Origin of the sequence: Mycobacterium sp., assembly GCF_002863225.1 — a bacterium.
Classification (GTDB): domain Bacteria; phylum Actinomycetota; class Actinomycetes; order Mycobacteriales; family Mycobacteriaceae; genus Mycobacterium.
Map to the genome: position 1 here is coordinate 1 of NZ_PKEK01000032.1, position 56269 is coordinate 56269.

Here is a 56269-nt window from a genome sequence, read left to right on the forward strand (position 1 = left end):
CGCCACTGGCGCGACGGGTTCCACGGGTGCCACTGGTGACACCGGATCGACCGGTGCGACGGGATCGACTGGTGCCACCGGTGAAACCGGGGCGACCGGTGCGACCGGTGCCACGGGATCCACAGGTGCCACTGGCGCGACGGGTTCCACGGGTGCCACTGGTGACACCGGATCGACCGGTGCGACGGGATCGACTGGTGCCACCGGTGAAACCGGGGCGACCGGAGCTACTGGTGCCACGGGAGCCACCGGAGCCACGGGCGCCACCGGAGCGACTGGAGCCACGGGTGCTACCGGAGCCACCGGAGCGACTGGAGCCACGGGTGCTACCGGAGCCACGGGTGCGACCGGAGCCACCGGAGCCACGGGTGCTACCGGAGCGACTGGAGCCACGGGTGCTACCGGAGCGACTGGAGCCACGGGTGCTACCGGAGCCACCGGAGCGACTGGAGCCACGGGTGCTACCGGAGCGACTGGAGCCACGGGTGCTACCGGAGCCACGGGTGCGACAGGAGCCACCGGCCGCTTGCTCGGACTCTGACCGGTACCTCAGTTCCGGTCGGGCCAGACAGGACCCGCCGGCCCCGATACGCCAGGAGCGAAGGGGGTTGACCGAACACAGCGTTTGGTCAACTCCTTTCGGGCGCATTAACGACCATTCCGCCGTCGTCGAATCGCTATGCACGCGAATTAGGCGCCCGACGACATCTGTCTCGAATGGTGGTGCACACCGATTGTGGCCGGATAACCACTTCATCGGCTGCGGTCGCCCCGAATCCCTTGAACTATTTTAGGATTCGCGATGCCAGGTTCACAAAGCTCCGACGGGTTGCGATTTCGTGCGATATCGTCACCTGATGACTCACACGTCTACCCCCGACATTGCCCGTGAGGACAGTTCGAGCAAACGCGTCACCTGGAATTCTCCACGCACGCTGGCAATTTCGGCGTTGGTGATCGCCGTTGTCGCCGCAGCTGTTGCCATCGCCGCGTGGCTTCACCCGGGGTCATCGCAGTCTTACAGTGGTGAACAAATTTCTCGGGCCAAAGCAAATGTCTGCGCCGCGTGGGCGCCGGTCCATAAGTCCGTCTGGGTAGGGACTCCCAACCCGCTGCCCGGCGACCCGGTCGCCCAATTATCGGTGGCCGCCAACGTTCGGTTGGCAATGCTGGGGGGTGGTTCATATCTGCGAGAAACTCTCGCCGCGGAACCGGCAACGCCGGCCGATCTCGCAAAAGCCGTTACTACCGTGGCCAATACGCTGCAAAAAATGGGCATCAATTATCTGGCAATGAGCGATGGCCACACCGTCATCGATCCGTTGCACCACGATCTCGAGGTTGAGGGCGCCCAAATCGGCAAGTTGTGCAAATGACGCCTTGTCCCGCGGGCGGCTCGCGCGACATGCGCCGTCGCTGCCCGCACCACAACTAAAAAGTGCTCATAGGCCGCACTCGGTTGGCCATGTCAATCAGCTTGTAGCGATGCGCTTGCGTGGGCGCCGCCCGGGCCAGCCCGCGTAGTGACGCTTCAACGCCAAGTCGCAGACCATGTTCGGTGAATGGGAAGCCGAGAATATGGTTGGTGCTGGCCTCGTGGTCTCCCAGCCAGTCCAACGCGCTGCCAAGCACCAGCGCGCGAATCTGCAGAACCCGCGGCTCGGTCGGCGGTAGCGCCTCGACTCGCCGCGCCGCATCGCGGATTTGATCCTCGGTGATGTCTGTGGCTGATCGGCCGGATAGCAGCGTCACAGCGCTGGTCAGCCGCGCGGTGGTGAAATATCTTGACGTTGCAGGGACCTCGTCGAGGGTGCGTACCGCCCCACCTCGATCGCCTTCGACCGACTGGGCCCGGGCCAAACCGAAGGCCGCCGAGATGACTCCGTCATCGGTTTTCCACACTTCTTCGTAGTACTTGCGCTCGTCTGAGCTGCCGGCCAGCTCGGCGGTCGCGGCCAAAGCCATCTTCGGCGCTAATTCGCCGGGGAATGTGTCGAGCACCTCGCTGAAGTGCTTACTCGCGGAATCGTAGTCGCCAGTAAGCAATTCGGAGACTGCGCGATACCACACCAACCGCCAGCGCCAGCCCACCCGTTCGGCCAGATCGTCCAACTTGCGATTCGCCTTGGCGACGTCGCCGAGGTCGAGCAATGCTCGAACTTCCATCAGCGGCAACTCGACGGAGTCCGACAGGTCGATGTCCTCGGAATCCATTGCGCCGTGCCGGAATGCGCGCAACGAATCAAGGGTCTGCACGGGCTGAGACAGCACGGTCGCCTGGAGCAGCGGTGCTGCGACGTCGCCCGGGTCGACCAGCGGCACCTGCAGCGCGGTGACGATCTCCTTGGCGGTCAACTTCTCTGAGTGCACATGGCCGTCCAGATACACGTCGGTGTGGGCGACCAGGAGTGCTTCGCCGAACGTCGCACGACTGCGCGAGAAGATGGTCGACAGGCTTGGCCGGCGCACGCCCGTGTCTTGGGCGACCACCTCGCGTAGTACACCGGACAGCTGCCCCGACATCTCCTCGGCACTGGCGAAACGCCGGCTCGGATCGGGATCGATTGCGCGACGCAGTAATCGGCCGAACGAGTCGTACTCAGCCAGCACCGGATCGTCCTCTGGAAGGCCGTCGACATAACGGCCACCGCGCGCCCGCAGCTTCAACGTGAGCGCTGCCAGCGTACGTCCGACGGTGTAGATGTCACTGGCCACTGTCGGCCCGGTGCGCACGATCTCGGGCGCCTGGTAGCCCGGCGTGCCGTAGAGGTAGCCAAAGGAGTTGATCCGCGACACGGCGCCGAGGTCGATCAGTTTGAGTTGCTCTTCGGTGAGCATGATGTTCTCCGGCTTGAGGTCGTTGTAGACCAAGCCGATCGAATGCAGATAGCTCAGCGCCGGAAGGATCTCCAACACATAGGCGATCGCTTCGGCAACGGGCAACCTGTCACCTTTGCGGCGCTTGAGTGACTGTCCACCAACGTATTCCATGACGATGTAGCCGACGGGTTCGCCATGCTGATCGGTGTGCTCGACGAAGTTGAAGATCTGCACGATCGACGGGTGGACGACCTCGGCCAGGAATCGCCGCTCCGCCATGGCGATCGCCTGCGCTTCGGCATCGCCGGAATGCACCAGGCCTTTGAGCACCACTGGGCGGTCGTTGACGTTGCGGTCGAGTGCCAGGTAAACCCAGCCGAGTCCACCGTGGGCGATGCAACCCTCGATGACGTATTGGCCCGCCACCACTTGGCCTGGATTGAGCTGCGGTAGAAAGGAATACGGGCTGCCGCAGTACGGGCAATCGCCTTCCGACTGCGCCTTCTCTTCGGTGTCGGACCGGCCCACCGGTCGCCCGCAGTTCCAGCAGAACCGTTTCGATTCCGGCACAACCGGATTCGGCATCAAAGCTTCGAGCGGGTCGATGTCCGGGACTCGCGGTATCTCGACCAGTCCGCCGCCTAGCCGACGCACCGGAGCCCGGGTCGTCGGCTTGGTCGTCGGCATCAAGTCCCCGATATGCACCGCGAAGTCGTCGTCGTCGTCGTTGAAGTCGGGCCGAAAGATCGCCTGCGTGGCGATCGGACGACTCTGCGAGGACGTATCGGCCATCGAGTCGGCAGGCTGGGTGGCCGGACCGGTATCGGCCGCGTCCTGGTCTTCCGGGTCCACCGGCTGCTCGGCCATCAGTCGACGTACCTCGGACTCGGTGGCGCAGGTGCGGGACCCAGGACCGTCAACCACTTGCGGTACAACGTGTTCCACGTTCCGTCGCGGCGTATCCGCTCCAGCGTGCCGTTGATGAATTTCACCAGTCCGGGGTTGTCCAGCTGGACCCCGATGCCGTACGGCTGCATGCCCATGTTCGGTCCGACGATGTGCAGGTAGGGGTCCTGGGAAACCAGACCAGCCAGAATCGAGTCGTCGGTACTCACCGCGTCGACCTGGCGCTGCTGCAGCGTCACCAGGCAGTCGGCCCAGTTCACCACCTCGACGACGAGCGGCGGCGGCGCGATCTCGCGGATCCGGTGCAGCGACGTGGTGCCCTTCGCGACACAGACCCGCTTGCCGGACAGATCGGCCGGCTTGGTGATCGGCGAGTCGCGGGGAGCCAGGATGCGTTGCGAGGCATCGAGATACACGGTGGAGAAGTTGACCTGCTTGCGTCGCTCGCAGGTGATCGTCATCGTCTTGACGACGGCGTCGACCTCGCCCTTCTGCAATGCAGTGATGCGCTCGTCTGAGGACAGGATCCGGTATTCCACCTGCGCCGGGTTGCCGAAGATGTCGCGTGTCACCTCACCAGCGACATCGACGTCGAAGCCGACGATCTCACCGGTGATCGGATCGCGAAAGCTGAACAGATTGCTGCCGATATCCAGGCCGACGATCAGCCTGCCGCGGGCGCGGATCTTGGCCACGGCGGCCTCGGCGTCGGCCGGATTGTCGAACGGGCGCAGACTCTCGGTCGGGTTGCAGTTGTTCGCGGCGGTGTCCGGCGCCAGCGGTGGCTGCGGCGGTGACATCTGCATTCCGGCCGGGGTGGGCGGCGGCAGCGTCGGCGCGGGCGCCACCACCATCGACCCCGACTCGCTGCAACCGGCCAGCACCGTCGCGGTCAACGCGATGGCGCACCACATCTTCAGCCGCCGCGCAATCATCGGTACTCCATCAACCGGGGCCACAAGCCGAGGGCAACCGCGACCGCCGCGCCCAAGCTGAGCACGATGCCGCCCACGGTCGCGCCGGTCAGTCCTGCGCGCGCGTTGAGGACGTCGTCGCGCAACTCGTGGCGACTCTGCTCCATGGCCTTGACCAACGCGCGGTCGAGTTTGTCGAAAGCTGGGGTGGAGTCGTCCTCGCCGTTGCCCAGCGCCACCTGCGTCGCCGCCCGGTAGTTACCCACCGAGATATAGGAATTGATCCGGTCATCGGCCCGGCGCCACTGGTTCAACAGTTTGTCGGCGCCCTGCAGGTCGTTTTTGTCGACGGCATCACTACGGGCGAGGTAATCGTCGAGTTGTTTGTGCATGGCGTCGATGCGTTCGTAGAAGGACTGTTTGCGGACCTCTTCGTCCCCGCGCCGAATCAGGGACAAGGTCTCGTCGGCACGTGCCTGCTGCGCACTGATGGACAGATTCGTGATCGTCTTCAGTGACTCTGCCGCAGTGTTTTTCGCGCTGCGGCTGCCGCTGGTGGATATCGCCAGCGCGGTTCCCACCCAGACCACCATAACGAGAATTGCCAGTGCACCGGCGACCAGACCGGGATTGATCCGCCGTTTGGTGCTACGGGCCAGCCATCGGTGCGCAAATGCACCGAAGATCACGGTGAAGGTCACGATCAGGATCACCGGAGCCGGAATCTGGGTGGATGCTGTCGTCTCCGCGTCGACCCGCTCGGACGTCTGGCTGTAGAGCCGCGCTGCGTCCGGCAGGATCGTCGACTGCATCAGCGTCGAGGCCTCGGAAAGGTAGGACGAACCGACCGGGTTGCCGGCGCGATTGTTGGTCCTCGCGATTTCGATCAACCCGGTGTAGACCGCCAGTTCGGCGTTCACCCGCCCGAGCAGCTGGACCAGTGGCTCGTCCGTCAGCCCGCTCGACGCCCTGGTCACCGCGACCGCGGCGTCGGTGATCGCCTGCTCGTAGCGCTGCCGCACGGTACGCGGCTCGGCCCGGGCGATGAAGGCAGTTGCAGCGGCCGCATCGGCTACCGACAGCGTGGTGTAGAGCCGGCCCGCCGCGAACGCCAGCGGCTCGGTGTGGCTCAACACCGTCGTCAGCGCGTGTTGGCGCTGGTTGATGGTGGTCGAGGTGGCGAAGGCGCTGAGCCCGCCCAGGATGGCCAGCACCAGACCGATCGACAGGATGCGGCCGGGCGTGGTCGCCACGAACCACCACCGGGGGTGGGCCGGCTCGATCGGCGACCGCGAACCCAGCGGCTCAGTCGACGGGTGCGCCAACTCAACGGTCACGTCTGTTCGGACCTCATCTTTCAGGCGTGTGCGTCACGAACTGTATTAAGTGAAGTCTAAGAGTGTTTTCCTGAGATGCGGGGACCTGCTTACTCAGATTTCCCCACTCGTTACCGGTCTGCGACCTGGGAAGCGCGTTTCATGTGCGTTGCTTACCTGCCATGCCCGCCCTCGGCCCGCTGTGCCGCCCGCGTCGCTGGCGGGCGTGCTTATCCTGAACGCGTGCGCGGCGACGGTGACGGGTGGGTGGTATCGGACATCGGTAGCGCGCATTGGGGACGCTTCGGTGCGGCTGGTCTGCTGCTACGAGCGCCGCGACCGGACGGCTCGCCCACGGTGTTGCTGCAGCACCGCGCGCCCTGGAGCCACCAGGGTGGAACGTGGGGCTTGCCGGGCGGCGCCCGCGACAGCCATGAGAGCCCTGAAGAGGCCGCCGTCCGCGAAGCTCACGAAGAGGCCGGCCTGGCCGCCCGATTCGTGGCGGTGCGTGCGACGGTGATCACCGCCGCAGCGAGCGGCACCGACTGGACGTACACCACCGTTGTCGCCGATGCGCCCGAGCAGCTGCAGACAGTGGCGAATTACGAGAGTGCCGAGATGCGTTGGGTCGGCGAGGACGAGGTCGACGAGTTGCCGCTGCACCCCGGATTCGCGGCCAGCTGGCAGCGCCTGCGCACCGCGTCCGAAGTCCTGCCCCTGGGTCACGACGATCAGCTGCGGCGCACCCTGCCACGGACGATCGAAATCGAAGCGGGCGTGTTCGTCTGGTGCACCGCCGGCCATCCCGACCAGGAGCCGTCTCAGCTCAGCTCGCGGATCAGTTCACTGCTGCAAGTGCCGAACTGAGCTGTCTCGCCGCCGCCTGCGGATCGTCGGCGGCAGTGATCGCCCGGACGACGACGATGCGCCGTGCGCCGGCCTCCAGCACCTCCGACACCCGGTCCGCGTCGATGCCGCCGATGGCGAACCACGGCTTGTCGCTGGCCAGTGCGGCCGTCGACCGCACCAGCGACAAACCGGGTGCGGGACGACCCGGCTTGGTCGGTGTCGGCCAGCACGGCCCGACGCAGAAGTAGTCGACGTCCTCGGCAATAGCCGCGGCGACCTGTTCTTCGTCATGGGTCGACCGGCCGACGAGTGGAGCGGCCCCCAGAATGTCGCGCGCCACGTCCAGCGGCAGGTCGTCCTGGCCCAGGTGGAGCACGTCCGCCCCGGCGGCGCGGGCGATGTCGGCACGGTCGTTGACGGCCAGCAGGGCGCCGTGTCGACGCGCGGCGTCGGCGAGCACCTCCAGCGCGGACAACTCGTCCCGGGCCTCCAGCGGACCCAGCCGCTGCTCTGCGGCCGAGCCCTTGTCCCGCAACTGGATGATGTCGACCCCGCCTGCCAGCGCAGCGTCGGCGAATTCGGCCAGGTCACCGCGGTCCCGACGGGCGTCGGTGCACAGGTAGAGCCGGGCGCCGGCCAGCCGGTCCAGCCGTGCCCCGGCGACGGCGCGGCCCGTTTCGCCCCGGGCGGGCGGGGGGTCATGAGGTTGATGCACACCGCGACGCTAACGACTACCGTGGAGAGTCGACACGGGAGTCCCAGGGCGCGGCGACGACGCGGGCCACAAGGTCTGAGAAGAAGCCGGCACATTGCGCAAGCCGGGGTCTGAGAGTGGGCGCGCCAGCCCTTACCGTCACACCTGATCCGGATCATGCCGGCGAAGGGAGCGAAGATGCCATCGGACGCGGGATCGCTGGCCGTCATCGGCGGCGGCGTCATCGGGCTGTCCGTGGCACGCCGTGCGGCGCGAGCCGGCTGGTCGGTGCGGGTGCATCGGTCCGGCCAACCCGGTGCGTCGTGGGCGGCCGCCGGAATGCTGGCACCGCACAGTGAGGGCTGGCCCGGTGAGGAGCGGTTGCTGCACCTGGGGCTCGAATCGTTGCGGCTGTGGCAGCAGGGCGGATTCACCGACGGCCTGCCCGCCGAGGTGGTCACCGCGCGCGAGTCGTTGACCGTCGCCGTGGACCGCGCCGATGTCGCCGACCTGCGCACGGTCGCCGACTGGTTGTCCGCGCAGGGACACCCGGTGGTGTGGGAGACCGCGGTCCGCGACGTGGAACCGATGCTGGCGCAGGGCATTCGCCACGGATTCCGGGCGCCCACCGAGCTCGCGGTCGACAACCGAGCTCTGCTCGACGCGTTGAGCGCGGCCTGTGAACAACTGGGCGTGGGGTGGGGCGGACCCGTGAGCGACCTGAGCTCGGTGCGGGCCGACGCGGTCGTGATCGCCAACGGCATCGATGCCCCGTCGTTGTGGCCCGGTCTGCCGATCCGCCCGGTGAAGGGTGAGGTGCTGAGGCTGCGCTGGCGCAAAGGGTGTATGCCGTTGCCGCAGCGGGTGATCCGTGCCCGTGTGCATGGACGTCAGGTGTATGTGGTGCCACGTGCCGACGGGGTTGTCGTGGGCGCCACCCAGTACGAGCACGGGCGCGACACCGCGCCCACGGTGTCCGGTGTTCGCGATCTGCTCGACGACGCGTGCGCGGTGCTGCCGGCACTCGGCGAGTACGAGTTCGCCGAGTGCACCGCCGGTTTGCGCCCGATGACGCCGGATAACCTGCCGTTGGTGGGACGACTGGATGCGCGGACGCTGATCGCGGCGGGCCACGGCCGGTCGGGTTTTCTGCTGGCGCCGTGGACGGCCGAACAGATTGCTTCCGAACTCACCCCGGTGGGAGTCACGAGATGATGGTGAACGTCAATGCCGAGCGGGTCGAGGTCGACGACCAGATGACCGTCGCCTCGCTACTCCAGTCGCTGGGGTATCCGGATCGCGGCATCGCAGTCGCCGTCGACCAGGCAGTGGTACCGCGATCACGTTGGAGCACAGCACTTTCCGACGGCGCTGACATCGAGGTCGTGACGGCGGTGCAGGGTGGTTGATTCAAAGCTCACCATCGCCGGCCGCGAATTCACCTCGCGACTGATCATGGGTACCGGGGGAGCGGCTAATCTCGCCGTGCTCGAAGCAGCGTTGATCGCCTCCGGCACCGAGTTGACCACCGTCGCGATGCGTCGGGTCGACGCCGAAGGTGGCACCGGCATGCTGGATCTGCTGAGCCGCTTGGGCATCACACCGCTGCCCAACACCGCGGGTTGTCGCAGCGCCGCCGAAGCGGTTTTGACCGCGCAACTCGCCCGCGAGGCGCTCGGCACCGAATGGGTCAAGCTCGAAGTGATCGCCGACGAGCGAACGCTGCTGCCCGATGCCATCGAATTAGTGCGCGCCGCAGAGCAATTGGTCGACGATGGATTTGTTGTGCTGCCCTACACCAACGACGACCCGGTGCTGGCGAAGCGATTGGAAGACGTCGGATGTGTGGCGGTGATGCCGCTCGGTTCGCCGATCGGGACCGGCCTGGGCATCGCCAACCCGCACAACATCGAGATGATCGTGGCCCAATCCGGTGTCCCCGTCGTGCTGGACGCCGGTATCGGCACCGCCAGCGACGCTGCGCTGGCGATGGAATTAGGTTGCGAAGCAGTACTCCTGGCGACCGCGGTGACCCGCGCAGCCGACCCCCCGTCGATGGCCGCGGCCATGGCCGCCGCCGTCACCGCCGGCTACCTGGCCCGGCGTGCCGGGCGTATCCCCAAGCGATTCTGGGCGCAGGCGTCGAGCCCCGACGTATGAGTCGGTATGTGGCGCTCGGCAGCTCGATGGCCGCGGGTCCCGGCATCAAGCCCACCGCCCCGGGCGCACCGTTCGGGTCGGCTCGGTCGGCGCGCAACTACCCGCACCTGGTCGCCGAGCGACTGAGCCTCGACCTCGTCGACGTCACTTTCTCCGGTGCCACGACCGCGAATGTGCTCACCGAGCGGCAACGCAGCGCCCCGCCGCAGATCGACGCGCTGAACGGCAACGAAGATCTGGTCACCATCACGATCGGCGGCAACGACGTGGGCTACGTCCCGCTGTTGCTGGCCGCCTCGCTGCCGCGGCTGGCGCGGCGGGTGCCCGCCATCCGCGAACTCCTCGACCGCGACGCCCGCGAGCACGCGCTGGGCGGGATCGGGATAGCCCTGGAGGCTGTCGGGACCGCGGTGCGCCGGCGGGCGCCACGGGCCCGGGTGATGTTCGTCGACTACCTCACATTGCTGCCCGAACCGGGCGCGGCCGCGGAACCGCTGTCCGCCGAACACGTGGACCTGGCCCGGTTCGTCGCCGCGCGCCTCGAGGAGGCCACCGCTGCGGCCGCGCGTGCCACCGGATGCGAGGTGGTGCGTGCGGGGCAGGCCAGCCGGGACCATCATGGCTGGTCAACGGAGCCGTGGGCGACGGCCGCGGGCTGGCCGGTGCCTTGGCGGCCGGCGCCATTTCATCCCAATGCCGCTGGCATGCGCGCCGTGGCCGATCTGGTCGTGGAACTGGCTTCGCCCCGAACTGATTAATTTCTTGGCGCGCGGGTAAATCTAACGACGCAATTGTGTGGGCAACTGTCGCCTGCGAATTTGTTCAATGACATGACACTGAAAGAACACGTGCACACACGGGGTTTCGACCATTCCGCGCTCTTTTACTACTCGGAGCACGAGTACGTCGCGTCGTTGGTGGACTTCATCACCGAAGGGCTGCGGCAGCAGCAGCCGGTTCTGGTGGCTGTCCCGGGTGATCGGATGGTGTCCCTGCTGGCGGAACTGGGCGACGCCGCCGACGAGATCACCATGGCCGACATGGTCGACTTCGGCCGCAACCCCGGGCGGATCCTGGCCGGGCAGTACTCCTTCGTCGAACGGCACCCGGATCAGCGGGTGCGCATCGTCGCCGAACCGGCGTGGGCCGGACGGACGGAATCCGAATACCTCGCCTGCATGCAGCACGAGGCGTTGGCCAACATCGCTTTCGCGGGTTCGGACATCATCGGCCTTTGCCCGTACGACGCCTCCTGCTTGGACGCGAGCGTCCTCGACCACGTCCGGCTCACCCATCCTGAAATATGGTCCGGAGGGTCCCGCCGGCACTGCCCGGAGTATGCCGTCGACGCTGCTCTCGACAAGTGCAACCAGCCGCTGGGCACCAGCCCGGCCGCGGTCACCCACACCGTCGAGCATGCGCTGGATCTCGCCGGCGCCCGCAAATGCGCAGAACGCTATGGCCGGCTGCTCGGGATGGACGCCGATCGGGTCGCCGACCTTCTTCTGGTAGCCACCGAGCTCGCCACCAACAGCCTCAATCACGCCGGCGGCCCATGTCAGCTCGCATTCTGGTACGACAGCGGGTTCGTCGTATGCGAAGCGCGGGACATGGGGCACTGGGCGGATCCGCTGGCGGGGCGTCGTCCGCCCGGTTCGGGCGGCATGGGCCCCTATGGGCTGTTCGTGGTGAACGCCATCGCCGACCTGCTGCGCACTCACACCACGTCAGACGGCACCACCATTCACGCCTACTTACGGCGCCACGGTCCCTCGATGGCGGCGAGCTGACAGGAGCTCAGATGCCGGTGCGATTCAGCGCGGGCGTCTAACCTGGGGCCTAATGGCTACCAAATTCTCTTCGCTGCTCATTGCTGCTACGACGACGATGCTGGCACTCGCCGGTTGCGACTCCACCGACAACGCTCACTCGATGAAGCCGATATCGGCTCCGGACTTTGCCGCTTCGCTGCGCGGACGGGTCAGCACCGACGCGATGATGGCCCACCTGACGAAGCTGCAGGACATCGCCAACGCCAATAACAACACCCGTGCGGTCGGCACCCCCGGTTACGACGCCAGCGTCGACTACGTGGTGGGCAAGCTGCGGGACAAGGGTTTTGACGTACAGACCATGCAGTTCGAAGCGCATGTGTTCCATGCCGAGAAGGGGTCGGCGACCGTCGCCGACAAGAAGTTCGACGTGCGCGCGCTGGAGTACAGCGTCGGCACCCCGCCGGTCGGGGTGACCGGCCCGCTGGTAGCCGTGCCGGTCGACGGCAGTCCGGGCTGCAATCCCGCCGACTACGACAGCCTCCCGGTCAACGGCGCCGTCGTGCTGGTGGATCGTGGCACCTGCCCCTTCACGCAGAAGGCGGGTGCCGCTGCGCAAAAGGGCGCTGTGGCAATCATCGTGGCGGACAACGTAGTCGAGGAGCACATCGCCGGCACCCTCGGTGAGGCCAACGAGGTGAAGGTCCCGGTCGTCGGTGTCACCAAATCCGACGGCGCGTTGCTGCGCACGATGACCGGGCCCGCGACGGTGCAGGTGTCCGCCGAGACCAAGACCATTGCCGCACGCAATGTGGTCGCCCAAACCAAGACCGGTTCAGCCACCGACGTGGTGATGGCCGGGGCGCACCTCGACAGCGTTCCCGAAGGACCCGGCATCAACGACAACGGATCCGGTGTGGCAGCGGTGCTCGAGACCGCGCTGCAACTCGGCCCGTCGCCGAGTATTCACAACGCGGTGCGCTTCGGCTTCTGGGGCGCCGAGGAACTCGGACTGATCGGATCGCGGAAGTACGTCGAGTCATTGGATGTCAACGCGCTCAAGGACATTGCGCTGTATCTCAACTTCGACATGCTGGCATCACCGAACCCGGGCTACTTCACCTACGACGGCGACCAGTCGTTGCCGGCCGACCAGCGCGGCAACCCGGTGGTGCCCGAGGGCTCCGCCGGCATCGAGCGGTCTTTCGCCGCCTTCCTGAACACGGCCGGAAAGACGCCGCAGGACACCTCGTTCGACGGCAGGTCTGACTACGACGGCTTCACTGTCGCCGGTATTCCGGCGGGCGGGTTGTTCTCCGGAGCGGAGAACAAGAAGTCGGCCGACGAGTCCATGCTGTGGGGTGGCCCCGCGGACGCGCCGTTCGACCCCAACTATCACAAGAGCACGGATACGTTGGAGCACATCGACCGTGCCGAACTGGGTATCAACGGCGGTGGCGTGGCATACGTGACAGGCTTGTACGCCCAAGACATCACCGGTCGCAACGGCGTTCCGGTCCGTGAGGACCGGACCCGCCACGAACTCAACAAAAAGTGACGCGGGGCTGAATCTCAGCCGACCTCAACCAGTCTCGGCATCACCTCGTCGCCGAAGCGCTTTACGAAACCTGCGGGATCAGGCGAACCCGGAACCGGGCCGGTGTTGATCATGTCGACACCGAGCCCGGCCATCCGCTCGACTCTGCGGAGGTAGCCGTCGACATCCGAGAAGGGATCGTCGAAGAATCCGACCGTCTTGCGGATTTCGGTGACGTCTCGACCGACGTTCTCACAGTGTCGCGTCAGCACATCGATCTTGTGGGCGAGCACGTCGATCTCGGAGTCGGTCGAATTCCAGACGTCGGCGTACTGCGCGACGAGCCGGAGCGTCTTCTTCTCCCCGCCGCCGCCGATCAGGATGGGAGGCCGACGAATTGGCTGCGGCTGGCAGATGGTCTCGGCCAGCTGATAATGCTCTCCCTGGTAGGGCCCGTCGTTGTCGCTCCACATCTGCCGACAGATTTGCAGTGTCTCTTCGAGCATTTCGAATCGGGTGCTCAGCGACGGATAGGGGACTCCCAGCGCCAGGTGTTCGCGCTCGTACCAGGCGGCGCCGATGCCGAACATCGACCGGCCCTGCGAGAGCACGTCAAGCGTGGTGACCGTCTTGGCCAGCAGGCCCGGATGCCGATAGGTCACGCCGGTGACCAGCAGCGCCAATTGGATGGTGGTTGTCTGGCCGGCCAGATACCCGAGTGAGGTGTAGCCCTCCAGGAACGGATCTTCGGCTTTGCCAACGGCTTCCATCTGAAAGAAGTGGTCCGCCAAGGTGAATATCGATGCGCCGATGTCTTCGGCGGCCGCGGCTGTCGACAGCAGGGTCGGCGCCAAAGCGGCCGTGTTGCCCGGCAGAAAATCGATGAAGTGTATGCCCAATTCCATCGCTGTCTCCTTCGCTAGTCGGTCAAGCGCTGAAGCAACGACAACGCGTCGTTGATGACGCGTCGTTCGCGCTCCGAATAGCGCTCCTGCATGGCACGGGCCAGCCATTCTCCACGGGCCTCGCGGTCGCTTTCGGCACGACGTCGTCCAGCAGCGGTCAGCGAGATCACTTGTCGCCGACCGTCATCGGGGTCTGGAGCGCGCCGGATCAGACCGTGCTGATCGAGCGCGGTCACGATGGCCGCCATCGATTGCGGCCGCACCTGTTCGGCGGCCGCGAGCGCACTGGTCGACGATGAACCGTCTTTCCACAACCGGGTGAGAACCGCGGTCTGCGAGGGTGTCAGGCCAGCGCCGGTATCGACACCCTTGAGCCGGCGGCGCAGCCTGCTGAACACAACCCGGATGTCCCGAGCCGCCGCCGCGGCAGACTCGCTGATCCCGTCCATGCGGACAAGCCTACATTAGACAGTTCAGACTGTACAGTTTCAGCTGTCTACTTCAGGTCTTCTGCGACTGCCGGACCGCGCTACCGCCGAGGTAGGCGAGGTATCCGATGATCCCGACGACGCCGATGCTGCGGGTCTGCTTACTCGCGAAGGTCAGCCCGAGTAACGTCTCGACGCTGCCGTTGGCGTAGACGTGCTGGCGGGTGTTGCGGGGGAATGCCGACTTTGTGATCGGTTCGAACAAGCCCGGGCTGGTGAAGTGGGCCAAGCCGGCGCCGGCCAGCGCCAGACCCGAAAAGCGGGCGATGCGATTGCTTTTGCGCGACATGCTGCTCCTCAACTGATCGCGTAGTCACTGATCGGAAAGCTCGATGCCTCTTCGATCGCGGTCGCGGTGGCCATCGGACGCAGCAGCGACGGCTCGCCGCTGGGGTTGAAGTAGTAGGACCGTGAGGTGGCGCAGTTGCCGAGAATCCACAGCGAGTCACCGAGTAACTCGGTCATCCGGTCGAGGTAGCGGGCGTTGGCATCTTCGGTGACCTCGAAGGTGTCGGCGCCCTGCCGCTTGAGTTCGGCGAAAAGGCGGTCCATTAGCCGCATCTGATACTCCATCGTGTTGAAGAAGTTCAGTCCCAGGAAGGCGAAGGGGCTGGCCAGGCTCAGATAGTTGGGGAAGTAGGGCATCGATACACCCTGATAGGCCTGAAAACGCGTGTCGCGCCACCACTTTCCGAGGTTGCGTCCCTCGCGGCCGATCACCTCGATGGCCGGGAAATTGGCCTCCCACAGGTCGAATCCAGTCGCCAGTACCAGGGTGTCGATGTGGGTTTTCGACCCGTCGGCGTTGACGATGCCGTCGGCCTCGATGCGTTCGATCCCGTCGGCTTGCAGGTGGACATGCGGCTTGGTGAAGCTGCGGAAATAGGTGTTGGAGAACGTCGGACGCTTACACCCCAGGTCGTAGTCGGGTGTGAGCTTGCGGCGCAGCTCTTTGTCGCGGATCGCGATGAACTGGTTGATCTTGCACAAGTCCGACGCCGAGATGTTGAGCCGGCGGAACAGCGGAACCCGGTATCGCACCAGCCCGACGGTGATCATCAACTCGTAGATGGTGTCGGTGACGGCCCTGATCGCCCGTTGCGTCCACGGGAAGCGGGCGAACAACCGCTTGGCGCCCTGCGAGAACCGCAGGTCGATCTTCGGTGCCACCCAGATCGGGGTGCGCTGATAGACCGTGAGATCGCCGGCCTTCTCGGCGAGTTTCGGAATCAGCTGCACCGCCGTCGCGCCGGTCCCGATGATCCCGATCCGCTTGCCCGTTGGGTCGAAGTCGTCCTCCCACTCAGTGGTGTGGATGATCTTGCCCTCGAAGGAGGTGATCCCGGGAATTTCCGGTGTCTTCGGCTGGGACAGGAATCCGGTCGCGGTGATCAGATAGCGCGCCGAAAGCACGTCGCCGCCCGACAACGCCACCTGCCAGTGCCGGGTCTCGTCGTCCCACCGGGCGCTTTCTACGACGGTGTTGAACCGCATGTGCCGGCGGACGTCGTATTTGTCAGCCACCCCGGCGGCGTACTGCTTGATCTCCGGTCCCGGGGTGAACAGACGCGACCAGTTCGGGTTCGGTTCGAAGAAGTACGAGTACGTGGTGGTGGGGACATCGACGGCCAGGCCCGGATAGTGGTTGACGTGCCAGGTTCCGCCCAGGTCGTCCTCCCGGTCGAGGATGACGAAGTTGTCGATACCCATGCGTTTGAGCTGGATGGCCGCGCCGATACCGCCGAAACCGGCTCCGACGATGACGGCCTCGAAGTGCTCCGATGTCATGGCACGACAATATACGCAGTACCACCGGTACCGGTAAACCTTGGCGCTAACGGCCGGGCGGGGCCTTACGCGGCGACTTGCTGCCCATCGCCCGATTGGCGGCATGCAGGGTGGCGTTGTCGTCTTCGAGTTCAAGGATTCGGCTGATGCCGGCCAAGTTCACTCCGGCATTCACCAGCGCGCTGATGCGCCGCAGGCGGACCAGGTCGTCAGCGCTGTACCGGCGGGTCCCCCCGCCGCTACGGACGGGGCTGAGCAGGCCGTGACGCTCGTAGAGGCGTAGCGACTGCACTGCGACACCGGACAGCTCCGCGGCAACTGAAATTCCGTAAACACCCTGGTCGGAAGTCGGCCCGTCGGCGCGGTGGAGTCGGTCGTCCATCTACTCATCCTCGGCGTCTTGACGCATACAAAACCTTTTTACCACACTTGCAAATAAATCCCTTGCGTGGTAGACAAAATCTTCAGCCATCAACATAGATTTTGGGTGATGTAGAGCGCAGGTTCGTAGCCAAACCACGGGGGTCAGGAGGTTGCAGTGCCGTCCCCAGCGCGTCAGGACAGGTCGGCGGTGTTCGCGTCGTTGGCCGACATCGTCCGGCAAGGCTCGACCTCTCCGGAGGTGTACGCCGCTATCTGCGTGGCCGCGACCCTGACTGTCCCGGGCTGTGACCATGCCAGCCTCATGATCAGCCGCGGCGGCACCCGCCGGACCGCGGCCGTCAGCGACGACGTCGCGCGCCAGATCGACCGGATGGAGCTGGCGCTCGGCATCGGCCCGTGCATCGATGCCATGGAAAGCCGACGTGCTGAGATCGAACCGGACCTCGCGGCGGCCAGTCGATGGCCGGCGCTGACGGCGCGGGTGGTCTCCCAGACGCCGGTGCGCGGCGCCATGAGCGTTCGGCTGCCGGTGGATCGGGAGAACATCGGCGCGCTCAACTTGTTTTCAGACGCGCCCCACGCCTTCGACGCCTCCTCGGTGGAGCAGGCCGTGGTGTTGGCGGCTTTTGCCACAGTGGCCAGCACGGCGGCGGCGCACAACGAGGACGTCGCGACACTCCGCCGGGGGCTGACCACCAACCGCGCCATCGGCCAAGCCATCGGAATGTTGATGACACTCAACGACCTGACCGATGCGGCGGCGTTCGACGTCCTTCGCAAGGCGTCGCAGAACTCGAACGTGAAACTGGTCGACGTCGCCACAGAGGTCATCCGGGGCCGCGGTCAGCGAGACACCGGCAAAAGCGCCTGAGCTATTCGCGGCCCAACAGCAGCAGCGACGCCGACACCGACAGCTTCGGCACGTCGAGCGTCTTGGAGCCAAGATCGTGGCGGGCACCCGCGATCTCGACGATCTGAGTCGGCGCGCCGATGAGTGCTGCGGCCGCCTGTACCTCGCTTGGAGAGCCGAACGGATCCGACGTGCCATGGGTGAATACCGTCGGCACCGCGATATCGGGCAGGTGCTCGGTGCGGGCCCGCTCGGGCTTGCCCGGTGGATGAACCGGGTAGGAGAACAACGTCAGCACGTCGACGTGGGATTCCTTGGCGGCCACCACCATCGACGTCATCCGGCCGCCGTACGAATGGCCGCCGGCAATCAGCGGGCCGTCCGACAAACCGCGGCACACCGAGATGGCCTCGGCGATGCCGTCGCGGTCCGCGGCCGACGAACCCGACGGCGGACCTTTGGGGCGTCGGCGCCGGTACGGCAGGTTGTATCGGACCGCCAGCCAGCCTCGCCGCGCCCACTCGTCGCAAAGCCGTTGCAGCAACGGCGAATCCCGGTTCCCGCCGGCACCGTGCGTCAACACCACCACCCCGGCCGGGGACCCGTCGGGTTCGTGGGCTACCCCAGCGATGTTCTCGAGATTAATTGCCGCTCCTCACTCATATGCTCAATCTGAACAGCGGCGACACCGGGCCGTGGCCCTGCCCCAGCGGATACGAGGCCCGCAGTCCCTCGGTGACCCAGTCTTTGGCGAACGCGACGGCTTCTAGCACGCTGTAGCCGTGCGCCAGTGCGCACGCGGTGGCCGCGGCGAGGGTATCGCCGGCGCCATGATCATGGGTGGTGTCGACGCGCGGAGATTCGAACTCGTGAAAGTCGTTGCCGTCGAACAACACATCGGTGCTGCTGGCCGATCCGGGCATATGGCCGCCTTTGACCATCGCCCACGCCGGTCCCAGCGCGTGCAGGGCGCGGGCTGCATCGGCCTGAGTGGCCGAGTCGACCACGTCGATGTCCACCAGGAGTCGCACCTCGTGCAGGTTCGGCGTCACCACGGTCGCCAGCGGAAACAATTCGGCCTTGAGGGATTCCAAGGCCTCGTCGTCGAGCAGCGGATCCCCGTGCATCGAGGCGCACACCGGGTCAACCACCAGCGGCACGCCCCCGCTGTGTTCGCGCCAACTCTGTGCGATGGCCTCGATGATCGGGGCGGTGGCGAGCATCCCGGTTTTGGCGGCCTGCAGCCCGATGTCGCCGGCCACCGCCGCGATCTGCGCCGCGACCACGTCGGGTGGAATCGGGTGAAAGCCCTTGACGCCCAACGAGTTCTGCACCGTTACCGCCGTCACCGCGCACAGCGTGTGTACACCCAGCAGGGTGCAGGTGCGGATGTCGGCCTGCATCCCGGCGCCACCGCCTGAGTCGGAGCCGGCGATGGTCAAGACCCGCGGCGGCGTCGTACCGGACGGCGCCAGCGGCAGCAGATTCACTGTTGGGCGAGAGGCAGATACACCCGGTTACCGTGCTCGGCGAACTCGGCGGATTTCTCGGCCATGCCGGAAGCCAGCACAGCCTCGATGTCCTCTTCCGTTTCAAGACCGTGTTTGGCCGCGTAGTCCCGGACGTCCTGGGTGATGCGCATCGAGCAGAACTTGGGCCCACACATCGAGCAGAAGTGCGCGGCCTTGGCGGGCGCTGCGGGCAACGTCTCGTCGTGGAACTCCCGCGCGGTGTCGGGATCCAGGGACAGTGCGAACTGGTCGTTCCACCGGAACTCAAATCGGGCCTGCGACAACGCGTTATCGCGCTCCTGAGCGTGCGGATGCCCCTTGGCCAGGTCGCCGGCGTGCGCCGCGATCTTGTAGGCGATCACGCCGTCCTTGACGTCCTTGCGGTCCGGCAGGCCGAGGTGCTCCTTCGGGGTCACGTAGCACAGCATCGCCGTGCCGGCCTGCGCGATGATCGCCGCGCCGATCGCCGACGTGATGTGGTCGTATGCCGGAGCGATGTCGGTGGTCAGCGGCCCGAGCGTGTAGAACGGCGCCTCTTCGCACAATTCCTCTTCCAGACGCACATTCTCGACGATCTTGTGCATCGGGACGTGGCCCGGTCCTTCGATCATCACCTGCACGCCATGGCTTTTCGCGATCTTCGTCAGTTCGCCCAGGGTGCGAAGCTCGGCGAACTGAGCCGCGTCGTTGGCGTCGGCGATCGATCCGGGCCGCAGCCCGTCGCCGAGTGAGAACGTGACGTCGTACTGGGCAAGGATGTCGCAGAGTTCTTCGAAGTTGGTGTACAGGAAGGATTCCTGATGGTGCGCCAGACACCACGCGGCCATGATGGAACCGCCGCGGGACACGATGCCGGTCACCCGCTTGGCGGTCAGCGGCACATATCGCAGCAGGACGCCGGCGTGCACGGTCATGTAGTCCACGCCCTGCTCGCACTGCTCGATCACGGTGTCGCGGTACATCTCCCAGTTCAGCAGCGTCGGGTCACCGTCGACCTTTTCCAGCGCTTGGTAGATCGGCACGGTCCCGACCGGCACCGGTGAGTTGCGCAGAATCCACTCGCGGGTGGCATGAATGTCCTTGCCGGTGGACAGATCCATGATGGTGTCGGCGCCCCAGCGGGTGGCCCACACCATCTTGTCGACCTCTTCGGCGATCGACGACGTCACCGCCGAGTTGCCGATGTTGGCATTGACTTTGACCGCGAACGCCTTGCCGATGATCATCGGCTCGCTCTCGGCATGGTTGTGGTTCGCCGGAATCACCGCGCGGCCGCGGGCGACCTCGTCGCGCACCAGCTCTGCGGGCAGCTGCTCGCGGGCGGCGATGTAGGCCATCTCGGCGGTGATCTCGCCCGCGCGGGCGCGCTGCAGCTGGGTGCCGCGGTCGCGGATCACGCCCGGACGCGGCGGCAGGCCGGCGGACACGTCGATGACCGCGTCGGCGTCGGTGTACGGCCCCGACGTGTCGTAGAGGTCCAGGTGTTCGCCGTTGGACAGGCGGACCCGCCGGAACGGAACCTTGGCGGCGGGTCCGCCGGGGGAGATCTCCAGGTCCCGGTAGATCTTGGTGCTGCCCGCGATGGGGCCGGTGGTCACTGTCGGCTGGACTGCCAATTCGGTCATTTCTGCTCCCTACGTCGGCATTACCCGGTCAGGTTCGTACGGTCGACGGCCCCGAGCCGTCCTCTCAGCGCACTGGGCGTGCGCTCCCGCGTTCGGTTTGCGTACCACGCTAGCGCAGCCTGGGCTTCGTGCACGCCTACCCAATCCGGTGCCGTCCAATCAGTAGGCAAGGTGTGCGATCGGTGGGAAGATGATCAGCGTGCGCGAGGTCGCTGAAACAGGCACTGCACCACAGGTGTGGCCAGCCCGGTGGCCGGCCATCGACACCGACAAACCGGGCGTCGGCGCGTTCCGGTTCTGGTTCGTCGGCGAGCACTGGGAGTGGTCCGACGAGCTGGCCCGCATGCACGGCTACGAACCCGGGACGGTCTACCCGACGACCGAGCTGCTGATGTCGCACAAGCATCCCGACGACCGCGGTCATGTCCAAGATCTGCTCGACCGCGCCCTGCTGTCCAAGAGCTCGTTCTCCAGTCGGCACCGCTTCATCGACACCGCCGGCACCGTGCACGACGCGATCGTGGTCGCCGACCGGATGCTCGACGAGAACGGCGCGGTGGTCGGTACCGCGGGCTATTACCTGGACCTCACGGCGACTTTCGTGGAGAACCGGCAGGTTGCCCTCGACGAGGCGCTACCCGACCTGTTCGAGGCGCGCGCCATCATCGAACAGGCCAAAGGCATCTTGATGGCTGTCTATCGGGTGGGCCCCGAACAGGCGTTCGGCGTTCTGCGCTGGCGATCGCAGGAGACCAACACCAAGCTGCGCTCGCTGGCCAAGCAACTCATCACCGAAATGTCCACGCAGCCACCGCCGTCGGCGGACGTGCAGGCCGCCTTCGACCACCTTCTGCTGACCGTGCACCAACGGGTTCCGGGTGAACCCACCGCGTAATGGCACTGCCGGTTAGGCTCGTCGAAACGAGGGACGGCAAGCCGGGGCGCTTGTGGTCCAGTGGTCCGGTCCAAGACCCGTTGCTCCGGACCCAGGAATCACGTGCGTCGGAGCGGGTGAGCGCGATGGAACTGTTGACGGTCAAATCTGAGGTCCGGCCCGAGGCCGTGCTGGTGCATGCGTCCGGCGAGATCGACTCCGGCAACGCGGCCGGGCTCAGAACTCAGCTCGCGTCCGCGCTGCAGCAGGCCGGCGCTCAGGAATCTCGCCTGCTCATCATCGACCTGCAAGGCGTGACGTACTTCGGCAGCGCCGGGATGAACGCGGTGCTCGACTGTCACAAGATCGGTCTGCGCGCGGGGACAGCGGTCCGGTTGGTCGCCGAGAACGACCTGGTGGTCCGCCCGATAGAGGTGACGAACCTGGACAGCCTGCTCGACCTGTACCCGACGTTGGCCGAGGCGCTGAAAGGCCGTGAGTCCGAGCAGGGGACGTGAGCGGGGACGAACGACGCGGCTGGCCGCGTGACCCGAAAATCCTGCCGCCCGACCTGGCCGCCGCCGTGGCGCTCGGTGGCGAGATGGGCCGACGGTTCGCCGAATTCGATTGGACCGCCCATCCGCTCGGTTCGCCGCAGTCGTGGCCGACGGAATTGCGGTCGGTGGTCGCGATGGTGTTGACGTCGAGCTTCCCGATCGTGTTGTGGCTCGGGACCGAGGAGCTCTTCCTGGTCTACAACGACGCCTACATCCCGATCCTCAGCGACCGGCACCCCGCCGCGCTCGGCCAGCGCGGGCAGTACGCGTGGTGGGACGTGTGGGAGCCGGTGCGTCCGATGCTGGAGGGCGTGATCGCCACCGGCGAAGCGACCTGGTCGCACGATCTGATGTTGCCGATCCTCACCGCGGGCCGACGCAGACAGCGGTACTTCACGTTCACCTACAGCCCGCTGGTCGGCGAGGACGGCACGACCATCGGCATCATCTGCCCGTCGTTCGAAACCACGGAACGGGTGTTGAGCGAACGCAGGCTGCAACTTCTCAATGCGGTGGCCTCGGCCGTGATGGACACCAACACGATCGACGACGCGGTGCAGGCGGCCGTGGCGGTGTGCCAGGAACGTCCGGCCGACGTGCCGATGCTCGCCGCCTACGTCGGGGATCCCGCGACCGGTGACGTCACGCTGCGCGCTGCGACGCCTGCGGTGCTGCCCTTGTTGCCGCCGACCCTGGGCGCCTTGACCAAATCCGCCGCGGTGCCGCGCACCAGGTCTGAGGCACAGGTCATCGACGACGTCGCCACGATGATCGACGGGCTCCACGAAGCGCTCGGTGACGACTGCCCCGACCATGCCCTGCTACTGCCGCTGGGTGAGGGTTCCGCCGGCGGGGCTCTGCTGATCGGCACGAATCCGCTCGTGCAGCTGGACGACCAATACGTCGGCTTCTGCCAGTTGCTCGCCGACCAGTTGTCCTCGGCAATGGCCTCGGCGATGTCCTACGAGCAACAGCGGCGGCGCGCCGACGCGCTTGCCGAACTGGACCGTGCGAAAACAGCGTTCCTCACCAACGTCTCTCACGAGTTCCGCACGCCCCTAACGCTTTTGCTCGGTCCGCTTGATGACGCCTTGTCGGACAGCACCGACAGCACGATCGAGAGTCAGCTCGGTATCGTGCGGCGTAACGCGGAGCGACTACGACGGCTGGTCGACTCGCTGCTGGATTTCTCCCGCATCGAAGCCGGCCGTGCCACGGTCAATCTGCTGTGCACCGATGTCGGGGTGCTGACGTCGCACATCGCATCGTCTTTCGCCGAACTGTGTCAGCGGGCCGGACTCGAGTTGGTGCTCGATTGCCGTGCCGCGGTGAGCCACATCGATCCGGCCATGTGGGAGACGATCCTGCTCAACCTGTTGTCGAACGCGGTGAAGTACACCATGGCGGGGTCCATCACTGTGACGGTCCGAAGCGATGCGTCCTTCTGCCACATCGTGATTCGCGACACCGGGATCGGGATCGCCGAAGCAGACCTGAAGCGGTTGGGGGAGCGATTCTTTCGCGCCGAGGACACGCACGGGCGTAGCGTCGAGGGCACCGGTATCGGGTTGTCGTTGGTGCGGGGTCTGGTCGAGCTGCAGCAAGGGACCGTGGAGTTCGACAGCGAACTCGGCCGCGGCACCGCGGTCACCATCCGGTTGCCCCGGGCAGTGGGTGGCGAGCCGATCGACCATGCGCCCGCCGCCTTGCTGGACAACCCGTACGTCGTCGAGGCCGGCCAGTGGGTGACCTCGCGACCCGGATCATCCGGCGCTGCGGCGCCTGCACCCGACGGCCGCGAACTGATCCTGATCGCCGACGACAATGCCGATATGCGAGCGTATTTGGAGCAGGTGTTGTCACCGCGCTGGCGGACGGTGCTCGTCGCCGACGGCCAAGAGGCCATCGAGGCCACCCGCAGGCTGCGCCCGGACATCGTCGTGACCGATGCGATGATGCCGCGGCTGGACGGCTTCGAACTGGTCGCCGCGATCCGCGCCGACCCGGTCCTGGCGGCCACCCCGGTGCTGATGCTGTCGGCCAGAGCCGGTGCGGAGGCCGTCAGCGAGGGCTTCGCCGGCGGCGCGGACGACTATCTGCCAAAGCCGTTCACGTCCAGGGATTTACGTGACCGGATAACCGCCCGGTTGGCAGCCGCGGCTCGCGAACGAACACGTGCCCGGTCGAGTGACGCCAAGGCGCAGCTGGCCCTCGACTTCGCGCAGCTCGACGCGGCTCTGCAGGCCGCCGACTCGCCTGCGGCGATCGTCGAGGCCCTACAGGGTGCGGCTTTCGGTCGCGGTACGGCCCCGATCATCTGTCTGGGGCTGCTCGACGCCGACGGGAACAACCTCCGATTCGAGTACGGCGTATTGGTTCCCGCCGAGATTCGCGATCGTTACCACGTCGCGTCGATGGACACCCCGATCGTGCCGGTCGATGTGGTCAAATCGGGTCAACCGATGATCATCACGGACACAATGAATTTGGGCTCACGTTACCGACACGTGGTGAGCGAGACAATCGACTCGGTGCGGTCGTGTATCAGTCAGCCGCTGCGCGGCTCGGACGGCCGGATCATCGGCTCCCTTGGCATGCTGTGGCCGACCCCGCAGGAGTTCGAACCCGCCGAACTCGCCTGGGCCGCGCAGGTTGCCAGGATCACCCAGTCCACCGTCGACCGCATTCGCAGCGTGCAACAGGAACACCGGATTGCGGTCGACTTCCAGGACCATCTGCTCGACCTCGATCACGCATCGACGGCGGCGGTGGTCGCTGCGGTGTACCAGCCCGGCGGTGAGGCCATGCGTGTCGGAGGCGACTGGTATCTCGTAATGCCGCAAGACAAGCCGAACCAGATCGCGATCTCGGTCGGCGACGTCGTCGGCCACGGGCTGCCCGCCGCGATCGCGATGAGCCGGCTCCGGGCCGGGGTGGCGGCCAGCGCGCTGACCGACCCCGATCCCGGTGCGGTGCTGGCCACGTTGGACCGGTACGCGGCCACCGTGCCAGGTGGGCGCTGCGCCACCGTCAGCTACGCGATGATCGATGACGGATCCGATCCGGACACCGGAGACGGGACCGCCCGGGTCAGCTATTCCTGTGCGGGACACCCTTATCCGTTGCTGGTCACGCCGGACCAACCCCCGGTGTTCCTAACCGACGGTCGTCGCCCACCGATCGCCGCCTGGGAGAGTCCACTCAAGCGCAACACCGCGGACCACGAATTACCGCCGGGCAGCGTGCTGCTGCTGTACACCGATGGGCTGATCGAGCGACCGGGTGAGGGGCTCGATCACGGGTTCACCCGGTTGCAGGGGGCGGCCGCCTACCGCGCCGACCTTCCGGTCGGTGACCTCTGCGACGAACTGCTCGACCGGATGGCGCCGCCCGGCGGTTACACCGACGACGTGGTGCTGCTGGCGCTGCGGCCCTGCCACAGCTCGGCCCGCAGTTTCGCCACCGTGGTGTCGGCGTCGCTGGACAACATCGCCGACGCGCGACACCGGTTGCGCAACTGGCTATCTGGAGTCAATGTCGATCCGCGGCGGGAGTCCGACATCCTGCTGGCCACCGGCGAGGCGGTGACCAATGCCATCGAGCACGGCAGCGGCGGCGATTCCAGCATGACGGTGTCCATCGAAGCGTTCGTGCGAGGGCAGACCGTCACCGCGACCGTAAGCGACGCGGGTCAATGGTCGGGCGATTCGTCGGCGAGCCAGCGCAGCCTGGAGCGCGGACGCGGGCTCACTATGATCAACGGACTCGCCGACGACGTGCGGACCGTCCGTACCGCGGCTGGTACCCGAATCACGCTGACGTTCGAGGGCGCAGTTCTATCGAAGTCAGGCCTGGTGGAAGGCGTCACCACATGAGCGGTGCGGAGTTCCAACTGAAGACACTGGCGGGCGACGGCGCGTCGGCGCCTGTCGAGGTGGCGGTGACGGGCGAGGTCGACGCCTCCAACGTCCGCGAATTCACCCGGTTGGTGCGCGAAATACCGGGCGAGCGGCCGGTGATCCTTCAGCTGAGCAAGGTCAAGTACCTGGACAGTGCCGGGTTCTCGGCCTTGGACCGACTGCTCGCCGACGAAGAAGTGCTCATCGTGTTGGCGCCGAACAGCTTCATGTATCGGGTGGCGGAGCTGATGTGCATGCCGATTCACCACGACGCCAAGGCCGCGCGCAAAGCAGTGCGCAAAGGAGCGGGCTGAGGCTACTCGGCGTCCTCGATGGCCTCGCCGAGCTCTTCGAGCAACCGGTTGTGGTGGTTGCTGGCCAGCAGGTGGCCGGCGGCGATGACCACGGCGACCGGCCAGTCGATCAGCTCGAACGCCGCGAGCGCGGCCAAACCGCCGTAGTAGGCGAGGGCCTCGGGCCGCGGAATCTCGACCTGACCGATAACCGGAAGGTTGATGGCGAACGTCTCGCCATCCCGGATGTGGGCGACGGCGTCGGCCTGGGACGTTTCCCGGCGCGCATTCTTTTCGGCCATCATTTGCCTTTCAGTAATGTTGGCGTTGCCATTGGGACTGGTGATGCGGTCACTCTCGGGCTTATGTCGACGACCGATTCTCTCGCCGACCCACTAGGCGGAGCTGTGGCTGGCCTGCTGACCGTCCCGTTGACCCAGTTGTACGCGGTCCTGTGGCGCCTCGGCGCTGTCGAGGTCGTGGCGACTCGGTCGGGGTCGAATCGCCGGCCTCCAGCTCCAAGGGCGGCTTAACCGCGAACGCGCGGGTCGCGACGGCCACTGCGGCGGTCGCGGCTCCGGCCGACCCCAGCGCCTGTGCCCAGGCCAGCGGGCCGAGCGGAGTGCAGCCCAGCAGCTGGCTGACGCCGGGGATGCTGATCAGCGTCCCCATCACAGCCAGCGATCCACCCGCGGTCAGCACCACCAGCGGGGTGCGTGAATCCAGCAGCGTCTGACCCAGCTGTGCCGACACCAGCGCGACCAGCGCCACCGTCGACGCCCGTTGCGGGCGCCCGGTGATCCCCGCCATCGCCCAGGCCGCCGTCGCCGCCGCGGCGGTGGTCGTCCCGCGAATGGCGACGGCCTGCCACAGGGCCTGCTGATCGGGGCCCCGGCCGGCGATCTGGACGGGTCCGCTCGGCTTGCTCACCGCCAGCGCCGCTGCGGGCAGGGCATCGGTGAAGATGTTGACCAGTAGTAGCTGGCGGGTGTTGAGCGGCGAGTTGCCGGTGATCGCGCTGCCGATGATCGCGAACGCGACTTCGCCGGCGTTGCCGCCGAGCAGCACCGACACCGCGGCCTGAACCCGTCGCCACAGCTCGCGGCCTTCGTCGATCGCGTTCAGCAGCGACTCGATGCGCGCATCGAGCAACACCACGTCGGCGGCGACGCTGGACGAATCGCTGCCCCGCGCCACGACGCCGATGCCGACGGTGGCCGCGCGAATCGCGGCGGCATCGTTGGCGCCGTCACCGACCATCGCGCAGACCTTCCCGGCCCGTTCCAGCGTCTGCACGACCTGCACCTTGTTCTCCGGCGACATCCGGGCAAAGATCACCCGCTCGGTGACCGCCCGCTCCTGGTCCTTACGTGACAGCGCATCCCACTCGGCGCCGCTGATGACCTGAGCCGCCGCGACCGGCATCCCGAGCTCGCGGGCGATGGCCGCGGCGGTGATCGGGTGGTCACCGGTGATCAGCCGAATGCCGATACCCCGCTCGGCCAGCGCCGCCAGCAGAGCGGGCGCCTCGGCCCGCGGAGTGTCGGACAGGCCGAGGAAACCGACCAGCGACAGTTCCCCGCCGGCCAGATCCGCGATTGCGTCCTCGTCGTCGGCGACCACTCGGGCCTGTTGGGCGGTGAGCCGGCGACGCGCGACGGCGATCACCCGCAACCCCTCGGCGGCCAGACCGCGCACCGTCGCCTCGACGTCGGAGCCGACACCGGCACTCGCGGCCAGGACGACCTCGGGCGCGCCTTTGACGGTCAGCTCGTCGCCGAATACCGACGCCGAGAACGACCTGCCCGACCGGAACGGTAGGTGCGCTGCGCTTTCCGCGGCGTTCGCCGCCGGACTGGCGACAGACTCGGCGGCCTCGATGATCGCGCGGTCTGTGGCGTGCACCTGCGGTCCGCCGTTGGCGTCCGGTGCAGCGCTGGCGGCGCACCGCAACACGTCGTCCGGGGAGTAACCCTCGGCGGGATGTACCTGCGACACCCGCAGGCGGTTCTCCGACAGGGTTCCGGTCTTGTCGAAGCACACCACGTCGATGCGGCCCAGCGCCTCTACCGACCGCGGGACGCGGACCACCGCGCCGTAGGTGGTCAGTCGCCGTGCCGACGCCGCCTGCGCGAGCGTCGCGACCAACGGCATCCCCTCGGGCACCGCCGCCACGGTGATCGCTATGCCGCTGGCCACCGCCTGGCGTAATCCCTTGCGGCGCAACAAGCCCAACCCGCTGACCAGAAGTCCGCCGGTGACGCTGACCGGGAAGGCGCGGTTGGTGAGCTGGCTGAGCTGATGCTCCAGGCCGATCTGCGGTAGTTCGCTGGACACCAGTTCGGCGGCCCGCCGTGCCTGGGTGTCGGCGCCGACGGCGGTGACCACGGCGACCGCGGTGCCCGCGACGACGGTGGTGCCGCCGTAGAGCATGCATCGACGCTCGGCGAGTTCGGCCCCTGGCGTGGCGTCGGTCTGCTTTTCGACCGGTAGCGATTCACCGGTCAAGGTCGACTCGTCGACCTCGAGGTCCTCTTCCTCGATCAGCCGCGCGTCGGCCGGGATCACTTCATGGGTGCGAACCTCGATCACATCGCCGGGCCGCAGCTGCGCGGCCTTGACGTCGGAGTACACCGGGACGCCGTCCGGTCCGGTGGTCACTTTGCGGGCCGGTGGAATCTGTTGCGCCAGTAGCTCGTTCAATCGACTCTCGGCGCGCAGCCGCTGACTGGCGGCCAAGACGGAGTTGGCGGTGAGCACCGACCCGACCAACACCGCGTCGACCGGCGAGCCCAATATCGCGCTGGCCGCCGAGCCGAGCGCCAGCACCGGGGTCAACGGGTCGGACAGCTCGGCGCGAACCGCCTTGAGGAACTGCCAGACCGCTTGGCGTGGGCGGTCGGTCAGCTCGGCGCTGCGATGGGCTGTCTCCACCGCCCGCCCGGCCAGGCCGTGTGCGGGTTCCGCTTCGTGCTTGGTGTCCAACGGCGGCAGCATCTTCTGCACCTGCTCGACCGACATGGCGTGCCAATCGTGGATGGGCGCCGGAAGCGGAGTCGGCTCACGCAGCACCCGCCGGGCCATCAGATACCCCGAAACCAGGCCGGCGGCGGCGCCCGTGGTCACCGGGCCGGGTCCGCGTCCGCGAACACCGGGGACCATTAGTAGCGCACCCAGTGCGGTTGCGCCGGTGGCGATTTCGATGCCCCGCCGACTCGCCGACCGGGCGGCCGGGATAGCGTGCAGCAGCCGCCAGGCGCCGTCCAGGTCGGCCAGAATCAGGTCCGCTGTCCACGGCGGCGGTTCGGAGTCCGAATTGGGCATCAGGCCCAGGCCGACGTCAGCCGACGAAAGTGCTTGTGCAGCAGCCGAAGAGAGCACCGCAACGGTACGGCCTGCTTCCTGCAGATCAGCCAGCGCCGCGGCCAGTGCGGTGTCGATCGACACACGGCGCAACGGCCGGAGTTCGTCGAAAGCCGGATGCAACTCGCCGAGGTCTTCCACGTCAACCGACACCAGTTCCAGGCCGGCTCGCCGTGCCTCCGCCAGTACCGCGGTGGCCAGCGGGTCGTGCATTGGACCGATCAGCGCCTCGACCTTGGTGTCGAGCCGATGCCAGCCGACCGTGAGACCCTTTTTCTCCAGGAGCAACTGCGCGCGGTTCCAGGCGGGCGACAGCTCGTTGTCGGCGGCTCCGCGCACGCGCACCACCCGTAAACTGTTGGTGCACAACACTCTGGGATCGATGACGAGCGCGTCGACGCGGTCCAGCCAGCGAAGTTTCTCCGGCTGCAGCGGCAACACCTCGTGCCGCTGCGCCAATCCCTGACCCAACGCCGCGGCGAACGACTCGCGGGTGGTGCGGGTGGCTTTCGGAGTGGTGACCAGCGTGGCCGTCGACGCCATTGCCAGGTTGCGGGTGAACGCGCCGACCACCGCCGTGCTTGCGGTCTGGACCAGAGCGCTGCGCCGGGCGTACCGCTCGACCGGTCCGTCGGCCGGCGGCACCGGCCGCGACGGCGGATGCACCTCCGGGTGTTCGGCATGGCGGGCCAATGCCGGCTCGTGACGAATCCATGCTTGCGCCTCGGCCTGGTATTCGGCCGCTTTCAGGATCTCCATCGCCAGGTCGACGGTCAGCGACGCCGGCGACAGCTCGAGGACGTGCGCCAGCACCATCGCCACCGACAAGACCGCGTCGGTAGCCGAATGGCCGATGTTGTCTTCGAGCAGGCGCCGCAGCCGTGGTTGGTAGTCGACCGACACCACCAGCGCCTCGACGCCGTCGAACACTCGCGGCAACCGCAGCAGTCGGCCGGCCAGGGCGGCGCTGACGCCGACAGCGGTGGCGCCCACCCCGAGTGCGTTGGTGGCCAGTAGCAGGCCATCGCCGGGCAGCGGTTTCGGTCGGGTGTCACTACGGTCGACGTTGACGGTATCGCTTGTCCGCCAGTGCTTTTCGGCGTCGTCGACGTCTCGGCAGAGGTCGCGTAGCGAGATTTGATCGTCGCTGAGACCGATCACGATCCGCGACAGGGGACGGTTGACGCGCACCGATGTGACACCCGGGCGCGCCCGCACGGCGTCCACCACGACCCGGCCGAGCTCGGCGCCGTCCGGGCCGTTGAGTCCGCGGACCTCGACCCAAGCGCGTCCGCTGCCGCGCCAGCTGTGCCGGGTCAGGGTCGGTGCGGGCAAACCCGTCGACAGCGCCCGCACGCCTTCGCGCACCGGGATGGCCGCCATCGTCAGGCTGGTTGAGGCAACCGTGCCCAGCGAATCGACCAGCGCGGAGGTCGCCTGAAAGCCCAGCGTTACCGCACGCAACGGAGAGGGTGCTCGCACCAACGCGACGCTATCTACTCGGCGAGATCAACGAGTGCGCGACTGTGCGCCGCGGGACTGGCGCGCCGGTGTCCGCTTGGCCGGTGTCTTGCGCGGCCTGGCGGTTTTGGTCGACTTGGCCGGGGCCGCTTTGGCGGGCGTCGACTTGGCGGGCGTCGACTTGGCGGGCGTTGTCTTGGTGGCAGCCGACGTGGCCGGAGCTGACGTGGCCGGGGCCGCTTTGACCGAGGTGACCGATGCGAGCTGGGAGCCGTCGTTGCGCGGGGCACCCAGACGTCGCAGGAGTAGTGCGCCGCCCCCGACGGCCAGCAGAATCGGCCATTCGACGAGTCCGGCGACCCCGAGTGCGCCCAGCGTCAGTGCGGCGGCCGGTGTCGAGTGGCTGCCGCTGTCGAGGCCCTTCTGTACGCCGGCGGCGGCTCCGGTAACCGCACCGGCGACGCCGTTGACCGCGGCGCCGCCGACCGCACCGGCGGCGGCGGTGGTTGCTGATGCGGCGCGGCTGACCGTTCGACTCACGTTGCGTACGGCGCCGTCGACGACACCCATGGCTACTCCTAGCTGCTCGGCTTTCGAAGGTGCAATCTTATGACCTTGGTTGGTGAATGAACAGCGGGTGAATACCCATCGAGCGCATTCTCATACGTCAGATGCTGTGAAGATCCACCAAGACCGGTGCATGGTCGCTGGGAGCCTTGCCTTTACGTTCCTCGCGGACGATCTGCGCGTCTGCGACCCGGCTGGCGAATGCGGGGGAGCCGAGGATGAAGTCGATGCGCATGCCCTGCTTCTTCGGGAACCGCAGTTGGGTGTAGTCCCAGTAGGTGTACACGCCGGGTCCGGGGGTGAAAGGCCTTACCACGTCCGTGAATTGAGCGTCGACCATGGCCTGGAACGCCTTGCGCTCCGGTTCGGAGACGTGGGTGGCCCCCGCGAAGAAGTCGACGTCCCAGACGTCGTCGTCGGTGGGAGCGATATTCCAGTCGCCGACCAGCGCAATCGGAGTCGACGGGTCGGTGTGCAGCCATGATTCGGCGGTATTGCGCAGCGCGGCAAGCCAATCCAGCTTGTAGATGTAGTGCGGGTCGTCCAGCGTGCGACCGTTCGGCACGTAGAGGCTCCACACCCGCACACCGGCGCACGTGGCGCCCAGCGCGCGCGCCTCGGCCGCGGCCGCCACATCCGGTTTACCGCTCCAGGTGGGCTGGCCGTCGAAGCCGATTTCGACGTTGTCCAGTCCGACCCGCGACGCGATCGCAACGCCGTTCCACTGGTTGAAGCCGACGTGTGCCACCTCGTAGCCGATCTCGAGGAACGGCATCGCCGGGAACTGCGCGTCGGAGCATTTGGTCTCCTGCATGGCGAGCACGTCGACCTCGGCGCGCTCCAGCCAATCGAGTACGCGCGGCAACCTCGTGCGAATCGAGTTCACATTCCATGTGGCTATCCGCAGGCGACGGCCATCGGGCATGGCTGAGACCCTACGTGTTGATTGTCGTGGCCGTGACATAGCGCGCGTGATGGTGCAGGACGAACCCCAACGAGCCGGCCAGGTCCGCGGCAACCCGGTCGTCGTCGCGCACCCTGATGTAACCGCGGGTCGCACCGCGGGACGCGCCCCAAGCCAGCAGCGCCTCGCAGAGTTCCGGGGTCGCCGCGCCCACGGCCGACAGGCCCACCCAACGAACGCCGTCCGGCGCATCGGTGACCGAGGCCCGCACCGCGGTGTCGCTCTGGGTGCCGAACATCAATTCCCCGTCGACGGCGGTCAATTCGGCCTCCGGAACCGGTTGGACGCCCCTCGGTGTGGCGGCCAGCGGCAAGGCCGGATCGAATTCACCGGTGTGCACGTCGCGTACCAGCACCCGGTTGGAGTGCCCACCCGGCACACCCAGGCGTAACAGGCGGTCGGGGACGGCCAGCAGTGGTGTCAGGCCACGGTTGGAATACCATTCGATGATCGCCGGAATCGCCGCCAGGCTTGCTGAAGGGTCCAGTGGCACAGCGGAGTTCGCCTGGTCGGTGCTTCCATGCGCGGCGCGCAGCAACCAGCCGTCCAGCCAAAGCCGCTCGGTACCGGGCCAGGACATCGCATCGGCGTACTCGAGTGCACGGATCTGCGATGCGCGCACCGGCTGGTCACTGAGGGTGCGCAGCGCGACCACATCGCCGGGGTCGACGTTCACCTCCGCGCCGGTCTTGGTCCGCACGCGCACCACCGGGGTGATCTCGAGGAGGTGGCCGATGACATCGGTCAGGGGTGGGACCGACCCGGCCGGCCGGCGGTAGCGCACCGTCACCCTGCTACCGAGATCCGGCCACGAAACCATCAGTGGCCGAAGGGATCCGGCCCTTCACCCGGCGTCCACGACAAACCGGGAACTCCCCAGCCGTGCGACTTGACCGCGCGCTTGGCCGAGCGGGCATGGCGCCCGACCAGCCGGTCAAGGTAGAGAAAGCCGTCCAGGTGGCCGGTCTCGTGTTGCAGCATGCGCGCGAATAAGCCTGTGCCCTCCAGAGTTATCGGGCTGCCGTCGGCGTCGAGGCCGGTGACCTTGGCGTAGTCGGCCCGCCCGGTGGGAAACGACTCGCCGGGAACCGAGAGGCACCCCTCGTCGTCGTCATCGGGGTCGGGCATGGTCTCGGGAACTTCGGAGGTCTCCAGCACCGGGTTGAGGATCACACCACGGCGTCGCGGGTTCTGCCCGCGCTCGTCGGGGCAGTCGTAGACGAAGACGCGAAGACTCACGCCGATTTGGTTGGCGGCCAGGCCGACCCCGTAGGCGGCGTCCATGGTTTCGTAGAGGTTGGTGATCAGGTCGGCCAGATCTGACGGCAGCGAACCGTCCGCCGCGACCGCCACCGGCGTTGTGGGAGTGTGCAGAACGGGGTCCCCCACAATGCGGATTGGTACGACGGCCATGACCGCAGATCTTAAGCCCGCCGACGATGCGGCCCGCAGAGCGGACTGAGGAGAAGGCGGGCAATCAGATAGAGCCCGCCGACGATGCGGCCCGCAGAGCGGACTGAGGAGAAGGCGTGCAATCCGATCCAGCGCGCCGACTCGCGGGTCTGGCTTCCAGGTCAACAGTTGTCGACGTGGTTGAATAATCGCCGGAGCAGCGAGCATTCGCGAGTCGCAGGTCTTGGAGGATCAGGAGCGATATGGACAGCGCTATGGCGCGGGCTGATCGATCGGGAGACGACTCTGAACTCGCCGATGGGTTGACTCGCCGTGAGCACGACATCTTGGCCTTCGAGCGTCAGTGGTGGAAGTACGCCGGGGCGAAAGAAGAGGCCATCAAGGATTTGTTCGGAATGTCGGCCACTGCCTACTACCGAGTGCTGAACGCGTTGGTCGACCGGCCCGAAGCATTGGCCGCCGATCCCATGTTGGTGAAACGACTCCGTCGACTGCGGGCCAGCCGCCAGAAGGCTCGGGCCGCTCGACGGCTGGGCTTCGAGCTCACCTGAGAATTTTGCCTGCTCACCGGGCGTCGGTGTGGGTTTTCCCGCACTCCTGGATACAGTGACGTCAATGAATGACCGCGTTCCCGACTCGACCGGCCTGCCGCTGCGGGCCATGGTGATGGTGCTGTTGTTCCTCGGCGTCATCTTTTTGCTGGTCGGATTCCAGGCCATGGGATCGGGAAGCAACGCCGATGACGACTCGGCGGTGTCGCGTGCAACGACCAGTTCCGCGGCGCCGAAGACGTCGACCAAGGTCGTGGCCAAGTCCGACGTACGGGTCTACAACATCTCCACCCAGGCAGGCATCGCCGGCAAAGCCGCCGACCAGATCAAGCAGGGCGGCTACAACGTCACCGACGTCGGCAACTTGACCTTGCCCAAGGTGACCGCGACGACGGTGTACTTCGGTAGTGCCGCCGGTGAGCAGGAAACTGCTGAAGCGATCGGCAAGCTGATCAAAGCGCCGGTTGCCCCGCGGACACCGGACGTCTCCGATCAGCCGCCCGGCGTGATTGTCGTCGTCACCGGCTAAATAGCTTGGGCGTCGGGCGCTTTCATCCATTCGAGGTTCGCAAGCCCGTCAGTAGAGCGAAGAGCACGGATTCGACCTCGGCTGCCGCCTGCTCTGGGTCGGGCCGCGCGGCGATGATGAGGATGGCGCTGCAGTAGACGCTGAAGAGTAGGTCGGCGGCGGCGTCCACCGGCAGCGGCACTGCTTCGCCGGTGCCGATGGCTTCGGTGAGGGTCGTCCGGATCAGGGGCAGCGACATTTCCTCGTCGATCTTGTGGACCTGGTCCCAGCCAAGGACGCCAACAGCCTGGCCCAGCAGGGCGCAGGCTTCGCGGTCGGCGGCGTAGCTCCGCAGGAATGCACGCGTCGCCGATTCGACTCGATGCCAGGCCGAGGTGTCGCTCGGGATGGCCTCGATCGTTGCGCGCAAGATGGCTGCCTGGCTGTCGCGGAAGACCTCGGTGAAGATCTGCTGCTTATCCCGAAAGTGGTGGTAGACAGCGCCGTTGCTGGACTCCGAGGCCCGCGCGATGCCGTCTATCGAGGTCGCGTCGAACCCCTTGGTGACAAAGAGTTCGCGCGCCGCGTCAAGCATCGCCGCACGGGTCAGGGCCTTGCTGATGTCGCGACGGCGGGGCTTGACCTCTGCCATGGCGGCGAGCATACTCGCCGAACGAATATCTTTTACAGAGTGATGCTCTGTTAACGCAACTCCCTCCACGGAAGGATTCATCGATGACCCAAACCTCGCAAGCACCTCGCGTCGCGGAAATCGACGATGCGAACGAGATGCTGCCCATGCCGAACGTCGACGGTGTCGCCCACCGCTGGGTCACCGCCCGCGACGGCAGCCGCATCCATGTCGCGGAAGCGGGCGGCGGGAGCCCGTTGGTCTTCATCCACGGCTGGCCGCAGCATTGGTATGCCTGGCGCGCCGTCATCGCGCCGCTGGCCGAGCACTTCCGAGTCATCTGTCCCGATGTGCGCGGATTGGGCTGGTCGAGCGCCGCCGGGTCGGATTGGAGTTTCCACCGGTTGGCGGCCGACATTGTCGACGTGATGGACGCGTTGGGCGTCGATCGGGCCGGCGTCGTCGGTCATGACTGGGGGTCGGCGATCGCCTATCAGCTCGCCCTGAGTCACGCCCGGCGGGTCACCCGGATCATGCCGCTGGCCGGGCTGCACCCGTGGGCGGTGTCGGGTGTGCATCCCCGCACCTTGTGGCGGCCCTGGCATGTCTACACCGCCGCCATCCTGGGATCGCGGAACAACACCTGGCTGCAGGTACCGCGAGTAGCGCTGCGCACCTGGCGCCTAGCCGGCTCGTTCAGCCCGGCCGAAGCCGAAATCTACTGCGGCGCAATGAGACAAACTCACACCATCTATGCCACCACGCAGTACTATCGCAATCTGCTTGCCCGCGAAGTCCCGTACTACTGGCGCCGCGCCCGAGGTATCGATCTGCCGCTTCCCGTTCTGCATCTCAATGGTGCCAATGACCCGCTCACTCAGCGACTTTCCGATGCTTACCGCAACCACGCCCCGAACATGACGCTGAAGAATCTGCCCGACTGTGGCCATTTCATCGCCGAAGAACGCCCTGAGGAACTGGTCGGCCACGTCACTGAATTCTTCGCACCGCAGGAATGAGGTTCGCCCTGTCGATCCCGCTCCTCAGCGAATCGTTCCGACCCGCATCGTCGCCGGACGGTGCTCGTCGATCCCGCTCCTCAGCGGGTCGTTCCGACCCGCATCGTCGCCGGACGGTGCTCGTCGATCCCGCTCCTCAGCGGGTCGTTCCGACCCGCATCGTCGCCGGGATAGGCTCTCCCCATGCTCAAGACCGTCCGCAGCCGCAAAGCTGCCGCCGCCTCCGCATTGATCCCACTCGCCGCATCGGCCGCGCTGTTGAGCGCGTGCCGGGCCCCCCAGGACCCGGCGACCACGCCCGGCACCCAGCCCTCGATCTGGACCGGGTCACCGGCGCCGTCGAGCGCCGAGCCGACGGGCCAGCAGGGTGGCACGGACAGCCTGACCACTCAGCTGAACGGACCCACCGGCGCCAAGATCGCCACGGCCAAGTTCGAGTTCAACCAGGGCTACGTGACGGTCACCATCGAGACCACCGGAACCGGCCTGCTCAGCCCCGGATTTCACGGCGTGCACATCCACTCGGTGGGCAAATGCGAAGCCAACTCGACAGCGCCGACCGGTGGCGAGCCGGGGAACTTCCTGTCGGCCGGCGGGCACTTCTCGGCGCCGGGCCGCGAGCACGGGAGCGGCGACCTGACCTCTCTGCAGGTCCGCAAAGACGGCGGCGCCCTGCTCGAGACCACCACCGACGGATTCACCAAGGCCGACCTGCTGGCCGGTGCGGGAACCGCGATCATCATCCACGCCGGTTCCGACAACTTCGGTAACATCCCGGCAGACCGCTACAACCAGGTCAACGGCGCACCCGGACCCGACCAGACGACGATGTCGACTGGCGACGCCGGCAAGCGGGTGGCCTGTGGCGTGATCAGCTCCGGTTAGTTCCGTCGGACAGGGGTACCGCTATCAGGGTGAACTTCGCGTCGTCACCCCGTCCGACACTTGGGGTCGAATGGGAGTTCGCTCTCGTTGATGCCGAGACCCGTGATCTGAGCAACGAGGCCACCGCGGTTTTCGCTGAGATCGGTGAAAACCCACAGGTGCACAAGGAATTGCTGCGCAACACCGTCGAGATCGTCACCGGAATCTGCGACTGCACCGCCCAAGCCATGGACGACCTTCGGTCGACTCTGCACTCGGTGCTGCCGATCGTTCGCCAGCAAGGCATGGAGTTGTTCGGCGCCGGCACCCACCCGTTCGCGAGTTGGTCCGCTCAAAAGCTGACCGACGCTCCGCGGTATGCCGAGTTGATCAAGCGCACCCAGTGGTGGGGCCGCCAGATGCTCATCTGGGGTGTGCATGTGCACGTCGGGGTCTCGTCTCCGGACAAGGTGATGCCGGTGATGTCGGCGTTGCTCAACTGGTACCCCCATCTGCTGGCGCTTTCCGCGTCGTCGCCATGGTGGGTCGGCGACGATACGGGTTACGCCAGCAACCGCGCGATGATGTTCCAGCAGTTACCCACCGCCGGCCTGCCCTTCCAGTTCGAAAAATGGGACCAGTTCGAGGGTTTCGTGCACGACCAGAAGAAGACCGGGATCATCGAGGACGTCAACGAGGTGCGCTGGGACGTTCGTCCGTCGCCGCACAACGGGACGCTCGAGGTTCGGGTCAGCGACGGTGTATCCAACCTCCGCGAACTGGGCGCCCTGGTCGCGCTGACGCACTGCCTGGTGGTCGATCTCGAGCGTCGCCTCGATTCCGGTGAGACGCTGCCGACCATGCCGCCGTGGCACAACCAGGAAAACAAGTGGCGCGCTGCCCGCTACGGGCTGGATTCGATCATCATCCTCGACGCCGACAGCAACGAACGTCTGGTCACCGAGGATCTCGACGATGTGCTCACCAGGCTGGAACCTGTTGCCAAATCCCTGAATTGCGCCGACGAGCTGGCCGCGGTTGCCGAGATCCCACGGATGGGCGCGTCGTATCAACGACAGCGACGGGTCGCCGAGGAACACGACGGAGACCTGCGGGCTGTTGTCGATGCGCTGGTCGACGAATTGGAGATCTGATGGCATCCACTACCGATTTCGGCCGCCTGGCGATGTTCCCGCTGCAGTCGGCGTTTCTGCCGGGCGAGGAGCTGCCGCTGCAGATCTTCGAACCCCGCTATGCCGAGATGGTCCGGGACTGCTTGCAGGACAACAACCCTCGCTTCGGAACAGTGCTGATCTCGCAAGGCCGCGAGGTTGGCGGAGGTGATGTGCGCTCTGACGTCGGGACGGTTGCCAGGATCACCGAATGCGTGGACATCGGCGGATCGGGCCTGTTCAAGCTGAAGTGCCTGACTGCCGAGCGGATCAAGGTGTGTGAGTGGCTGCCCGACGACCCGTACCCCAGGGCCGTTGTGCAGGAGTGGCCTGACGAGCCGGGTGACGCCGTGACTGCGGGGCAGCTGGAGGACCTCGAAGACCGGATGATGGCACTGTTCGAACGGATCGCCAATGCCCGCGACTTCCCGGTGCCACCTCGCGATGAAGTGCTGGGCTCCGCCATCGACTTCTCCGACGCTGGAGAACGGTTGTACGCGTTGGCATCTCGGATTCCGATCGGGCCGGCTGACCGTTACTCGGTGCTGTCCGCGCCCAGCGCTGGGGCGCGGTTGACCGCGCTGGGAGAGGCGGTGGAATCGGTCGCCGCGGTGATCGAATTCCAGCTCTCGGAGTAGTCGATCAAGCGGTGCGGGCAAACGGCGTGAGCCGACCCTCGATGAACACGCTGCGTGGTGCGAGATCCCGGAGATCGTCGTCCGGCATCCGGTCGAAGCGCCGCATCAGATCCAGCGCGTCGATCGTGGTCACCGCCCAGTCGCGGGCCGCCAGCCAGAGACCGACGTCGGCGCGATCCTCATGGAACAGGAGCTCGGTGAGGTCTTGTCCGCTGTCGCCCAGAAATTCGCGGCCGCGCTCGAGATAGTCTTGATCGAACGCGTTCGCGCTCAACACTTCTGCGGCAATGCGGCTACCCGCGGCGCTGAGTTCGGAGATCCGCTCGAACAACAGGTCCTGCCCGGCCGCCGGCAAGTAAGGCAGCAGCCCCTCGGCGGACCAGGCCGTGGGCGTCGACGGATCGAAACCGGCTTGTCGTAACGCGGTCGGCCAGTCGCCGCGCAGATCGATCGGCACCGCCTGATACGTGACGGCGGGTCGGGCGTTGTGGGCAGCCAGTGTCTCCGCCTTGAACGCCAGGACCTGAGGCTGGTCGATCTCGTAGACGGCGCTGCTCGACACCCAGGGCAGCCGCCAGGCGCGGGCGTCCAGGCCGGCGGCGAGGATCACGGCCTGGTCGATCCCGTTGGCGCCGGCCGCGATGAAGTACTCGTCGAACCATCTCGTCCTCGCGGCGGCGTAGTTCTGCACCAGCGGCAGATGTTTGCGGACACCCGAAGAATCCCAACCGCGGGCGGTGGCGGCGTCGACGAACAGCCGCGCGTAGGGGTCGATGAACAGCGGGCAGCCGCAGTCGGATTCGGCGGCGCGGGCCATCGCAACACCCAGTGCGGTCGCGCCGACGCTTTCGGTGATATCCCAGCTGTCGTCGCCCGTCCGTGCCATGACCATGGCTATCTCGCTTTCCCGGCAGTGCTGAAGAGGGCGACCACGCTGTCGGACGTAACCAGGCTAATGAAATTCCAAAGTCCCTGCTTGGCGGCAGGTCGCGTGGTCTACTTCGACGCGATGAACGCCGACCTGGTGGTGGACCTCGAGGCTTCGGGCGTGGCCGTGTTGACGCTCAGCCGTCCCGAGCATCTCAACGCCTACACCGCCGAGATGGGTGCCTCGTTGAGCCGGGCATATCGCCTGTGCGACCAAGACGACGACGTCCGGGCCATCGTCGTCACCGGTGCGGGGCGGGCGTTCTGCGTGGGCGCGGACGTCACCGGCGACGTGTCCCCTTTCGACACTCCGGCCGAGGGGTTCTCCGCATCGCCGATCGACCCGCCCGCTTTCGAACTGCGCAAGCCCGTGATCGCCGCCGTCAACGGCCACGCCATCGGCATCGGCCTGACCATCGCGCTGCAAACCGACATCCGCATCTTCGCCGACGGCGCGAAATACGGTGTGGTGCAGGTGCGCCGGGGTGTCATCCCGGACTGCATGTCGCATTGGACGCTGACTCACCTGGCCAGTCTCGGCGTCGCGGCGGAGGTGCTGCTCACCGGACGCAGCTTCGGCGCGCACGAGGCTGTCACGTGGGGAATCGCGAACCGCGCATTGCCCGCGGCGGATGTCCTCGACCATGCCATGGAGATCGCCCGCGACATCGCGACGAACGTCGCGCCGATGTCGGCCGCGCTATGCAAACGCCTGCTGTGGGACACCGCGATCAACGGTTACACCCCACGGCAGGTTGCGGCGCTGGAGACGCGGTTGCATCGCCGGGTGATGGGGACCGACGACGCCCGCGAGGGCGTCAACGCATTTCTGGAGCGGCGGGCGCCCCGGTTCGGCGCACGGATCTCCACCGAGTGGGAGCCGTTCTAAACGGCAACGCGGGCAGTGCGTTTCATCAACTGCGGCGCTGTCGCCCGGTGCAGCGGACCGATTATCAGCCACACCGCGCGGCCCGCGAATCTGTGTCGATAGTGCAGGCGAGTGGTCAACACGGCCCGCCGTTGATCGTGGCGCCGCAAATCCAACTCGCCGTGCATCAGCGGTCCATTGGCCTCCAGCACCACCTCGTCGTCATCCGACCGAACGATCGACCAGCCGATGACGTGTGTGGGCGAGGAGTCCGGCCCGAGCCGGAATCCGAGGATATGGCGGTGAATCCAGAGCACCGCGGCGCCCAGGGTGCTCGGCTTGGCTCCAAGCGCGTCGCGGAGCGCTTGCTCGGCAGTGCGGGTGTCCCTCGACTGCATCGGCACCTCGAAGACATCGACATAGTCGGCGGCTTCGCCGTGGAGCTGCGTCCGGTTGGCCAGCGCTCTGGAGCTGATGCGTTTCAAGGTCGCTCGCACCACCACCCGGTGTGCGCCGGTGCCGATCACCAGTGCGCGATAGATCTTGCCGTGGAACCCGGGGAAATGCGCCCATGTCGCCGAACGAACGCGAGTGCGGCGCGGGCCGTCGGTGTCCAACTCGAACACCCAGAGGTACCTCGCGAAGAGATGTCGGCCTTTGAGCGCCAATCGCTCTGGAGGCCGGGCCTCGTCCAGGACGAAACCGAGCGGCACCGTCGACGGGTCATCGGGGTCACGGCAGATGGTTTTCAGCACGGCGGGCCATGTCTCGGCCCGGGTGGCGGCGATGGATATGGCATGCTCATCGATATAGGGTAATCGTTCCATATAGAAGGACTGTACTAGATCATGGCCCCGCCACGGAAGCACCAGACCGATGTGATTCTCGACGCGGCCCGCACGCTGGTCCTGACGGACGGGCCAAGGGCCGCCAGCGTCGGCGCAATCGCCAAAGCCAGCGGCGCGCCGGCCGGGACGCTGTATCACCGATTCACCAACCGCGACGGAATTCTGGCCGCCGCCTGGTTACGGGCCCTCGGTAGGTTCCAAAGCCGGGCGCTGGCCGCCGATGCCGACACTGTTCTCGAGGCCGCGGTCGCGACCGCCGTTGCGGCAATCGATTTCCTGCGCGCGGTTCCCGACGACGCCCGGTTGCTGGTGGCACTGAGGCCCGGCGATCTGCTGGACGACGAACCCGACGACGATCTCCGACGGACTCTCGCCGCGCAGAATGCGCCGTTGATCGACAGGCTCACCACCTTCGCCCGCGAGTTGTACGGCAGCGCCGACGCACGTTGCACCGACGCGGTCGCGCGAGCGATCGTCGACCTTCCCTACGCGGTCGTGCGGCGGCACGCCAACACCGATCCCATTCCGGACTGGCTGGAAGACGACGTTGCCGCGGCCGCGCGGGCCTTGCTGACAAGCTTTGGCGCGGAACGCCGATAAGCGCCGAACCAGGTTGAGCGGAGGTTTTCCCGCCGGCGGTTCCGGGTAATGACCCGTTGACGGTTCGCGGGAATAGCGGTCCGGATGGGCGGTGACCAGTTGGTGGAAGACTCCTGCCCCAAACGTATGCACTACGGGCCGTGTGGTGGCGTCCGGCCCGATGGCCAATGCGAAATGCGTTCCGGGCCATGTAGTTTCGACAACATAGTGCCCTGGCGTGGCGCTGTGGTGCACGCTGCGCGGGTTCCGGCACCATTGATCCTCACCGATTTCACCTGCATCCCGTTCGATGCCACCGACGTCGCTGCCACCGCTGCCACGTTGGGGCGCAGTTGTGATGCCGTACTCGTCGGCGAACATCAGAATCGTCCGGACTTTCCGCCGACTGTGATGAGTCGACTACTCATCGAACAAGGGGTTGACCCGTGGATCACGCTCTCGTGCCGTGACCGCAATCGCATTGTCCTGGAGCAGGAATTGCGAGGCCTGCACTTCAACGGAGCGACGACGGTGTTCTGCGTGACCGGTGACGGCCGTGGCTACGACGTCCGTGCCGACGTCACCCAGACCTTCGACCTGGACGGTCCACGACTGGTCGCGCTGGCCGCTTCCCTCGACATGATTGCCGCCGTCCCGGAAACTCCCACCGCGCCACCGGTGCACGCCCGGGCCGCGCGACTTGTCGAAAAGCAGCGCGCAGGTGCGAGTCTGGCTGTCCTGAACCATGTTTCGTCGGCATCGGCGTTGTCTGCGTTCATCGACGACGCACGCTCGGCGGGACTGCGCATTCCAGTGGTGGCCGCGGTGGTGGTGTTCACCGATTACGTGTCGGCTGCGGTATTGCAGGGCCTACCAGGACTGGACCTGGATCCCGCGGTGGTCGACAGCGTGGTCAATGCGGCCGATCCGGTCGAGGCGGGGATAGCGGCGGCGGTGGCCGAGGCCCGAGAGTTGTTGCAGATCGAAGGTATTGACGGGGTCAACCTGTCGGGGTTGGCCTCGGCGTCTGGTACGCGGCGTGGCGCGGAGATCAAGGCCGAGGTCGGGGCGCGGATACGGGCGGAGCGTGCCGCGTGAGTGACTCGGCGGCCGACGAGTTCGACACCCTGGCCGAGTGGACCGCCCTGGTCGCCTCGGACCTGGGCCAGGAGTTCCACATCCCGGCCGGTTGCCGCGGTAGTGGCAGCCCGGCGGTGCTCGACTGGCTCATCGAGCATTTGGAGCTCGACGCCGGCCAGACGTTGCTGGACTGCGGTGCCGGCGTCGGCGGACCGGCGGCCTACGCGGCCGAGCAACGTGGTGTCCGCCCGGTTCTGGTGGAACCGCAGGCCGGTGGAAACCATGCATCGCGAGCGTTGTTCGGCTTCCCCGCGATTCGCGCCGATGCCTCGAAGCTGCCGTTCGCCGAGGAAGCATTCGACGCGGCGTGGGCGCTGGGGGTGCTCTGCACTACCGAGTCGCAGCGGGCATTGCTCAGTGAGTTGCGTCGCGTGGTGCGCCCCCCGGGTCGAGTCGGACTGCTGGTACTGGTCAGTGACGAGCCGTCGCCCGAGGGGGAGCCAGACGACAGCTTCTTCCCGACGGCTGATTCCCTGCGGGACTCGATCGTCCGGGCAGGCCTGCGCATCGACGCGACCCGCGGCGTCACTGACATCTGGGAGCCCCCCGATCAGTGGCAGCAGCGAGTCGAGACGTTCGAGTCGGAGCTTCGTGCGAGATACGCCGACGAAAGCGCCTGGCACGTCGCCGAGCAACAATCGGACCGTATCGCGAAGCTGATGAAGCAGGGGATGATCGAGCCGCAGGTGTTTTCGTTGCGGCGGACCGACTAACGTTCGGCGGCGAACGCCCGCAGATTCGCGAGCTGGTCGGGATCCAATGAGGGACGGACGTTTTCGCGTGCTGCTGCGACGTCGGCCGCGGTGATCTCGGCCGCATCGACCGAGCGGCGCATTGCGGTGAGTGCGGCCTCGCGCAGCAGCGCGACGCAGTCAGCGGCGCTGTACCCCTCCAGATCGGCGGCCAGCGCCTCCAAATCGACATCGCGGAGCGGGATCGACTTGCCGGCGGTGCGCAGGATGTCCACTCGCGCCTGAGCATCGGGCGGTTCGACGAACACCAGCTTCTCCAACCGACCGGGCCGCAGCAGGCCCGGGTCGATCAGATCCGGCCGGTTGGTGGCGCCGACCACCACGACGTCGTTCAGCGGCTCGATGCCGTCGAGCTCGGTGAGCAGTGCCGCCACCACACGATCGGTGACCCCGGAGTCGAAGCTCTGCCCGCGCCGCGGCGTCAACGCATCGATCTCGTCCAGGAAGACCAGCGACGGCGCGGAATCGCGCGCGCGGCCGAACAGTTCGCGGACCGCCTTTTCCGATGACCCGACCCATTTGTCCATCAGCTCAGAGCCTTTGACGGCGTGCACCGAAAGCCGGCCGGTGCTGGCCAACGCACGCACCACGAAAGTCTTGCCGCAACCGGGCGGGCCGTAGAGCAGTACGCCGCGCGGCGGCTGGACACCGAGCCGGGCGAAGGTGTCGGGATGTTGTAGGGGCCACAGCACCGCTTCGGTGAGCGCCTGCTTGGTCTGCACCATGTCGCCGACGTCGTCGAGAGTCACCGAGCCGACCGTCACCTCCGTTGCGGCGGACCGCGACAGCGGCCTGATCACCGACAGCGCGCCGGTCAAGTCATCCTGGGTGAGCTTCGGTGGTTTGCCGTCGGAGCTGGCACGAGCCGCGGCTCGCAGGGCCGCCTCGCGGACCAACGCCGCCAGGTCTGCAACCACGAAACCTGGAGTACGGGCCGTGATCTCGCTGAGATCGAGCTCCTCGGTGGGCACGTCTTTCAGCAGACCCTCGAGCAGCGCGGCGCGAGTCGACGCGTCCGGCAGGCTCAGCACCAGTTCGCGATCGCACAGATCAGGGGCACGCAGTCGAGGGTCGAGGTTCTCCGGGACCGACGAGGTGACGATCACCGCGACTCGGTGGGCCGCGACCGCTCGACGCAATTCGCCCAGGATGAGCGTCGCCACGGGCTCGGCCGTCGCGGGCAGGAGCGCGTCGATGTCGGCGATCAGCAACACCCCACCGCCGTCGCACACTTTCGATGCCGCGGCGGCCACCCGCCGGAGACGGTCCTCGGCGGCCAAGGCGCCGACCTCGGGACTGTCGAGTTCGACGAGCCGTCGTTCGGCGCAGACGGCCCGCACCAGCGTTGCCTTGCCGACCCCAGCGGGCCCAGAGACCAGTACACCCAGATTGGTTGTCGCACCTAGTGTTTGCAGCAAATGCGGCTCGTCGAGCGCAAGCTTGAGCCACTCGGCCAACTTGATTGCCTGCGCACCGACGCCCTTCAGATCGGCCACGGTGAGCTTCGGTGCCTTCGAGACAACAGGTTTCGGTTCAGCCGGCTTGGCCGCGATGGCGCCGTTGCCCCACGTCACCAAGGAATTCGGTTGCACACTCACGGGTCCGTCGGGGTCCACACCGGTCACCGTCAACAGTTCCGAGGTCCAGCTGATGCCCACCGCCGAGGCCAGCGCGCGCGTCGCCGCCGACGTCGAGGTGCCCGGGCCCAGATCTCGTGGCAACAGCGACACCGCGTCGCCGACGGTCAACACCTTGCCCAGCAAGGCTTGTCGCAGCGTTGTCGGGGGCAGCGACTGAGTGGTCAGGGTCGAACCGCTCAGCGTCACGGTTCGCGCGCCGAACACTGTGGCGGCGACCACGAGGACGGCGGTGTCTTCGCTCAGGCCTGCGTTGGACAGCGTCACGTCGTCGAGCAGCACCGTGCCGACGGGCGTCGTCGGTCCGGCCATCCCGGCCACCGCCGTCGTGGTCCGCGTCCCGGTGATCGACACCGCGTCCCACTCCCGAATGCCGAGCGCGGCAATCGCGCTGGGATGCAACCGGATAACCCCGCGGCGCGAGTCGACGGCCGAGGTGTTCAGCCGGGCGGTGAGGGTCAGCTGAGTCGGCGCGGTCATGTGCGGCCGGTCGGCCTGCGCAGTCCGAGCCGCGCCACCGATCGACGGCTTGGCTGTGCGCGGCGGATCGCTCGCCGGGTGGCGCGTCGCTGCTTGGGTTTTTCACCCCATGCCTCGGGATGTGCCGCCAACCAGTTGTAGGTGCGCATCGAGAACGGGATGTAGCAGAGGTAGGCCGCGATGACGACCATGATCAGGATGTAGGGGAACAACAGTGCTGCGGCGGCGACGATGGTGAGCCCGGCCAGCAGCAGTGCGGCCAAATTGGGCGGCACGGAAACGGCGTGCATCTTGCGCATCGGGAGTCGGCTGACCAGCAGCATCGAGCACGCCGTGATCCACGTGCAGACAAACCACGGCGAGGTCCACCAGCCCGGCCCGAACTGCAGCTTGGCCGCCAGCGGTCCGAGCGCGATGATGGCGCCGGCCGGCGCCGGCACGCCGACGAAGAACTCGCGCGTGAACGACGGCAGGCTGGTGTCGTCCAGCAACGCGTTGAACCTGGCCAGCCGCAACACGATTGACACCGCGTACAGCATGACCACCACCCAACCTGCCGGTAGTGCGGGCATCATCGACACGTAGACCACGACCGCGGGGGCCACCCCGAAGTTCACCGCGTCGGCCAGCGAGTCGATCTCTTCGCCCATTCTCGACTCGGCATCCAGGGCGCGGGCCACCCGGCCGTCCAGCCCGTCCAGGATCGCGGCCGCGGCGATCAACGCGATCGCGACGTGCGGCTGGCCCTCGAGTGCGAATCGGATCGATGTCAGCCCCGCGCAGATCGCCAGCACGCTCATCGAACTGGGCAGGATGCGCAGCGGGGCTACCCGCCGGCTGCGAGTTCGGGTCGTCACGGCAGCTGCGCCAGCACCGTCTCGCCGGCTACCGCGCGCTGCCCGACGCTGACCGACACCTGGGCGCCGGCGGGCAGGTAGGTGTCCAACCGCGAGCCGAATCGGATCAGGCCGTAGGTATCACCGACCGACAGCTTGTCGCCGACTCCGACATTGCAAACGATGCGGCGGGCCACCAGACCGGCGATCTGCACCGCGACGACCTCGACCCCGTCGGCGGTACGGATGCGCACGCTGTTGCGTTCGTTGCTCTCGCTGGCGACGGGAAGATCGGCCGAGCCGAACAGCCCGGGCCGATGTTGCACAGCGATCACCTCACCACTGACCGGGGCCCGCTGCACGTGGGCGTCGAACACCGACAAGAAGATGCTGACCCGGGTGAGTTCCGCGTCGCCCATCTCCAACTCCGGCGGCGGCGCGGCCGACTCGATCAGGCACACCTGGCCGTCGGCGGGTGCGACGACGACGTCGGACCGGGTGGGTGGCACCCGCGGCGGGTGCCGGAAGAAGCCCGCGCACGCGCCGGCGAACAGCAGCCCGGTGCGGCGCAGCCAGCGGGAGCGCCGGCCGACCACAGCCAACCCCAGGCCGACGGAGATGAACGGAATTCCGGCCGGGTGAACGGGTGGAACCGTCTCCCGCAGCAGCGTCAGCACATGCTGCAAGCTGATCGTCGGGTTCTCGGCCGTCGAGCGGGGACGTCGTGCCACGCGGTTATCTTACGGAGCCGTGGCGGCCGTCAGACCGGATACGTGACGTCGGTCAGTTCCTCGGAGACCGCCCACAGCCGGCGCTGCAGGTCTTCGTCGTGTGATTGTGCGCTGGACGAGACGATCTTCGGGTGGCCGCGCTGCTCGCCCAAGCCGTCGGGGCCGTAGTACTGGCCGCCCTCGACATCGGGGTCGGTCGCCGCGCGCAGCGTCGGCAGGGACCCCATCGCCGCACCTTGGAAAAGCAGCGGGCCCGCGATCGCGAACAGCGGTTTGATCAGGGTCGGCGCGTTGCGGCCCAGTTCGGTGGCGGACGAACCGGGGTGCGCCGCGACGGCGATCGTGTTGTCGTGGTGCTCAGCCAGCCGGCGTTGCAGCTCGTAGGTGAACAGCAGGTTGGCCAGCTTGGACTGCCCGTATGCGCCGAAGCGGTCGTAGCTGTGCTCCCACTGCAGGTCGTCGAAGTGGATCGCCGCACGCACCCGGTGGCCCATGCTGCTGACTGTCACCACTCGCGAACCGCGCACCGGCAGCAGGTTGTCCAGCAACAGCCCGGTGAGGGCGAAGTGGCCCAGATGGTTGGTGCCGAACTGCAATTCGAAGCCGTCGTCGGTGAGTTGCTTGGGCGTCCACATCACGCCCGCGTTGTTGATCAGCAGATCGATCCGCGGGTAGGCCTTGCGCAGCGCGGCCGCGGCGGCACGCACCGAGGCCAGTGAACCGAGGTCGAGTTCCTGCAACGTCACGTCGGCGTTGGGGTTGGCGGCGACGATCCTGGCCAGCGCGAGGTTGCCCTTTTCCGGGTTGCGCACCGCCAGCACCACGTGGGCGCCGGTGTGGGCCAGCGCCGCAGCGGTGTGATAGCCGAGCCCGGTGTTTGCACCGGTCACGATCGCGACGCGGCCGCTCTGGTCGGGTATGTCGCCGGGGGTCCATTTGCCGTCGGAGCTCATCGAAGAAAACGATACCCATCCGAACTCCGGAGTCGCCGTGTCGGTGCAGATCGGCTCGGCGTCGGTGGCATTGTCTACGGCGTGGACATGGTTGATCCCGCCCATCTGCCCAGTCGTCGCGCGCCGCTGCGGTGGGCGGTCGGCGGCGTCGTACCGTGGCTGCTGCTGGCGGTCGGTCAGGTCGGGTGGTACGAGTTCGACACGCGAATGCCGTGGCTGCACATCCTGATCGGCGTGGTGACCGTCCTGGGTGCCGTCGTCTCGACGGCCGTCGTTCCGGTCTGGCGCTACCGGGTGCATCGGTGGGAACTCGGCCCGCAAGCGGTGTACACCCGCACCGGGTGGCTGGTCCAGGAACGTCGTATCGCGCCGATCTCGCGAGTGCAGACCGTGGACACCTATCGCGGCCCGGTCGACCGGATCTTCGGCCTGGCCAACGTCACAGTCACGACGGCATCGTCGGCCGGCGCGGTGCGCATCGTTGCACTCGACGTCGACGTCGCCGACCATCTCGTCGCGCAGCTGACCGACATCGCCGCGATCGGCGCCGAGGACGCGACGTGAGTTGCGCGCGTTCAGCGTGTCGCGACGTCGAGGAGCGGCGCCGATGACCACCGCCGACTGGCAGCGGCTGAGCCCCCGGATGCTCTTGGTCCATCCGGTCTACGAGTTGCTGCGCGAGTTGCCGTTTCTGATCGGCGCCATCGTGCTGGGGACGACCACCGGTAATCAGTTCTGGACGATCGCGGTGGTGGCCTACACGGTCGTCATCGGTGTGGCCCGATGGTTCACCACCAGCTACCGCGTCGACGCGGCGCAACTGCAGCTGCGGACGGGATTGCTGCAGCGCAAGGTGCTGTCCTTGCCGCTCAACAGGATTCGTTCGGTGAGCAGTGACGCGCGGTTGCTGCACCGGGTGATGGGCCTGGCCGTGGTAAGGGTGAGCACCGGTCAGGAAGCCAAGGGCGACAGTGGTTCTGGCGCCTTCGAGCTCAACGCGGTCGAGGTGCGCCAGGTGCCGCAGTTGAAGGCTATCCTGCTGGCCGACTCGACCGAGCCGACGGATCACGCTCCCGCGGATGTCGAGGACGAGGTGCTGGCCCGCTGGCAGCCGGCGTGGTTGAGGTATTCGCCGCTGAGCGTGTCGGGATTGTTGTCGTTGGCCGCTGCTGCCGGGGTGATCTACCAGAGCGGATTCGCCGGGCCGCTGCAGCATTCGCGGATCGCGCAGGCGACGCTCGACTATGTCGCGCGGTGGGGCACCGTCAAGACGATCGCGGTCGCCGGCGTTGCGGTTCTGGTCGCGTCGGTGTTGCTGGCGGTGGTGCGGTCGCTGCTCACCTGGGGCAACCTGGTGCTGCTGCGACAGGCCGATGTCTTGCATCTGCGGCATGGCCTGCTCCGGCTGCGGGAGCGGGCCTACGACATGAGCCGGCTGCGCGGCGGGACCCTGCGGCAGCCGCTGCTGGTGCGGATGTTCGGCGGCGCGCGACTGGACGCGGTGATGACCGGTGTGCACGGTGCCGGTGAGGCGTCGGTGCTGCTACCGCCGTGCCCGATGTCGACGGCCCAGTCGGTGTTGACCGAACTGGTCGGTGACGCGGAGGTCGTCTCCGGGCCGCTGCGGGGTCACGGTCGCCGGGCCGCCACCCGACGGTGGACCCGGGCCCTCGGGCTGCCCTTGCTGGCCGGTATCGGGTTGGGTATCGCCGTGGCGTTGGGCGCGGAAGATGCTGTGCCGGTATGGGTTTGGCCCACCTGGATCGCGGTGACGGCATGGTGTGCACTGCTCGCGGTCGACCGCATCGACGCCCTCGGGCACCGGGTTCACGACGGCTGGCTGGTGATGCGATCCGGCAGCGTGGAACGACGCCGCGACTGCCTGGCCACCGCGGGCATCATCAGTTGGACGGTACGCCAGACGCCGTTTCAGCGACGGGCGAAGGTCGCGACCCTGGTGGCGGCGACCGCCGCGGGCGTCAAGCGTTACCCGTTGATCGACGTCCCGGACGATCTGGTGTGGTCGATCGCGGCCGAGGCATCGCCGTGGGTAGCCGAAAGCATGTGGGCGACAAGGTAAATGCTAGGCGGTCAGCCCGCGCACCGCGATGATGCGGGCGGCCAGCTGTTCGCTGGTCGCCGCGGCCACCGGGGGACCGCCGCACAGCCGGCGTAGCTCGTTGTGAATCCACCCGTGCGGCTTGCCGAGTCGGTAGTGTGCCGCCGACACCAGCGCATTGAGCTCGCGGCGGAGGTCACGCAATTGCCCGTGCCGGGTCACGGGCTCGACAGTGGTCACGCCCTCGCGGCTTCGGCGGTCGTACTGCTCTTCTTGCTGGCGGCGTAACAACTCGCGCATCTGGCCGGCGTCCAACAGACCCGGGATCCCCAGGTAGTCGGCCTCCTCGTCGCTGCCGGCCGGGGTCGCGGTGCCGAAGGAGGAGCCGTCGAAGATCACCTGATCCAGTTCGGCGTCGGCGCCCAGCGATTCGAATTTGTTGTCCATCTCGGACGGCTCGTCCTTGACCTGCTGCGCCTCGGCGAGTTCGTCCTTCTCCCGATGTGGTTGGCCCAGAACGTGATTGCGCTGTGCCTCCAACTCACTGGCCAGCAGCAGCAGCGACGGCACCGACGGCAGGAAGACGCTCGCCGTCTCCCCGGGCCGCCGGGACCGGACGAACCGGCCGATGGCCTGGGCGAAGAACAGCGGGGTGGAGGCGCTGGTGGCGTAAACGCCGACCGCCAGGCGTGGCACGTCGACACCTTCGGAGACCATCCGCACCGCGACCAGCCAGCGGGTGGTACCCGCGGAGAACTGCGCGATGCGTTTGGACGCGCCCGGGTCGTCGGACAGCACGACCGTGGGCTCTTCACCGGTAATCCGTTTCAGCAGAACGGCATAGGCGCGGGCGGCCTGCTGATCCGAGGCGATCACCATGCCACCGGCGTCCGGAACCCCGCCGGCCCGCAACTGCCGCAGCCGGGTGTCGGCCGCCGTGACCACGGCGGGCATCCACTCACCGGTCGGGTCGAGAGCCGTGCGCCAGGCGCGGGCGGTGTGCTCGGCGCTGGCCGGCTCCCCGAGTCGCGCGGCGTACTCCGCACCGGCGCTGTCCCGCCACCGGGTCTCCCCGGAGTAAGCCATGAACACCACCGGGCGCACCACACCGTCGGCGAGTGCGTCGGTGTAGCCGTAGGTGTGGTCGGCCTGCGACCGCATCAGCCCGCCGGCGTCCGGTTCATAGCGCACGAATGGAATCGGTGAGTCGTCGCTACGGAACGGCGTACCGGTCAGGCACAGTCGGCGGGTGGCGTCGTCGAACGCCTCCCGCAGCGCATCGCCCCAACTCTTGGCCTCACCACCGTGGTGGATCTCGTCGAAGATGACCAGCGTTCGTCTGCCCTCGGTGCGCACCCGATGCCGGGTCGGGTGGCTGGCCACCTGCGCGTAGGTGACGACCACACCGTGGTACTCCGCGGACGTGTGGGCGGCGCTGTTGCTGAACTTCGGGTCGAGCGCGATGCCGTCGACCGCGGCCGCCATCGCCCACTGCACCTTGAGGTGTTCGGTGGGCACCACCACGGTGATCGCCTCGATGGTGCGGTCGGCCAGCAACTCGGCGGCGATGCGCAGAGCAAACGCGGTCTTGCCGGCACCAGGGGTTGCGACCAGCAGGTAGTCGCGCGGTTTGGCGCTCAGATAACGCACCAAGGCTCGACGTTGCCAGCCCCGCAAAGCCCGGGTGCTGGGCGCTTCAACTGCCCGCACCCGTGGACTCCAATCTGATCGAGATGCAGTCTAGGGCAACGGCATCGGGGCACGCATCTCCGCAGGACGGCGGCGAGTCGCGCCAGCAAGCGGAGCCGATGTCGCGGCTTGCGAATGGGTGCTGTGCCGACCGGGCCGTAGCATCGATGCGGTGACCGAAGAGAGCGTTCGCGTCGAACGTCTCCTCGATGCCGAAGCGAAGGCTGCGCAATTGTTCGACGAGATCGAACGCCGCGGGCTGGTCCGCCCCGGGGTCGGCGAGAAGGCGCTGTCCGGCGAGATCAACGCGTTGGCCGCCGACCTGCTCGGCGTCACCCGGCACTGGCATCGGCGCATCGTGCGTGCCGGTGAGAACACCCTGCAGCCGTTCAAGGAACGTCCACCGGACCGTGTCGTCGCTGACGACGACATCGTGTTCCTGGACCTGGGCCCGATCTTCGAGGAGTGGGAGGCGGACTTCGGTCGCACCTTCGTCCTCGGCGACGACCCGGACAAGCTCGCCCTCCGCGACGCGCTGGCCAGGGTCTGGCAGGGCGGCCGCGACTACTTCAACGACCACCCGCAGGTCACCGGTGCCGAATTATTCGACGCCACAGTCGAACTGGCCCGCGCCGAGGGGTTCGGCTGGGGCAGTCACATCGCCGGACACCTGGTCGGGGAGTTTCCGCACAAAAAGATCCCCGGCACGAGGACCGAGTGGTACGTCATGCCCAAATCCACCAAACCGATGCGGCGGCGCGACCCCCATGGCCGCCAGTGCCACTGGATTCTGGAAGTCCATCTGATCGATCCGCAGCATCGGTTCGGTGGTTTTTTCGAGCAGCTGCTCGATCTGGGCGCGGACCGGGCCTAGACCGGAAATGTGACCCCGGTCAGCTCTTCGGAGACGGCCCACAGCCGGCGCTGCCGGTCGACGTCGTGCGACCTCTTGTTCGATGCCACGACCTTGGGGTAGCCCCGCATTCCGCCGAGGCCGTCGGGCCCGTAGTACTGCCCGCCGGTCACCGCCGGGTCGACGGCGGCGCGAAGAGTCGGCAATGCGCCCATCGCCGCGTCTTGAGACACCAACTCGAACGCGCGCCCCAGACCCGCGGGCAGATAGCGTGCCAGCTCGGTGCTGGAGCCGCCCGGGTGGGCGGCAGCGGCGAGCGTCGTCCCGTGCGAAGCGAGTCGTCGCTGCAGCTCGTAAGTGAACAGCAGGTTGGCCAACTTGGCCTGGCCGTAAGCCGCGACCCGGTTGTAGCTGTGCTCCCACTGCAGGTCGTCGAAGTGGATGTCGGCGATGATCCGATGGCCGATGCTGCTGACCGTCACGATCCGCGAGCCGGCGACCGGCAGCAGCCGATCCAGCAGCAGGCCGGTGAAGGCGAAATGGCCCAGATGGTTGGTCCCGAACTGCAACTCGAAACCGTCGCTGGTGGTCGACTTCGGCGTCCACATCACGCCGGCGTTGTTGATCAGCAGGTCGATGTGGTCATGGTCGGCGCGCAGCTGACGTGCCGCGGCGCGGACGGAGTCCAGTGAGGTCAGGTCGAGTTCCTGCAGGGCAACCGCCCCTCGCGGCCCATTGGCGGTGATCCGCGCGGCGGCGTCCTTGCCCTTGTCGAGATTGCGAACCGCCAACACCACATGTGCGCCGTGCTCGGCCAGTGCCTTCGCGGTCTCGTAGCCCAGACCCGTGTTCGCTCCGGTGATGACCGCGACGCGGCCGGTTTGGTCGGGAATGTCTCGTGTCGTCCATTTGGCCATGCCGGTGCTCCTAAGCTGTAAGGTAAACGGGGCGTGCGCTCCGGTTGATCCCACAACTATACGGAACGTGCGCCCCGTTTTGTCAACCGGTAGGTGGTCGTCATGACTGAACCCGCTCGACCGTTGCGCGCCGACGCGGCTCGCAACCGCGCCCGGGTGCTCGAAACGGCGTACGAGACGTTCGCCGCCGAGGGCCTTTCGGTGCCGATCGACGAGATCGCCCGCCGCGCCGGCGTCGGGGCCGGCACGATCTACCGGCACTTCCCGACCAAGGAAGACCTGTTCGCGGCGGTCGTCGAAAGCCGTCTCGAGCAGGTCATCGCCGCCGGGAGGGCCCTGCTGGACGACCCGGGGCCGGGCGAAGCGCTGTTCACCTTCCTGCGGTCGATGGTCCTGGAGTTCGGTGCGACCGACCAGGGTCTGGTGGACGCCCTCGGCGGACTCGGCATCGACGTCGAGACGGCGGCGCCGAACGCCGAAGGTGAGTTCCGGGCGCTCCTCGGCGAGCTGCTGCGGGCCGCGCAGGGTGCCGGGACCGTCCGCGCCGACCTCGACGTGCCGGCGATCAAAGCGCTCATGGTGGGGTGCCAGGCGATGCAGGGCTATGACAAGACGCGGGCCGAGCGGGTGACCGACGTCGTCATCGACGGTTTACGCCCGTCGCGATGACCGAGGCCCCCTTCTTGCTGCCCCGCTCCTCCTCGCCCCGCTTCACAGCGCGCATCGTCGCGGGGCGCTTCTTGCACTCGGTATAGGCGAGTGCTAAAAATGACACTGGCACTCCCGACCGGTGAGTGCTAGGTCGGGACGGTGAGGCCGGGGCCGCATCAGCGGAAGACACCCCAACGCCGTCCGTCGCGGGCACTGCACCCGACCACACACGTGTCATCCCCAATCGGAGGAATCACTTCGCAATGGCTAAGACAATTGCGTACGACGAAGAGGCCCGCCGCGGCCTCGAGCGGGGCCTCAACGCCCTCGCCGACGCGGTAAAGGTGACGCTGGGCCCCAAGGGCCGCAACGTCGTCCTGGAGAAGAAGTGGGGCGCCCCCACGATCACCAACGATGGTGTGTCCATCGCCAAGGAGATCGAGCTCGAGGACCCGTACGAGAAGATCGGCGCCGAGCTGGTCAAGGAAGTCGCCAAGAAGACCGACGACGTTGCCGGTGACGGCACCACCACGGCGACCGTGCTGGCTCAGGCCCTGGTCAAGGAAGGCCTGCGCAACGTTGCGGCCGGCGCCAACCCGCTGGGCCTCAAGCGCGGCATCGAGAAGGCCGTCGAGAAGGTCACCGAGACCCTGCTGAAGTCGGCCAAAGAGGTCGAGACCAAAGAGCAGATCTCGGCCACCGCTGCCATCTCGGCCGGCGACACCCAGATCGGCGAGCTGATCGCCGAGGCCATGGACAAGGTCGGCAACGAGGGTGTCATCACCGTCGAGGAGTCGAACACCTTCGGCCTGCAGCTGGAGCTCACCGAGGGTATGCGCTTCGACAAGGGCTACATCTCGGGTTACTTCGTCACCGACGCCGAGCGTCAGGAAGCGGTCCTCGAGGACCCCTACATCCTGCTCGTCTCGTCGAAGGTCTCGACGGTCAAGGACCTGCTGCCGCTGCTGGAGAAGGTCATTCAGTCGGGCAAGCCGTTGCTGATCATCGCCGAGGACGTCGAGGGCGAAGCCCTGTCGACCCTGGTCGTGAACAAGA

General features: G+C 67.0%; 55 protein-coding genes, 1 pseudogene and 2 riboswitches (1 of these 58 cut by a window edge). Of the genes and pseudogenes, 30 read left to right on the plus strand and 26 right to left on the minus strand.

The genetic code is table 11. From position 1 onward, the window contains the following. Window positions 1-857 precede the first annotated feature (857 nt). A complete protein-coding gene (locus CYU59_RS07380) occupies window positions 858-1376 on the plus strand; it encodes a hypothetical protein (RefSeq protein ID WP_292981075.1) in 519 nt (172 codons plus the stop codon). A 55-nt stretch (window positions 1377-1431) separates the two neighbouring features. On the opposite strand, the gene CYU59_RS07385 is transcribed toward CYU59_RS07380, so the two are convergent. From CYU59_RS07385 to glnX, 3 genes are read right to left on the minus strand one after another with little or no spacing between them, the layout of a single operon-like run. Next, window positions 1432-3687 carry a serine/threonine-protein kinase PknG gene (locus CYU59_RS07385; RefSeq protein WP_292981078.1) on the minus strand — a complete coding sequence of 752 codons (2256 nt, stop codon included), beginning with the start codon at window positions 3685-3687 and terminating at the stop codon, window positions 1432-1434. Then, the gene (locus tag CYU59_RS07390) at window positions 3687-4661 is read right to left on the minus strand and encodes a glutamate ABC transporter substrate-binding protein (protein ID WP_292981081.1); all 975 of its coding nucleotides are present in this window, start codon (window positions 4659-4661) and stop codon (window positions 3687-3689) included. The genes CYU59_RS07385 and CYU59_RS07390 overlap by 1 nt, the downstream gene beginning before the upstream one ends. Then, the gene (gene glnX / locus CYU59_RS07395) at window positions 4658-5977 is read right to left on the minus strand and encodes a protein kinase G-activating protein GlnX (protein WP_292981084.1); all 1320 of its coding nucleotides are present in this window, start codon (window positions 5975-5977) and stop codon (window positions 4658-4660) included. The genes CYU59_RS07390 and glnX overlap by 4 nt, the downstream gene beginning before the upstream one ends. Before the next feature lie 222 nt (window positions 5978-6199). Here glnX and CYU59_RS07400 point away from each other — a divergent pair, with 222 nt between their 5' ends. Further along, window positions 6200-6823: an NUDIX hydrolase gene (locus CYU59_RS07400; RefSeq protein ID WP_292981087.1), complete on the plus strand. Its 624-nt coding sequence runs from the start codon at window positions 6200-6202 to the stop codon at window positions 6821-6823. Here CYU59_RS07400 and thiE read toward each other — a convergent pair. Further along, window positions 6795-7454, minus strand: a complete 660-nt coding sequence (gene thiE, locus CYU59_RS07405; RefSeq protein ID WP_292981220.1) for a thiamine phosphate synthase — start codon at window positions 7452-7454, stop codon at window positions 6795-6797. The genes CYU59_RS07400 and thiE overlap by 29 nt on opposite strands. Window positions 7455-7544: 90 nt before the next feature. Beyond that, window positions 7545-7707, plus strand: a riboswitch (TPP riboswitch). Between thiE and thiO the strand changes: the two genes are divergently transcribed. From thiO to CYU59_RS07435, 6 genes are all read left to right on the plus strand, one after another. After that, window positions 7698-8714 carry a glycine oxidase ThiO gene (thiO, locus tag CYU59_RS07410; RefSeq protein ID WP_292981090.1) on the plus strand — a complete coding sequence of 339 codons (1017 nt, stop codon included), beginning with the start codon at window positions 7698-7700 and terminating at the stop codon, window positions 8712-8714. (Overlaps the previous riboswitch by 10 nt.) Further along, window positions 8711-8908: a sulfur carrier protein ThiS gene (gene thiS / locus CYU59_RS07415; protein ID WP_292981093.1), complete on the plus strand. Its 198-nt coding sequence runs from the start codon at window positions 8711-8713 to the stop codon at window positions 8906-8908. Before thiO ends, thiS begins: the two co-directional genes overlap by 4 nt. Continuing rightward, window positions 8901-9659, plus strand: coding sequence for a thiazole synthase (locus CYU59_RS07420; RefSeq protein ID WP_292981096.1), 759 nt, complete (start codon window positions 8901-8903; stop codon window positions 9657-9659). The genes thiS and CYU59_RS07420 overlap by 8 nt, the downstream gene beginning before the upstream one ends. Then, on the plus strand, window positions 9656-10417 hold the full coding sequence (locus tag CYU59_RS07425) for an SGNH/GDSL hydrolase family protein (protein WP_292981099.1): 762 nt from the start codon (window positions 9656-9658) through the stop codon (window positions 10415-10417). Before CYU59_RS07420 ends, CYU59_RS07425 begins: the two co-directional genes overlap by 4 nt. Window positions 10418-10489: 72 nt before the next feature. After that, entirely contained in the window at window positions 10490-11449 is a 960-nt protein-coding gene (locus CYU59_RS07430) for a sensor histidine kinase (RefSeq protein WP_292981102.1), read from the plus strand. Window positions 11450-11546: 97 nt separating this feature from the next. After that, entirely contained in the window at window positions 11547-12989 is a 1443-nt protein-coding gene (locus CYU59_RS07435) for a M28 family metallopeptidase (protein ID WP_363114103.1), read from the plus strand. 14 nt (window positions 12990-13003) lie between these two features. On the opposite strand, the gene CYU59_RS07440 is transcribed toward CYU59_RS07435, so the two are convergent. The 5 genes from CYU59_RS07440 to CYU59_RS07460 are packed head-to-tail and all read right to left on the minus strand — an operon-like array spanning window position 13004 to window position 16531. Continuing rightward, window positions 13004-13873 (minus strand): LLM class F420-dependent oxidoreductase, encoded by an 870-nt coding sequence (locus CYU59_RS07440; protein WP_292981104.1) that lies wholly within the window; start codon window positions 13871-13873, stop codon window positions 13004-13006. Between the two features lie 14 nt (window positions 13874-13887). Beyond that, window positions 13888-14322, minus strand: a complete 435-nt coding sequence (locus tag CYU59_RS07445; RefSeq protein ID WP_292981107.1) for a MarR family transcriptional regulator — start codon at window positions 14320-14322, stop codon at window positions 13888-13890. A gap of 52 nt (window positions 14323-14374) precedes the next feature. Beyond that, on the minus strand, window positions 14375-14650 hold the full coding sequence (locus tag CYU59_RS07450) for a hypothetical protein (RefSeq protein ID WP_292981110.1): 276 nt from the start codon (window positions 14648-14650) through the stop codon (window positions 14375-14377). Window positions 14651-14658: 8 nt separating this feature from the next. Continuing rightward, window positions 14659-16149, minus strand: coding sequence for an NAD(P)/FAD-dependent oxidoreductase (locus CYU59_RS07455; RefSeq protein ID WP_292981113.1), 1491 nt, complete (start codon window positions 16147-16149; stop codon window positions 14659-14661). A gap of 46 nt (window positions 16150-16195) precedes the next feature. Beyond that, window positions 16196-16531: a MerR family transcriptional regulator gene (locus CYU59_RS07460; protein ID WP_292981116.1), complete on the minus strand. Its 336-nt coding sequence runs from the start codon at window positions 16529-16531 to the stop codon at window positions 16196-16198. A gap of 201 nt (window positions 16532-16732) precedes the next feature. Between CYU59_RS07460 and CYU59_RS07465 the strand changes: the two genes are divergently transcribed. After that, window positions 16733-17404: a GAF and ANTAR domain-containing protein gene (locus CYU59_RS07465; protein WP_292981119.1), complete on the plus strand. Its 672-nt coding sequence runs from the start codon at window positions 16733-16735 to the stop codon at window positions 17402-17404. A gap of 1 nt (window position 17405) precedes the next feature. On the opposite strand, the gene CYU59_RS07470 is transcribed toward CYU59_RS07465, so the two are convergent. The 3 genes from CYU59_RS07470 to thiC all read right to left on the minus strand — a co-directional run bounded on the left by CYU59_RS07470 (window position 17406) and on the right by thiC (window position 20519). Continuing rightward, the gene (locus CYU59_RS07470; protein ID WP_292981223.1) at window positions 17406-18029 is read right to left on the minus strand and encodes an alpha/beta family hydrolase; all 624 of its coding nucleotides are present in this window, start codon (window positions 18027-18029) and stop codon (window positions 17406-17408) included. Window positions 18030-18042: 13 nt separating this feature from the next. Further along, complete coding sequence (gene thiD, locus CYU59_RS07475; protein ID WP_292981121.1) at window positions 18043-18873, minus strand: bifunctional hydroxymethylpyrimidine kinase/phosphomethylpyrimidine kinase; 831 nt, start codon at window positions 18871-18873, stop codon at window positions 18043-18045. Next, complete coding sequence (gene thiC, locus CYU59_RS07480) at window positions 18870-20519, minus strand: phosphomethylpyrimidine synthase ThiC (protein WP_292981124.1); 1650 nt, start codon at window positions 20517-20519, stop codon at window positions 18870-18872. Before thiC ends, thiD begins: the two co-directional genes overlap by 4 nt. After that, a riboswitch (TPP riboswitch) is annotated at window positions 20509-20619 on the minus strand. It overlaps the preceding gene by 11 nt. Window positions 20620-20709: 90 nt before the next feature. Between thiC and CYU59_RS07485 the strand changes: the two genes are divergently transcribed. The 4 genes from CYU59_RS07485 to CYU59_RS07500 all read left to right on the plus strand — a co-directional run bounded on the left by CYU59_RS07485 (window position 20710) and on the right by CYU59_RS07500 (window position 26163). Further along, a complete protein-coding gene (locus tag CYU59_RS07485) occupies window positions 20710-21414 on the plus strand; it encodes a PAS and ANTAR domain-containing protein (protein WP_292981127.1) in 705 nt (234 codons plus the stop codon). A gap of 125 nt (window positions 21415-21539) precedes the next feature. After that, window positions 21540-21911 (plus strand): STAS domain-containing protein, encoded by a 372-nt coding sequence (locus tag CYU59_RS07490; RefSeq protein ID WP_292981226.1) that lies wholly within the window; start codon window positions 21540-21542, stop codon window positions 21909-21911. Then, a complete protein-coding gene (locus CYU59_RS07495; protein WP_292981130.1) occupies window positions 21908-25825 on the plus strand; it encodes a SpoIIE family protein phosphatase in 3918 nt (1305 codons plus the stop codon). The genes CYU59_RS07490 and CYU59_RS07495 overlap by 4 nt, the downstream gene beginning before the upstream one ends. Continuing rightward, window positions 25822-26163, plus strand: coding sequence for an STAS domain-containing protein (locus tag CYU59_RS07500; RefSeq protein ID WP_292981133.1), 342 nt, complete (start codon window positions 25822-25824; stop codon window positions 26161-26163). Before CYU59_RS07495 ends, CYU59_RS07500 begins: the two co-directional genes overlap by 4 nt. Window positions 26164-26165: 2 nt before the next feature. Here the strand turns inward: CYU59_RS07500 and CYU59_RS07505 are convergent, their stop codons facing one another. After that, window positions 26166-26444 carry a hypothetical protein gene (locus CYU59_RS07505; RefSeq protein ID WP_292981136.1) on the minus strand — a complete coding sequence of 93 codons (279 nt, stop codon included), beginning with the start codon at window positions 26442-26444 and terminating at the stop codon, window positions 26166-26168. 63 nt (window positions 26445-26507) lie between these two features. On the opposite strand from CYU59_RS07505, the gene CYU59_RS07510 reads away from it, so the two are divergent. Next, complete coding sequence (locus tag CYU59_RS07510; RefSeq protein WP_292981228.1) at window positions 26508-26675, plus strand: Rv1535 domain-containing protein; 168 nt, start codon at window positions 26508-26510, stop codon at window positions 26673-26675. On the opposite strand, the pseudogene CYU59_RS07515 reads toward CYU59_RS07510, so the two are convergent. Next, window positions 26596-30987 (minus strand): annotated as a pseudogene (locus tag CYU59_RS07515) (cation-translocating P-type ATPase); the annotation flags it as partial. The gene CYU59_RS07510 and the pseudogene CYU59_RS07515 sit on opposite strands and share 80 nt — an antisense overlap. A 34-nt stretch (window positions 30988-31021) precedes the next feature. On the opposite strand from CYU59_RS07515, the gene CYU59_RS28970 reads away from it, so the two are divergent. Beyond that, entirely contained in the window at window positions 31022-31579 is a 558-nt protein-coding gene (locus CYU59_RS28970) for a pentapeptide repeat-containing protein (RefSeq protein ID WP_363114092.1), read from the plus strand. Window positions 31580-31633: 54 nt separating this feature from the next. Here CYU59_RS28970 and CYU59_RS07525 read toward each other — a convergent pair whose 3' ends face one another. The 3 genes from CYU59_RS07525 to CYU59_RS07535 are packed head-to-tail and all read right to left on the minus strand — an operon-like array spanning window position 31634 to window position 33910. Continuing rightward, window positions 31634-32440 (minus strand): exodeoxyribonuclease III, encoded by an 807-nt coding sequence (locus CYU59_RS07525; protein WP_292981231.1) that lies wholly within the window; start codon window positions 32438-32440, stop codon window positions 31634-31636. Between the two features lie 28 nt (window positions 32441-32468). After that, a complete protein-coding gene (locus tag CYU59_RS07530) occupies window positions 32469-33317 on the minus strand; it encodes a GNAT family N-acetyltransferase (protein ID WP_292981142.1) in 849 nt (282 codons plus the stop codon). Beyond that, on the minus strand, window positions 33317-33910 hold the full coding sequence (locus tag CYU59_RS07535; protein WP_292981145.1) for a peptide deformylase: 594 nt from the start codon (window positions 33908-33910) through the stop codon (window positions 33317-33319). The genes CYU59_RS07530 and CYU59_RS07535 overlap by 1 nt, the downstream gene beginning before the upstream one ends. A gap of 242 nt (window positions 33911-34152) precedes the next feature. On the opposite strand from CYU59_RS07535, the gene CYU59_RS07540 reads away from it, so the two are divergent. Together CYU59_RS07540 and CYU59_RS07545 are read left to right on the plus strand one after the other, a co-directional pair. Continuing rightward, window positions 34153-34461, plus strand: a complete 309-nt coding sequence (locus CYU59_RS07540) for a DUF3263 domain-containing protein (RefSeq protein ID WP_292981148.1) — start codon at window positions 34153-34155, stop codon at window positions 34459-34461. 64 nt (window positions 34462-34525) lie between these two features. Further along, the gene (locus tag CYU59_RS07545; RefSeq protein WP_292981151.1) at window positions 34526-34990 is read left to right on the plus strand and encodes a LytR C-terminal domain-containing protein; all 465 of its coding nucleotides are present in this window, start codon (window positions 34526-34528) and stop codon (window positions 34988-34990) included. 22 nt (window positions 34991-35012) lie between these two features. On the opposite strand, the gene CYU59_RS07550 is transcribed toward CYU59_RS07545, so the two are convergent. Continuing rightward, entirely contained in the window at window positions 35013-35633 is a 621-nt protein-coding gene (locus CYU59_RS07550) for a TetR/AcrR family transcriptional regulator (protein WP_292981154.1), read from the minus strand. Window positions 35634-35704: 71 nt separating this feature from the next. Here CYU59_RS07550 and CYU59_RS07555 point away from each other — a divergent pair, with 71 nt between their 5' ends. From CYU59_RS07555 to CYU59_RS07570, 4 genes are all read left to right on the plus strand, one after another. Then, window positions 35705-36619 carry an alpha/beta hydrolase gene (locus tag CYU59_RS07555; RefSeq protein WP_292981157.1) on the plus strand — a complete coding sequence of 305 codons (915 nt, stop codon included), beginning with the start codon at window positions 35705-35707 and terminating at the stop codon, window positions 36617-36619. 183 nt (window positions 36620-36802) lie between these two features. Continuing rightward, the gene (locus CYU59_RS07560; RefSeq protein ID WP_292981161.1) at window positions 36803-37504 is read left to right on the plus strand and encodes a superoxide dismutase family protein; all 702 of its coding nucleotides are present in this window, start codon (window positions 36803-36805) and stop codon (window positions 37502-37504) included. After that, window positions 37480-38637: a glutamate--cysteine ligase gene (locus CYU59_RS07565; protein ID WP_292981234.1), complete on the plus strand. Its 1158-nt coding sequence runs from the start codon at window positions 37480-37482 to the stop codon at window positions 38635-38637. Before CYU59_RS07560 ends, CYU59_RS07565 begins: the two co-directional genes overlap by 25 nt. Next, complete coding sequence (locus CYU59_RS07570) at window positions 38637-39293, plus strand: LON peptidase substrate-binding domain-containing protein (protein ID WP_292981164.1); 657 nt, start codon at window positions 38637-38639, stop codon at window positions 39291-39293. The genes CYU59_RS07565 and CYU59_RS07570 overlap by 1 nt, the downstream gene beginning before the upstream one ends. A gap of 4 nt (window positions 39294-39297) precedes the next feature. Here the strand turns inward: CYU59_RS07570 and CYU59_RS07575 are convergent, their stop codons facing one another. Further along, the gene (locus CYU59_RS07575) at window positions 39298-40179 is read right to left on the minus strand and encodes an SAM-dependent methyltransferase (protein ID WP_292981167.1); all 882 of its coding nucleotides are present in this window, start codon (window positions 40177-40179) and stop codon (window positions 39298-39300) included. 123 nt (window positions 40180-40302) lie between these two features. On the opposite strand from CYU59_RS07575, the gene CYU59_RS07580 reads away from it, so the two are divergent. Then, window positions 40303-41109 (plus strand): enoyl-CoA hydratase-related protein, encoded by an 807-nt coding sequence (locus tag CYU59_RS07580; protein WP_292981236.1) that lies wholly within the window; start codon window positions 40303-40305, stop codon window positions 41107-41109. Here the strand turns inward: CYU59_RS07580 and CYU59_RS07585 are convergent. Continuing rightward, a complete protein-coding gene (locus tag CYU59_RS07585; RefSeq protein WP_292981170.1) occupies window positions 41106-41915 on the minus strand; it encodes a DUF2867 domain-containing protein in 810 nt (269 codons plus the stop codon). The genes CYU59_RS07580 and CYU59_RS07585 overlap by 4 nt on opposite strands. Window positions 41916-41936: 21 nt before the next feature. On the opposite strand from CYU59_RS07585, the gene CYU59_RS07590 reads away from it, so the two are divergent. From CYU59_RS07590 to CYU59_RS07600, 3 genes are all read left to right on the plus strand, one after another. Next, window positions 41937-42536, plus strand: a complete 600-nt coding sequence (locus tag CYU59_RS07590) for a TetR/AcrR family transcriptional regulator (protein WP_292981173.1) — start codon at window positions 41937-41939, stop codon at window positions 42534-42536. An 84-nt stretch (window positions 42537-42620) separates the two neighbouring features. Further along, entirely contained in the window at window positions 42621-43613 is a 993-nt protein-coding gene (locus tag CYU59_RS07595) for a methylenetetrahydrofolate reductase C-terminal domain-containing protein (protein WP_292981176.1), read from the plus strand. Beyond that, the gene (locus tag CYU59_RS07600) at window positions 43610-44368 is read left to right on the plus strand and encodes a class I SAM-dependent methyltransferase (protein ID WP_292981179.1); all 759 of its coding nucleotides are present in this window, start codon (window positions 43610-43612) and stop codon (window positions 44366-44368) included. Before CYU59_RS07595 ends, CYU59_RS07600 begins: the two co-directional genes overlap by 4 nt. Here CYU59_RS07600 and CYU59_RS07605 read toward each other — a convergent pair. The 4 genes from CYU59_RS07605 to CYU59_RS07620 are packed head-to-tail and all read right to left on the minus strand — an operon-like array spanning window position 44365 to window position 49044. Continuing rightward, window positions 44365-46524 carry an AAA family ATPase gene (locus tag CYU59_RS07605; RefSeq protein ID WP_292981182.1) on the minus strand — a complete coding sequence of 720 codons (2160 nt, stop codon included), beginning with the start codon at window positions 46522-46524 and terminating at the stop codon, window positions 44365-44367. The two genes, CYU59_RS07600 and CYU59_RS07605, sit on opposite strands and share 4 nt — an antisense overlap. Then, entirely contained in the window at window positions 46521-47381 is an 861-nt protein-coding gene (locus CYU59_RS07610) for a phosphatidylcholine/phosphatidylserine synthase (protein ID WP_292981184.1), read from the minus strand. Before CYU59_RS07610 ends, CYU59_RS07605 begins: the two co-directional genes overlap by 4 nt. Beyond that, entirely contained in the window at window positions 47378-48091 is a 714-nt protein-coding gene (locus tag CYU59_RS07615) for a phosphatidylserine decarboxylase (RefSeq protein ID WP_292981186.1), read from the minus strand. Before CYU59_RS07615 ends, CYU59_RS07610 begins: the two co-directional genes overlap by 4 nt. 29 nt (window positions 48092-48120) lie before the next feature. Beyond that, complete coding sequence (locus CYU59_RS07620; RefSeq protein WP_292981188.1) at window positions 48121-49044, minus strand: SDR family NAD(P)-dependent oxidoreductase; 924 nt, start codon at window positions 49042-49044, stop codon at window positions 48121-48123. A gap of 81 nt (window positions 49045-49125) precedes the next feature. Between CYU59_RS07620 and CYU59_RS07625 the strand changes: the two genes are divergently transcribed. Further along, window positions 49126-49608: a PH domain-containing protein gene (locus CYU59_RS07625; RefSeq protein ID WP_292981190.1), complete on the plus strand. Its 483-nt coding sequence runs from the start codon at window positions 49126-49128 to the stop codon at window positions 49606-49608. Between the two features lie 43 nt (window positions 49609-49651). Further along, window positions 49652-51124: a PH domain-containing protein gene (locus CYU59_RS07630; protein WP_292981193.1), complete on the plus strand. Its 1473-nt coding sequence runs from the start codon at window positions 49652-49654 to the stop codon at window positions 51122-51124. Window positions 51125-51127: 3 nt separating this feature from the next. Here CYU59_RS07630 and CYU59_RS07635 read toward each other — a convergent pair whose 3' ends face one another. Further along, a complete protein-coding gene (locus CYU59_RS07635) occupies window positions 51128-52813 on the minus strand; it encodes a DEAD/DEAH box helicase (RefSeq protein WP_292981196.1) in 1686 nt (561 codons plus the stop codon). Window positions 52814-52964: 151 nt separating this feature from the next. Here CYU59_RS07635 and CYU59_RS07640 point away from each other — a divergent pair, with 151 nt between their 5' ends. Continuing rightward, complete coding sequence (locus CYU59_RS07640) at window positions 52965-53666, plus strand: M24 family metallopeptidase (RefSeq protein ID WP_292981199.1); 702 nt, start codon at window positions 52965-52967, stop codon at window positions 53664-53666. Here the strand turns inward: CYU59_RS07640 and CYU59_RS07645 are convergent. After that, entirely contained in the window at window positions 53663-54562 is a 900-nt protein-coding gene (locus CYU59_RS07645; protein WP_292981201.1) for an SDR family NAD(P)-dependent oxidoreductase, read from the minus strand. The two genes, CYU59_RS07640 and CYU59_RS07645, sit on opposite strands and share 4 nt — an antisense overlap. Before the next feature lie 102 nt (window positions 54563-54664). On the opposite strand from CYU59_RS07645, the gene CYU59_RS07650 reads away from it, so the two are divergent. Together CYU59_RS07650 and groL are read left to right on the plus strand one after the other, a co-directional pair. Continuing rightward, window positions 54665-55231, plus strand: a complete 567-nt coding sequence (locus CYU59_RS07650) for a TetR/AcrR family transcriptional regulator (protein ID WP_292981204.1) — start codon at window positions 54665-54667, stop codon at window positions 55229-55231. A gap of 245 nt (window positions 55232-55476) precedes the next feature. Further along, window positions 55477-56269, plus strand: partial view of a chaperonin GroEL gene (groL, locus tag CYU59_RS07655; RefSeq protein WP_292981207.1) — the start only. Its footprint extends 833 nt past the window's final position; the window shows 793 of its 1626 coding nt (coding positions 1-793); the start codon lies at window positions 55477-55479; the stop codon falls past the right edge of the window.

Excerpts from the sequence above, each read along its gene's own strand:
- CYU59_RS07500 (WP_292981133.1), top strand. The coding sequence starts at position 25,822 with ATGAGCGGTGCGGAGTTCCAACTGAAGACACTGGCGGGCGACGGCGCG.
- CYU59_RS07435 (WP_363114103.1), top strand. The coding sequence starts at position 11,547 with ATGCTGGCACTCGCCGGTTGCGACTCCACCGACAACGCTCACTCGATG.
- thiO (WP_292981090.1), top strand. The coding sequence starts at position 7,698 with ATGCCATCGGACGCGGGATCGCTGGCCGTCATCGGCGGCGGCGTCATC.
- CYU59_RS07425 (WP_292981099.1), top strand. The coding sequence starts at position 9,656 with ATGAGTCGGTATGTGGCGCTCGGCAGCTCGATGGCCGCGGGTCCCGGC.
- CYU59_RS07575 (WP_292981167.1), bottom strand. The coding sequence starts at position 40,179 with ATGGCACGGACGGGCGACGACAGCTGGGATATCACCGAAAGCGTCGGC.
- CYU59_RS07535 (WP_292981145.1), bottom strand. The coding sequence starts at position 33,910 with ATGGCCGTCGTACCAATCCGCATTGTGGGGGACCCCGTTCTGCACACT.
- CYU59_RS07510 (WP_292981228.1), top strand. The coding sequence starts at position 26,508 with ATGTCGACGACCGATTCTCTCGCCGACCCACTAGGCGGAGCTGTGGCT.
- CYU59_RS07455 (WP_292981113.1), bottom strand. The coding sequence starts at position 16,149 with ATGACATCGGAGCACTTCGAGGCCGTCATCGTCGGAGCCGGTTTCGGC.
- CYU59_RS07385 (WP_292981078.1), bottom strand. The coding sequence starts at position 3,687 with ATGGCCGAGCAGCCGGTGGACCCGGAAGACCAGGACGCGGCCGATACC.
- CYU59_RS07545 (WP_292981151.1), top strand. The coding sequence starts at position 34,526 with ATGAATGACCGCGTTCCCGACTCGACCGGCCTGCCGCTGCGGGCCATG.
- CYU59_RS07650 (WP_292981204.1), top strand. The coding sequence starts at position 54,665 with ATGACTGAACCCGCTCGACCGTTGCGCGCCGACGCGGCTCGCAACCGC.
- CYU59_RS07550 (WP_292981154.1), bottom strand. The coding sequence starts at position 35,633 with ATGCTCGCCGCCATGGCAGAGGTCAAGCCCCGCCGTCGCGACATCAGC.
- CYU59_RS07645 (WP_292981201.1), bottom strand. The coding sequence starts at position 54,562 with ATGGCCAAATGGACGACACGAGACATTCCCGACCAAACCGGCCGCGTC.
- CYU59_RS07430 (WP_292981102.1), top strand. The coding sequence starts at position 10,490 with ATGACACTGAAAGAACACGTGCACACACGGGGTTTCGACCATTCCGCG.
- CYU59_RS07440 (WP_292981104.1), bottom strand. The coding sequence starts at position 13,873 with ATGGAATTGGGCATACACTTCATCGATTTTCTGCCGGGCAACACGGCC.
- CYU59_RS07630 (WP_292981193.1), top strand. The coding sequence starts at position 49,652 with ATGACCACCGCCGACTGGCAGCGGCTGAGCCCCCGGATGCTCTTGGTC.
- CYU59_RS07590 (WP_292981173.1), top strand. The coding sequence starts at position 41,937 with ATGGCCCCGCCACGGAAGCACCAGACCGATGTGATTCTCGACGCGGCC.
- CYU59_RS07540 (WP_292981148.1), top strand. The coding sequence starts at position 34,153 with ATGGACAGCGCTATGGCGCGGGCTGATCGATCGGGAGACGACTCTGAA.
- thiC (WP_292981124.1), bottom strand. The coding sequence starts at position 20,519 with ATGACCGAATTGGCAGTCCAGCCGACAGTGACCACCGGCCCCATCGCG.
- CYU59_RS07580 (WP_292981236.1), top strand. The coding sequence starts at position 40,303 with ATGAACGCCGACCTGGTGGTGGACCTCGAGGCTTCGGGCGTGGCCGTG.
- CYU59_RS07555 (WP_292981157.1), top strand. The coding sequence starts at position 35,705 with ATGACCCAAACCTCGCAAGCACCTCGCGTCGCGGAAATCGACGATGCG.
- CYU59_RS07505 (WP_292981136.1), bottom strand. The coding sequence starts at position 26,444 with ATGGCCGAAAAGAATGCGCGCCGGGAAACGTCCCAGGCCGACGCCGTC.
- CYU59_RS07570 (WP_292981164.1), top strand. The coding sequence starts at position 38,637 with ATGGCATCCACTACCGATTTCGGCCGCCTGGCGATGTTCCCGCTGCAG.
- CYU59_RS07620 (WP_292981188.1), bottom strand. The coding sequence starts at position 49,044 with ATGAGCTCCGACGGCAAATGGACCCCCGGCGACATACCCGACCAGAGC.
- CYU59_RS07530 (WP_292981142.1), bottom strand. The coding sequence starts at position 33,317 with ATGGTTTCGTGGCCGGATCTCGGTAGCAGGGTGACGGTGCGCTACCGC.
- CYU59_RS07485 (WP_292981127.1), top strand. The coding sequence starts at position 20,710 with ATGATCAGCGTGCGCGAGGTCGCTGAAACAGGCACTGCACCACAGGTG.
- CYU59_RS07380 (WP_292981075.1), top strand. The coding sequence starts at position 858 with ATGACTCACACGTCTACCCCCGACATTGCCCGTGAGGACAGTTCGAGC.
- CYU59_RS07490 (WP_292981226.1), top strand. The coding sequence starts at position 21,540 with ATGGAACTGTTGACGGTCAAATCTGAGGTCCGGCCCGAGGCCGTGCTG.
- thiS (WP_292981093.1), top strand. The coding sequence starts at position 8,711 with ATGATGGTGAACGTCAATGCCGAGCGGGTCGAGGTCGACGACCAGATG.
- CYU59_RS07595 (WP_292981176.1), top strand. The coding sequence starts at position 42,621 with ATGGGCGGTGACCAGTTGGTGGAAGACTCCTGCCCCAAACGTATGCAC.
- CYU59_RS07460 (WP_292981116.1), bottom strand. The coding sequence starts at position 16,531 with ATGGACGACCGACTCCACCGCGCCGACGGGCCGACTTCCGACCAGGGT.
- CYU59_RS07560 (WP_292981161.1), top strand. The coding sequence starts at position 36,803 with ATGCTCAAGACCGTCCGCAGCCGCAAAGCTGCCGCCGCCTCCGCATTG.
- CYU59_RS07585 (WP_292981170.1), bottom strand. The coding sequence starts at position 41,915 with ATGGAACGATTACCCTATATCGATGAGCATGCCATATCCATCGCCGCC.
- CYU59_RS07605 (WP_292981182.1), bottom strand. The coding sequence starts at position 46,524 with ATGACCGCGCCGACTCAGCTGACCCTCACCGCCCGGCTGAACACCTCG.
- CYU59_RS07445 (WP_292981107.1), bottom strand. The coding sequence starts at position 14,322 with ATGGACGGGATCAGCGAGTCTGCCGCGGCGGCGGCTCGGGACATCCGG.
- CYU59_RS07390 (WP_292981081.1), bottom strand. The coding sequence starts at position 4,661 with ATGATTGCGCGGCGGCTGAAGATGTGGTGCGCCATCGCGTTGACCGCG.
- CYU59_RS07450 (WP_292981110.1), bottom strand. The coding sequence starts at position 14,650 with ATGTCGCGCAAAAGCAATCGCATCGCCCGCTTTTCGGGTCTGGCGCTG.